Origin of the sequence: Clostridium sp. OM05-9 (assembly GCF_003481465.1) — a bacterium.
GTDB lineage: Bacteria > Bacillota > Clostridia > Lachnospirales > Lachnospiraceae > Coprococcus > Coprococcus ammoniilyticus.
Window position 1 is genome coordinate 115,343 of sequence record NZ_QULF01000001.1, and the last position, 57,671, is coordinate 173,013.

The 57,671-nt window shown below is 41.1% G+C and carries 54 protein-coding genes (2 of these 54 running past the window's edge); 49 read left to right on the forward strand and 5 right to left on the reverse strand.

Going from position 1 to position 57,671, the window contains the following annotated elements; translation table 11 throughout:
- The 9 genes from DXB77_RS00530 to DXB77_RS00570 form a co-directional block, all read left to right on the forward strand.
- Positions 1-42: the final stretch of a GNAT family N-acetyltransferase gene (locus DXB77_RS00530; protein WP_008402123.1), read on the forward strand. It extends 438 nt beyond the left edge of the window; the window shows 42 of its 480 coding nt (coding positions 439-480); the start codon falls outside the window, past its left edge; the stop codon is at positions 40-42.
- A 201-nt stretch (positions 43-243) separates the two neighbouring features.
- Positions 244-2,136: a hypothetical protein gene (locus DXB77_RS00535; RefSeq protein WP_147353794.1), complete on the forward strand. Its 1,893-nt coding sequence runs from the start codon at positions 244-246 to the stop codon at positions 2,134-2,136.
- Between the two features lie 148 nt (positions 2,137-2,284).
- Positions 2,285-2,890 carry a TetR/AcrR family transcriptional regulator gene (locus DXB77_RS00540; RefSeq protein WP_118662437.1) on the forward strand — a complete coding sequence of 202 codons (606 nt, stop codon included), beginning with the start codon at positions 2,285-2,287 and terminating at the stop codon, positions 2,888-2,890.
- 94 nt (positions 2,891-2,984) lie between these two features.
- Positions 2,985-4,775, forward strand: coding sequence for an ABC transporter ATP-binding protein (locus DXB77_RS00545; protein ID WP_118662438.1), 1,791 nt, complete (start codon positions 2,985-2,987; stop codon positions 4,773-4,775).
- Entirely contained in the window at positions 4,772-6,505 is a 1,734-nt protein-coding gene (locus DXB77_RS00550; protein WP_118662439.1) for an ABC transporter ATP-binding protein, read from the forward strand. Before DXB77_RS00545 ends, DXB77_RS00550 begins: the two co-directional genes overlap by 4 nt.
- A gap of 378 nt (positions 6,506-6,883) precedes the next feature.
- Complete coding sequence (locus DXB77_RS00555; protein WP_182439412.1) at positions 6,884-7,951, forward strand: iron-containing alcohol dehydrogenase family protein; 1,068 nt, start codon at positions 6,884-6,886, stop codon at positions 7,949-7,951.
- A 37-nt stretch (positions 7,952-7,988) separates the two neighbouring features.
- On the forward strand, positions 7,989-9,332 hold the full coding sequence (locus DXB77_RS00560; protein WP_021943417.1) for an acetyl-CoA hydrolase/transferase C-terminal domain-containing protein: 1,344 nt from the start codon (positions 7,989-7,991) through the stop codon (positions 9,330-9,332).
- A 149-nt stretch (positions 9,333-9,481) separates the two neighbouring features.
- Entirely contained in the window at positions 9,482-11,596 is a 2,115-nt protein-coding gene (locus tag DXB77_RS00565; protein ID WP_118662440.1) for a SulP family inorganic anion transporter, read from the forward strand.
- A gap of 72 nt (positions 11,597-11,668) precedes the next feature.
- The gene (locus DXB77_RS00570) at positions 11,669-12,520 is read left to right on the forward strand and encodes a hypothetical protein (RefSeq protein WP_008402132.1); all 852 of its coding nucleotides are present in this window, start codon (positions 11,669-11,671) and stop codon (positions 12,518-12,520) included.
- 223 nt (positions 12,521-12,743) lie between these two features.
- On the opposite strand, the gene DXB77_RS00575 is transcribed toward DXB77_RS00570, so the two are convergent.
- Positions 12,744-14,219 carry a hypothetical protein gene (locus DXB77_RS00575; RefSeq protein ID WP_118662441.1) on the reverse strand — a complete coding sequence of 492 codons (1,476 nt, stop codon included), beginning with the start codon at positions 14,217-14,219 and terminating at the stop codon, positions 12,744-12,746.
- A 667-nt stretch (positions 14,220-14,886) separates the two neighbouring features.
- Between DXB77_RS00575 and DXB77_RS00580 the strand changes: the two genes are divergently transcribed.
- The 12 genes from DXB77_RS00580 to DXB77_RS00635 all read left to right on the forward strand — a co-directional run bounded on the left by DXB77_RS00580 (position 14,887) and on the right by DXB77_RS00635 (position 26,672).
- Positions 14,887-15,951, forward strand: a complete 1,065-nt coding sequence (locus DXB77_RS00580) for an ATP-binding cassette domain-containing protein (protein ID WP_117808251.1) — start codon at positions 14,887-14,889, stop codon at positions 15,949-15,951.
- Positions 15,932-16,594 (forward strand): methionine ABC transporter permease, encoded by a 663-nt coding sequence (locus tag DXB77_RS00585; protein ID WP_008402135.1) that lies wholly within the window; start codon positions 15,932-15,934, stop codon positions 16,592-16,594. Before DXB77_RS00580 ends, DXB77_RS00585 begins: the two co-directional genes overlap by 20 nt.
- A 146-nt stretch (positions 16,595-16,740) precedes the next feature.
- The gene (locus DXB77_RS00590; RefSeq protein WP_117822244.1) at positions 16,741-17,583 is read left to right on the forward strand and encodes a MetQ/NlpA family ABC transporter substrate-binding protein; all 843 of its coding nucleotides are present in this window, start codon (positions 16,741-16,743) and stop codon (positions 17,581-17,583) included.
- A gap of 893 nt (positions 17,584-18,476) precedes the next feature.
- Complete coding sequence (locus DXB77_RS00595; protein WP_117808253.1) at positions 18,477-19,139, forward strand: response regulator transcription factor; 663 nt, start codon at positions 18,477-18,479, stop codon at positions 19,137-19,139.
- Positions 19,136-20,155 carry a sensor histidine kinase gene (locus DXB77_RS00600; RefSeq protein ID WP_118483265.1) on the forward strand — a complete coding sequence of 340 codons (1,020 nt, stop codon included), beginning with the start codon at positions 19,136-19,138 and terminating at the stop codon, positions 20,153-20,155. The genes DXB77_RS00595 and DXB77_RS00600 overlap by 4 nt, the downstream gene beginning before the upstream one ends.
- A 398-nt stretch (positions 20,156-20,553) precedes the next feature.
- Positions 20,554-21,321, forward strand: a complete 768-nt coding sequence (locus DXB77_RS00605; RefSeq protein WP_117822243.1) for an ABC transporter ATP-binding protein — start codon at positions 20,554-20,556, stop codon at positions 21,319-21,321.
- Entirely contained in the window at positions 21,308-23,374 is a 2,067-nt protein-coding gene (locus DXB77_RS00610) for an ABC transporter permease (RefSeq protein ID WP_117808256.1), read from the forward strand. Before DXB77_RS00605 ends, DXB77_RS00610 begins: the two co-directional genes overlap by 14 nt.
- A gap of 81 nt (positions 23,375-23,455) precedes the next feature.
- On the forward strand, positions 23,456-24,526 hold the full coding sequence (gene trpS / locus DXB77_RS00615) for a tryptophan--tRNA ligase (protein ID WP_021943426.1): 1,071 nt from the start codon (positions 23,456-23,458) through the stop codon (positions 24,524-24,526).
- A gap of 131 nt (positions 24,527-24,657) precedes the next feature.
- Entirely contained in the window at positions 24,658-25,398 is a 741-nt protein-coding gene (locus DXB77_RS00620) for a hypothetical protein (RefSeq protein WP_117808257.1), read from the forward strand.
- A gap of 147 nt (positions 25,399-25,545) precedes the next feature.
- Entirely contained in the window at positions 25,546-25,869 is a 324-nt protein-coding gene (locus DXB77_RS00625) for a cupin domain-containing protein (protein ID WP_117808258.1), read from the forward strand.
- Between the two features lie 29 nt (positions 25,870-25,898).
- Positions 25,899-26,048, forward strand: coding sequence for a hypothetical protein (locus DXB77_RS00630; RefSeq protein WP_330584394.1), 150 nt, complete (start codon positions 25,899-25,901; stop codon positions 26,046-26,048).
- Positions 26,049-26,087: 39 nt separating this feature from the next.
- A complete protein-coding gene (locus tag DXB77_RS00635) occupies positions 26,088-26,672 on the forward strand; it encodes a restriction endonuclease subunit S (RefSeq protein ID WP_118615276.1) in 585 nt (194 codons plus the stop codon).
- Between the two features lie 91 nt (positions 26,673-26,763).
- Here DXB77_RS00635 and DXB77_RS13105 read toward each other — a convergent pair whose 3' ends face one another.
- On the reverse strand, positions 26,764-26,994 hold the full coding sequence (locus DXB77_RS13105; RefSeq protein WP_279220233.1) for a cupin domain-containing protein: 231 nt from the start codon (positions 26,992-26,994) through the stop codon (positions 26,764-26,766).
- Positions 26,995-27,474: 480 nt separating this feature from the next.
- Between DXB77_RS13105 and DXB77_RS00645 the strand changes: the two genes are divergently transcribed.
- A complete protein-coding gene (locus DXB77_RS00645; protein WP_117808262.1) occupies positions 27,475-28,065 on the forward strand; it encodes a zinc dependent phospholipase C family protein in 591 nt (196 codons plus the stop codon).
- Between the two features lie 91 nt (positions 28,066-28,156).
- Here DXB77_RS00645 and DXB77_RS00650 read toward each other — a convergent pair whose 3' ends face one another.
- Positions 28,157-28,738, reverse strand: a complete 582-nt coding sequence (locus tag DXB77_RS00650) for a chromate transporter (RefSeq protein WP_008402149.1) — start codon at positions 28,736-28,738, stop codon at positions 28,157-28,159.
- Entirely contained in the window at positions 28,735-29,301 is a 567-nt protein-coding gene (locus DXB77_RS00655) for a chromate transporter (RefSeq protein ID WP_118662442.1), read from the reverse strand. Before DXB77_RS00655 ends, DXB77_RS00650 begins: the two co-directional genes overlap by 4 nt.
- A 179-nt stretch (positions 29,302-29,480) precedes the next feature.
- Between DXB77_RS00655 and trkA the strand changes: the two genes are divergently transcribed.
- Together trkA and DXB77_RS00665 are read left to right on the forward strand one after the other, a co-directional pair.
- On the forward strand, positions 29,481-30,890 hold the full coding sequence (gene trkA / locus DXB77_RS00660; RefSeq protein WP_021943181.1) for a Trk system potassium transporter TrkA: 1,410 nt from the start codon (positions 29,481-29,483) through the stop codon (positions 30,888-30,890).
- A 37-nt stretch (positions 30,891-30,927) separates the two neighbouring features.
- Entirely contained in the window at positions 30,928-32,388 is a 1,461-nt protein-coding gene (locus DXB77_RS00665) for a TrkH family potassium uptake protein (RefSeq protein WP_117822240.1), read from the forward strand.
- 59 nt (positions 32,389-32,447) lie between these two features.
- Here the strand turns inward: DXB77_RS00665 and DXB77_RS00670 are convergent, their stop codons facing one another.
- Positions 32,448-33,704, reverse strand: coding sequence for a PucR family transcriptional regulator (locus DXB77_RS00670; RefSeq protein WP_118662443.1), 1,257 nt, complete (start codon positions 33,702-33,704; stop codon positions 32,448-32,450).
- Positions 33,705-34,122: 418 nt separating this feature from the next.
- Between DXB77_RS00670 and DXB77_RS00675 the strand changes: the two genes are divergently transcribed.
- From DXB77_RS00675 to DXB77_RS00795, 25 genes are all read left to right on the forward strand, one after another.
- Positions 34,123-35,481 (forward strand): aspartate aminotransferase family protein, encoded by a 1,359-nt coding sequence (locus tag DXB77_RS00675; protein WP_118662444.1) that lies wholly within the window; start codon positions 34,123-34,125, stop codon positions 35,479-35,481.
- A 311-nt stretch (positions 35,482-35,792) separates the two neighbouring features.
- A complete protein-coding gene (locus DXB77_RS00680) occupies positions 35,793-36,560 on the forward strand; it encodes a YdcF family protein (protein WP_118662445.1) in 768 nt (255 codons plus the stop codon).
- 192 nt (positions 36,561-36,752) lie between these two features.
- Complete coding sequence (locus DXB77_RS00685; RefSeq protein ID WP_242996095.1) at positions 36,753-37,508, forward strand: response regulator transcription factor; 756 nt, start codon at positions 36,753-36,755, stop codon at positions 37,506-37,508.
- Between the two features lie 21 nt (positions 37,509-37,529).
- Positions 37,530-39,104, forward strand: a complete 1,575-nt coding sequence (locus DXB77_RS00690) for a HAMP domain-containing sensor histidine kinase (protein ID WP_118662446.1) — start codon at positions 37,530-37,532, stop codon at positions 39,102-39,104.
- Positions 39,105-39,137: 33 nt separating this feature from the next.
- The gene (locus DXB77_RS00695) at positions 39,138-40,697 is read left to right on the forward strand and encodes an AMP-binding protein (RefSeq protein WP_118662447.1); all 1,560 of its coding nucleotides are present in this window, start codon (positions 39,138-39,140) and stop codon (positions 40,695-40,697) included.
- Positions 40,698-40,714: 17 nt separating this feature from the next.
- Positions 40,715-40,942, forward strand: a complete 228-nt coding sequence (locus tag DXB77_RS00700; RefSeq protein ID WP_021943190.1) for an acyl carrier protein — start codon at positions 40,715-40,717, stop codon at positions 40,940-40,942.
- 116 nt (positions 40,943-41,058) lie between these two features.
- A complete protein-coding gene (locus tag DXB77_RS00705; protein WP_118662448.1) occupies positions 41,059-42,648 on the forward strand; it encodes an MBOAT family O-acyltransferase in 1,590 nt (529 codons plus the stop codon).
- A gap of 17 nt (positions 42,649-42,665) precedes the next feature.
- Positions 42,666-43,802, forward strand: a complete 1,137-nt coding sequence (locus tag DXB77_RS00710) for an SGNH/GDSL hydrolase family protein (RefSeq protein WP_243100117.1) — start codon at positions 42,666-42,668, stop codon at positions 43,800-43,802.
- Positions 43,803-44,126: 324 nt separating this feature from the next.
- The gene (locus DXB77_RS00715; protein ID WP_118662449.1) at positions 44,127-45,113 is read left to right on the forward strand and encodes a 2-hydroxyacid dehydrogenase; all 987 of its coding nucleotides are present in this window, start codon (positions 44,127-44,129) and stop codon (positions 45,111-45,113) included.
- A gap of 14 nt (positions 45,114-45,127) precedes the next feature.
- Positions 45,128-45,877 carry a tRNA pseudouridine(38-40) synthase TruA gene (gene truA / locus DXB77_RS00720; RefSeq protein WP_021943194.1) on the forward strand — a complete coding sequence of 250 codons (750 nt, stop codon included), beginning with the start codon at positions 45,128-45,130 and terminating at the stop codon, positions 45,875-45,877.
- Between the two features lie 19 nt (positions 45,878-45,896).
- On the forward strand, positions 45,897-46,598 hold the full coding sequence (locus tag DXB77_RS00725; RefSeq protein ID WP_117808271.1) for an AzlC family ABC transporter permease: 702 nt from the start codon (positions 45,897-45,899) through the stop codon (positions 46,596-46,598).
- 2 nt (positions 46,599-46,600) lie between these two features.
- Positions 46,601-46,909, forward strand: a complete 309-nt coding sequence (locus DXB77_RS00730) for an AzlD domain-containing protein (protein WP_118662450.1) — start codon at positions 46,601-46,603, stop codon at positions 46,907-46,909.
- Between the two features lie 155 nt (positions 46,910-47,064).
- Positions 47,065-47,424: a helix-turn-helix transcriptional regulator gene (locus DXB77_RS00735; protein WP_182439413.1), complete on the forward strand. Its 360-nt coding sequence runs from the start codon at positions 47,065-47,067 to the stop codon at positions 47,422-47,424.
- 110 nt (positions 47,425-47,534) lie between these two features.
- A complete protein-coding gene (locus DXB77_RS00740) occupies positions 47,535-48,224 on the forward strand; it encodes a response regulator transcription factor (RefSeq protein ID WP_118662452.1) in 690 nt (229 codons plus the stop codon).
- Entirely contained in the window at positions 48,200-49,465 is a 1,266-nt protein-coding gene (locus DXB77_RS00745) for a HAMP domain-containing sensor histidine kinase (protein WP_118662453.1), read from the forward strand. Before DXB77_RS00740 ends, DXB77_RS00745 begins: the two co-directional genes overlap by 25 nt.
- Before the next feature lie 177 nt (positions 49,466-49,642).
- Positions 49,643-50,317, forward strand: coding sequence for an ABC transporter ATP-binding protein (locus DXB77_RS00750; RefSeq protein WP_118662454.1), 675 nt, complete (start codon positions 49,643-49,645; stop codon positions 50,315-50,317).
- Positions 50,314-52,758: an ABC transporter permease gene (locus DXB77_RS00755; RefSeq protein WP_118662455.1), complete on the forward strand. Its 2,445-nt coding sequence runs from the start codon at positions 50,314-50,316 to the stop codon at positions 52,756-52,758. The genes DXB77_RS00750 and DXB77_RS00755 overlap by 4 nt, the downstream gene beginning before the upstream one ends.
- Before the next feature lie 43 nt (positions 52,759-52,801).
- Positions 52,802-52,957 carry a DUF296 domain-containing protein gene (locus DXB77_RS13410; RefSeq protein WP_347475302.1) on the forward strand — a complete coding sequence of 52 codons (156 nt, stop codon included), beginning with the start codon at positions 52,802-52,804 and terminating at the stop codon, positions 52,955-52,957.
- A 229-nt stretch (positions 52,958-53,186) separates the two neighbouring features.
- Entirely contained in the window at positions 53,187-54,515 is a 1,329-nt protein-coding gene (locus DXB77_RS00760) for an AAA family ATPase (protein WP_118662456.1), read from the forward strand.
- 99 nt (positions 54,516-54,614) lie between these two features.
- Positions 54,615-55,088 carry a GNAT family N-acetyltransferase gene (locus DXB77_RS00765; RefSeq protein WP_117785783.1) on the forward strand — a complete coding sequence of 158 codons (474 nt, stop codon included), beginning with the start codon at positions 54,615-54,617 and terminating at the stop codon, positions 55,086-55,088.
- A gap of 144 nt (positions 55,089-55,232) precedes the next feature.
- Positions 55,233-55,826: a DUF3267 domain-containing protein gene (locus tag DXB77_RS00775; RefSeq protein ID WP_118662457.1), complete on the forward strand. Its 594-nt coding sequence runs from the start codon at positions 55,233-55,235 to the stop codon at positions 55,824-55,826.
- Positions 55,827-55,966: 140 nt separating this feature from the next.
- Positions 55,967-56,392, forward strand: a complete 426-nt coding sequence (locus DXB77_RS00780; protein WP_118662458.1) for an N-acetyltransferase — start codon at positions 55,967-55,969, stop codon at positions 56,390-56,392.
- Between the two features lie 37 nt (positions 56,393-56,429).
- On the forward strand, positions 56,430-56,708 hold the full coding sequence (locus DXB77_RS00785) for a PPC domain-containing DNA-binding protein (protein WP_330584435.1): 279 nt from the start codon (positions 56,430-56,432) through the stop codon (positions 56,706-56,708).
- Positions 56,709-56,770: 62 nt separating this feature from the next.
- Positions 56,771-57,151: a VOC family protein gene (locus DXB77_RS00790; RefSeq protein WP_118483291.1), complete on the forward strand. Its 381-nt coding sequence runs from the start codon at positions 56,771-56,773 to the stop codon at positions 57,149-57,151.
- A 166-nt stretch (positions 57,152-57,317) separates the two neighbouring features.
- Positions 57,318-57,671 carry the 5' portion of a Type 1 glutamine amidotransferase-like domain-containing protein gene (locus tag DXB77_RS00795; protein WP_015534087.1) on the forward strand. Its footprint extends 249 nt past the window's final position, so only the first 354 of its 603 coding nucleotides appear in the window; its start codon is at positions 57,318-57,320; the stop codon falls past the right edge of the window.

Consider the following 57,671-nt stretch of genomic DNA (forward strand, 5'->3'; position numbering starts at 1 on the left):
CTGTTTGACAAACATTTTATCTGTATGGAGAAGAAATTCTAAGGAAAATTATAGACATAAAAATTATATCAGTCAGGAAATATAGCACTGCGTTCCGGTGTTTGCCGCAACGCCTCAAACACGCTATTTTCCTGACTTTTTTCATGATTTTTCTTGTCTGAAACGCTTGTGGAATCAGGTGCTTTTTGATAGAATGACTGCAAATAACTTCCCTAGGGAGGGAAGCAGATGGAGGACAAAATTATGAGGAAAAAATTAGGGATTTTTCTAAGTTTATGGCTGTGTATCAGTATGATATGGTTGCCATTTGCCAGCACACAGGTAAGGGCTGCAGAAACCAACATGGCAACATTGAATTTTATCGGGGCATCTATTGAAAATGGAAAAGCGACCTTTGCTGTTGATGATGCCTATAAAGTAAGGCTGACATTATGTACGAGAGATATTGTTATGGACAGTTACACAAATTGTCCGATCAATGGAAATAACATGCAGATCGATCTGTCAGATAAAGAATATTATCTGAAAGCAACTACCGTTTTGGATGTTTCCTCACCAGATGACCTGCTTGGAATCTCAAGTGTGAAACTTCAGTTATATATCAATGATGAATCGTATGATATCAGCTCGAATCCTTATGTAAAATTGGATACAAACCGTTTTAGCGGTAATCTGAATTTCAGAATAGAAAAAGTATCAACGCCTCCGAACCCCGGTTACCCGGATGATATTCAGATCATGGGAACCTATGATGGATTTGGAATGGAAATTTATCTGAATTCAGAGAAGATCGGAGCTGAGAGCAGTCATATACAGGGAACTGGAAAGGGATATGCGTCCGGCGAAATCTATAATCTGCTCAGGATTCAGTTGGCATTTGGAGATGGAGATATCGGAACGGTCACAGTAAATGGAAAGACGATCACATTGCCGGAAGGAACGAAGGATACAGTGGAATTCACGATTGCGCCTGCCAGTGAATATGTGATCGAAGTTACAAAGAAGCCGACGATCATACCAAGAACTATTATATGGGCCAAAGATAAAACAGGTAATAATGGATTGAAAGATTATGAGCTGTTAAAGAATGGAACGCTTGAGATCCTTGAGATCAAAAACCCGGATGGAACATCGATCGGTTTAGATGGTGTTAAGCAGGACACCAATTATGGATGGGCAAGTGTTATACCGGGTTCAGAAATTATTCTCCGGGCAGTACCGGAATATGGATATCAGCTTGAATCGATAACGATAAATGGTCAGTCTTTAACGCCTTTGTCAGATGCATCTACATTTTCATATACAATGCCGGATGAAAATGTACATATCAGCAGCATATTTACAAAGGCAGAAGATCAGGTAGAGCTTAAAACAGATAAAGTGAAAAGAGCATTGATCCAGCTTGCGGAAAATGAGATCACATCAGGAAACAGCAGACTGACGATAAAGGATGCAGTCCTCACACAGCAACAGCTTGAGGCTTTTAAAAAGGCAGCAGGTGATTATCAGATCACCGGGTATTTTGATATCAAGCTGGCACAGATCCTGTATAAGAATACAGCAGCAAATCTGTGGGTAAATAATATAGAGACTTTGAAGAAAACGGCAAAGGTATCCCTTCAGATAGAAGCCGACTGGGAATCTGAAAACAGTGAGCTGGCAGTTATTCATGAGAAAAAGGATGGAACCTATGAGATTATTCCTGCTTCTTTTGATGTGGCAACTAAAATGGTGATGTTCCAGACGGATGGATTTTCTAATTATGCGATCGCATATAAGAAGGTTGAGACGACAACAGAGGATCAGACAGGAGCAACGACTGAGGATCCATCGGAGGATACGACCGGGGATGTAACAGAAGCTTCAACAGAAGAAACAACAGAACCGGAAACAGAGACCACAACCGGAGAGACAACAGAAGTTACGACGGAAGATTCTTCAGAGGCCACAACAACAGACCGTACAGAAGATGGAACAGGCAGCACGACACAGAGTGGTGATGGTGATACAACAGAAGTGAAAAAAGATGATAAGACAGCATCACCCAAGACAGGAGATGATATGAATCTGGCTGTGCTTTATATTTTGTTGGCGGTGTCTGGAATGGGATGTCTGTATACGATTCGAAAACGGTAATCTGGTATTGGTAACAGATATAGGAGTAGTTCTCTTATTTGAAAAATAATGTAGAACAAATTGTGTAAATAATCTTGACTTTTATAAAATAACAGTGTTATAATAACACTGTTATTTTATATTGGATATAAATGATTAAGGTGTGTTTATGAGAAAAGAATCAGAAGGTGTAACTGAAAATTTACTGGCCAGTGCCAGAAAGGAATTCTTAGAATACGGATTCCATGATGCAAGTCTGCGGAGAATATCGGCAGACAGTGGTGTCAGCACGAATTCAATCTATACAAGATTTGGCGACAAGAGTGGATTATTTACAGCGATTGTAAAGGAAGCCGCAGATGAGTTGATGGCGATTTATTCTGACAGCATAAAGAAAGCAGGAGAAGCGGCAGATATCAGCCGGGCAGAGGATGCCGGGGATGAGGGAACGGATCTTGTACTGGAATATATTTATGGACATCTGGAAGAATTCAAACTGATCTTCTGCTGTTCGGCGAGGACAGAATATGAGACATATTTTGACAGGCTTGCGGCAAAGGAAGAATACTATTATAAACAGTTTGCGAAGCAGTTTTCGGATGGAGGACATCCGATAGATGATTTTTTTATCCATGTATATTGCAGGAACGGATGGCAGTATGTGTATGAACTCATCACACATGATAAGAGCTATGAAGAGGCAAAAGAATTTATGGCAAATGTCAGAGCATTTACCTATGCGGGCTGGCAGGCGGTGATCGGAATGAAGTTCTGATAATAGGGACTGCTGCATGAAATACAACATGCATCAGTCCTATAAAAATAAATATAGGTTAGCAAATACTAACTTTAGTAACAGGAGGTTAACTATGAAAGAAAAGAAACAAAGTGCATTGTCCAGACTCATGGGCATAGCAGGAGGGCATAAGTATTTTACCTATGCGTCCTGTGTTTTTGCGATCCTTTCTGCTTGGATCGCATTGATACCATTTTATGATATCTGGCGTATTATGAAAGAGATCCTTGAGGTTCGGCCGGATTTCGCAGATGCGACACATATCAAAACCTATGGCTGGCAGGCGGTTGGATTTGCTCTGCTTGCAATGGTTATCTATATTGTCGCGCTGATGTGCTCCCATATTGCGGCCTTTCGTGTACAGGCAAATATGAGAACCACTATGATGGAGCATATCATGAAGCTGCCGCTTGGCTACGTTGAGAAAGAAGGAACCGGAAAGCTCCGTAAGGTTGTAAATGATTCAAGTGCAGCAACAGAGACTTTCCTCGCACATAACCTTCCGGATAAAGTAGTTTCCGTTGCAACGCCGGTTGGACTGTTAGTGGTGATGTTCGTATTTGACTGGAGACTGGGAATTGCCAGTCTGATTCCTGCGGTTCTGGCATTTATCACGATGGGAACATTGATGATGGGACCAAAGATGGCAGAGGATATGAAGCAGTATCAGAATGCACTTGAGACCATGTCTTCCGAGGCAGTTGAGTATGTAAGAGGTATTCCGGTTGTTAAGACCTTTGGACAGACGGTGTACTCATTCAAGAAGTTCAAAGCGGCAATCGATGATTATGAGAAATGGACGCTTGATTACACCAAGGGGATGATGAAGCCGATGGTGCTGTTTACAATGTCAGCAAATGGAATCTTTGCAGCACTAATCATTGTTGCTTACATTCTGGGTGGTAATCATGTAAGTAATACATTTGTATTAAACCTGATCTTCTATATCCTGATCACTTCGGTTCTTACAACTACACTGATGAAGATTGCCTATGCAGGCGAATCCCAGATGCTGGTGGAGGATGCATTACAGAGAATGGATGATATTCTAAATGCAAAGCCTCTGGTAAATACAGAAAAGCAGGAGATACCAAAGGATGCATCGATCACGATGGAGCATGTTACATTTGCCTATGACGAAGCAAAGAAAAATGCAATTGACGATATATCCATGAAGATTCCGACCGGTGCACATATCGCTTTCGTTGGACCATCCGGTGGTGGTAAGACGACATTGGCATCTCTGGTTGCAAGATTTTGGGATGTAAAGGATGGCAGCATAAAGATCGGTGGTGTGGATGTTAAGAATATCGACACTAAGAAACTGATGGAAGAAGTATCGTATGTATTTCAGGACAGCAGGCTGTTAAAGATCAGCATATTGGAAAATGTAAGAATGGGCAGACCAGATGCGACTGACGAGGAAGTTATGCAGGCACTTTCCGCAGCGCAGTGTATGGATATCATAGAGAAGTTCCCGGAGGGGGTACATACGATGATTGGCTCCAGGGGAATCTATGTATCCGGTGGTGAAGCACAGCGGTTATCGATCGCAAGAGCATTTCTTAAGAATGCACCGATTCTGATCTTAGATGAAGCAACAGCATTTGCCGATCCGGATAATGAGCGTCTGGTTCAGAAAGCGTTTGAGAATCTGGCAAAGGACAAGACGGTTATCATGATCGCACATCGCCTGTCAACCATAACGGATGCGGACTGCATCTATGTGCTGAAGGATGGTAAGATCGCAGAGAACGGAACACATGAGGAACTGTCGGAAAAGAACGGAATCTATACTCATATGTGGAAGGAATATAACAAATCTGTCAACTGGCAGGTAGGAAGGAAAGGTGAAACAGCATGATAGAAAAATTAAAGCACAAATATGCCTTGTCCGAAAAGGGTGCAAATGCTATGGTTCGCGCCTTTGTGGCAGTTACGATCTCCAATCTGGTGCTGATGCTCCCGGTAGGACTGCTGTATCAATTAGCTTCCTACCTGTTGGAGAACTGTGTTCCAAAGGATAAACTGATATTCTTTATTATTGGAATCAGTGTAACTTTATTGTTAATTGTAATGTCAACAAGTTTTCAATATAATTCGACTTTCTATTCGACCTACGTAGAGAGTGGAGTCCGTCGCAGAACGCTTGCAGAAAAGCTGAGAAAGCTTCCGCTTTCTTTCTTTGGCAAGAAGGATCTTGCAGATTTGACAAATACAATCATGTCCGACTGTGCATTGATCGAGACAGCAAGCTCACACTGGATTCCTGAGCTTGTAGGTGCATTTATATCTACAACACTGATCGTGATCGGGCTGTTTTTCTTCGACTGTAGAATGGCACTGGCGGCTGTATGGGTTATGCCGGTAGCATTTGCCATCGTTGGTTATTCAAAGACAGTTATGGGTAAGGTTCATGAGAAGACGATAACCTATAAGCTTGCATGTCTGGACGGGATACAGGAAGGTCTGGAAACGATCCGTGATCTTCGTTCCAATAATATGGCTGATTCTTATATGGAGGGTCTGAATAAAAAAATCAAGGATGTCGAGCATCATGCGATAGTATCCGAATTTGCAAATGCAGCATTTGTCTGCTCCGCACAGATGATCTTAAAGCTTGGTATCGGGACAGTGGCACTTGTTGGAAGTATTCTTCTGGTTGATGGCAAGATCAGTGTACTGACGTTCTTTGCATTTCTGTTGGTTGTAACCAGAATGTATGAGCCGCTTCAGATCTCGCTTCAGAATCTGGCTGCCGTTATCAGTATCAATAAGAACTGTGAGCGTATGGATGAGATCCTGTCTCATGATGAACAGACAGGAAGAGAGAATCCGGATAATAAGGGATATGACATCGTATTTGATCATGTGGCATTCTCCTATAAGGCTGGAGAACAGGTGCTTTCCGATGTCAGCTTTACGGCAAAGCAGGGTGAGGTCACAGCCCTGATCGGACCATCCGGCGGTGGTAAGACAACGGTTTCCAGACTGGCAGCAAGATTCTGGGATAACAATGCCGGTACGATCACAGTCGGCGGCATGAATGTTCTGGAAATTGATCCGGAGCAGTTATTGTCCTTGTATTCGATCGTGTTCCAGGATGTTACATTGTTCAATAATACAATTATGGAGAACATCCGGATCGGTAAAAAGGATGCGACCGATGAAGAAGTTATGGCAGCAGCAAAGCTTGCAAACTGTACAGATTTCATCGAGAAGCTTCCGGATAAATGGGATACCATGATCGGTGAAAACGGTTCCGAGTTGTCCGGTGGCGAACGTCAGAGAATCTCGATCGCAAGAGCGTTCTTAAAGGATGCGCCGATTATTCTGATGGATGAAGCAACCGCATCTCTGGATGTAGATAACGAGTCTGTTATTCAGGAATCTATCTCCAAGCTGATCCGGAATAAGACGGTACTTATCATTGCACATAGAATGCGTACGGTAGATGGTGTTGATAAGATCGTTGTGTTGAAGGATGGCGTAGTTGCGGAGCAGGGGACACCTGCGGATCTGAAAGCCGGGAACGGCATCTACAAGCATATGGTTGACCTCCAGCTGCAGTCTGAGCAGTGGAAATACAATTAAGGCTGTGAAAAATTTGGAGCTGGTGGGATATATATTTATTACGCAGAGCACTTTCGTTCGATTATTACGTAGCGGTACTAAACTCATCACCAGATGGTGATTCGTTAAGGACCGACGTAATAATAGGTCTGCTTCATAAAATATATATCCCTCCGGCTTCAAATTTTTTAGGCGTTAGTTCATCATACCAATCGTTTGTATTTCCACTGCTCTATGTTAGTGTTGGTCTGAATGGAATAAGTTGCAGTTTAGGTTAAAATAGGGTATGTTGAGTATATAATTATGTAGAATATAGAATAGTGCAAAATATAGAGTAATGCAGAAATTTTGAATAAGAGAATGTATAATAAATTACAGGGCTACAGGAGGTTGGCGATTATGGCGAAGATTGATACCAGGGAGATACAGATACCATCGATATTAAAGGTGGAGAAAGATCTGCTCAGACGGATCGGGGGTTATCTTGCAGATGAGGGAATCTACAAGGTTGTGATCCTGTTTGGCAATGGGTTGATCGATATGTTTGGACATACGGTGATGGAGGGTATGTCAGACAGCGGTGTTGAGGTGCTCCAATATATGGAGATGGATACCGTTCGGATCGACGATCTGGTGCAGCTTGCATTTTCATTCCCGAATACAGCACAGGCAGTGCTTGGTATCGGAGGCGGTAAGGTGGTTGATGCGGCCAAATATTGTGGCTTCTTAAGAAAACTGCCATTTATCAGTGTGCCGACATCGGCATCCAGTGATGGATTTTCCAGTGCCAGCGCATCTCTGATCGTGGAGGGACGACGCAAATCTGTACCGGCAGGGATCGCATATGGAATCTTTGCAGATATCGATGCGATAAAGGGGGCACCGGAGGCATTTCTGTTTTCCGGTATCGGTGATATGGTATCGAAGATCACGGCACTTTATGACTGGAATTTTGAAGAAGCACATGGACATGGTTCGGTAAATGACTTTGCGATGATGATATCGAAGAAGGCGGTCAACAGCTTTGTTCGGACACCGTTTAAAGACATTCACGATGAACGGTTTATCAAAGAACTATTAGATTCTCTTGCCATGAGCGGTGTGGCAAATGAGATTGCAGGAGACAGTGCGCCGACTAGTGGAAGTGAGCATCTGATATCACATGCATTGGATCAGATGTTGGAACGCCCGCAGCTTCATGGTATTCAGGTCGGAGTTGCAACATACCTGATGAGTGTTGTTCAGGATCACAGATATGAGCGGATCAATACGGTATTTACAGATACCGGATTCTGGGATTATGTGAAGACAGTCGGCATGAAGCGGGAAGATTTCATCCGTGCGATCGAAAAAGCACCGGCTATAAAACCATTCCGGTATACTTATCTTCACGAAGAACAGTACCGAAAGAAAGCGATAGAAGTATTGCAGTCAGACACGAAGCTGTCAGAGGTTTTACAGGCGTAATTTGTGTCAGGGACGGATAAGCGAAGGAGGGAACAGTATGACATACGAACATTTTTTAGAGGAATACAGACGAAAACTCCGCACCCCGGAGGAAGCGGTTTCCGTTGTAAAAGATGGTGACTGGGTGGATTATACCTGTTCACTTGGAAAGCCGGAGATCCTGGATCGTGCATTGGCGAAACGTAGAGACGAGCTGTTTGATGTTAAGATCCGTGGTAATCTGATCTCAGGGCCGATCGCAGTTGCAGAATGTGATGAGAGTCAGGAGCATTTTACTTATCACAGCTGGCATTGTTCAGCATATGAGCGGTCGTTATGTGATCGTGGACTCTGCTATTATATTCCGATGGTATTTCATAATAATGCAGCATATTATGAGTATTTTCTTAAGGTAAATGTAGTTATGCTCAGTGTGTCACCGATGGATCGGCATGGATATTTTAATTATTCGGTCAATACCGGAGTGGCAGCACCGATCGTGCGTGCGGCAGATATCGTGATCGTAGAGATCAATGAGAATCTTCCGAAGGTTCGCGGCGGTTATGATGAGTGTATCCATATTTCGGATATTGATTATATCGTGGAAGGAGAGCATGAACCGTATCCGGATATGCTGATGCCGGAGCCGACTGCAGTTGATCGTAAGATTGCGGAACTGATCATTCCTTATATCGTGGATGGAGCAACCCTGCAGATCGGTATTGGAAGTATGCCGAATGCACTGGGTGATATCATTGCGGAGTCTGATCTGAAGGATCTTGGTATGCATACGGAGCTTTGCAGTGATGCATATCTGAAAATGTATCTGGCGGGAAAGCTCACGAACAAATACAAGCAGATTGATCGCGGAAAAGGAGTATTTGGTTGTGCGGTCGGAAGCAAGAACCTATATGATTGGATTGACGATAATCCGGGAGTTGCGGCATATCCGTTAGAGTACGTGAATCGTCCCGGAGTGATCGGTGAGATTGATAACATGGTTTCCATCAATAGCTGTGTTGCTGTTGATCTGTATGGTCAGGTGGCAGCGGAGAGTGCAGGTGTCAGACAGATATCCGGAACCGGTGGACAGCTGGATTTCCTCGTTGGTGCATCTGCATCTAAGGGAGGTAAAGCATTTATCTGCATGAGTTCTGTGTACAAGGACAGTAAAGGGGTGGTTCATTCAAGAATTCATCCACAGTTTAATGGAGATATCGTTACTTCTCCAAGAAGTCAGGTTTATTTTCTGGCAACAGAATATGGGGTTGTGAATCTGGAAGGTCGATCAACATGGGAGCGGGCGGAGGCTCTGGTATCGATCGCACACCCTGATTTCAGAGATGAATTGATCAGGGAAGCAGAAGCGAGAAAGATTTGGCGGAGATCCAATCGGAGATAGACAATGGATGGTGCAATTGATATATGTCATGTATCAGATGGTTGATAACAGGGGGCTAACTTAGAAGAAAGGCGAAGATAATGGTTGTGCATAGCTCCACTTTTCTTTTATAATTGCAGTATAAGAATATACAGATATAAGAGGCAGAGATGAAGATAACATTAGCGGCTACATTACGTCATTATGATAAGAAAAATTTCATAAAGGATCTTCTTGCAGGTATTATTATCATGGCAGTATCCATTCCGATCTCCATGGGATATGCGCAGATTGCCGGACTTCCTGCGGTCTATGGACTGTATGGTTCGGTATTTCCGATCTTGATATTTGCTCTGTTCTCGACATCGCCTCAGTTTATTTTTGGAGTGGATGCAGCTCCGGCAGCCCTTATTGGTTCGGCATTGTTAAGCCTTCATATAGAGAGTGGATCAGAGGAGGCAATGGCGGTTGTTCCGGTACTGACCTTCTTTGTGGCATTGTGGCTTCTGGCGTTTTATATTATGAAAGCAGGAAAACTGGTCAACTATATATCGGCACCGGTTATGGGCGGATTCATTACCGGAATCTGTACGACTATTATACTAATGCAGGTACCGAAGCTGATGGGAGGATCGGCAGGAACCGGAGAGTTTTTTGAGCTGACAGAACATATTATAAAGACAGCCAAAGATATCAATTGGCAGTCGGTGGTACTGGGACTTGCGGCTCTTGTGCTATTGCTGGTATGTAAGAAGCTGATCCCAAAATTCCCGATGGCGGTTCTTTTGATGATAGCCGGGGCAGGCATGACATATCTGCTTCCTATAGAGGACTGGGGTGTGCAGACACTTGCATCTGTTGATACCGGACTCCCACACTGGGCGGTTCCGGATTTTAGTGTGATATCGATCCGCGAGGCTGTAACGATCAGCCTGTCGGTAGCAGTCGTTATAATGGCAGAGACACTTCTGGCGGAGAATAATTTTGCGCAGAAGAATGGTTACCGGATCAATGATAACCAGGAGATTCTGGCATTTTCAATGGGGAATTTCCTTGCGGCATTTACCGGCTGTTGTCCGATCAATGGCTCGGTATCAAGAACGGCAATGGGAGAACAGTATCAGGCAAAGACACAGCTTACCGGTATCATAGCAGGTCTTTCCATGATCGTTGTTCTGGTCTGTGCGACCGGATTTATCGGTTATCTTCCGGTCCCTGTGCTTACAGCCATTGTGATATCAGCGTTGCTTGGAGCAACGGAATTTGATCTTGCGGCAAGACTCTTTAAAGTCAGCCGTACAGAATGCCTGATCTTTTTCGGGGCATTCTTTGGTGTGCTGTTACTTGGCACGATCAACGGTGTATTGATCGGTATTCTTCTTTCCTTTACAGAGATGATCATACGGACAGCCAAGCCTGCAAGATGTTTCCTTGGAATTCAGCCGGGGCATAAGCATTTCCGGGATCTGAAGGAGAGCAGTCAGATCCATGCAATTTCCGGTGTACTGATCTATCGGTTCAGCAGCAATCTGTTCTTTGCGAATATACAGATCCTCCAGAGAGATATTGAAGATCATATCACGCCTGAGACAAAGGCGGTTATCATAGATGCCAGTGGAATCGGCAGTATCGATATAACAGCGGCTGACAGGATCGCCATGTTATATCAGTCGTTAAAGGATAAGGGAATCCGTTTCTACATGACAGAGCATATCGCAGATGTGAATGAACAGCTGCGTAAGTTGGGACTTGGTTATCTGATTGAGGAAGGCTGTGTCAGACGAACAGTACATATTGCCTTAAAGGATATGGGAATTAAGCGACCATATCCATTAGAGGGTGATGTAGACAATCAGCCGAGAAGTGCGTCCAGAAAGCGTGCAGATAACAGGGTTCAGGAATTTGTCTGGGCGTTTGGAGCGGAGAGTGAAGATGAGATAGAGAAGCAGATCAGACTTCAGATCGAGCATTTGAAACAGACCGGAGATGTTGATGAGCTTTTGCATGGAAGCTGGTCACATATGGAAGCTATGGATGAGGATGAGTGGTTAGAGCATCTGGAAGAGCATCTGAAGGAGATCGTTCATATATCAGGTAAGGATGAGAAAACGATTGCCAGACGCTTCGAGGAGCATCGTAGAGAGATCCATGACCGTATTGCAAAGGAACATCCGGAGCTTGCGGAGAAGTTTAAAGAACGAAGACATTTGCTGGATGAGCATTTGAAAGAAAAACATCCTGAGGTTTATGAGTTGGTCGTAAAACTCCGGGAGAAAGATAATTAATAAAAATAACAAAATAATAATTCTGTCATATATTGTACTATACCTGAATATAAGAAAGGAAGAGAGCAATTTATGGCACAGTTTACCAATCAGGCACAGCTTCGCTATGGTAATTCCATAGCAAATTCCAATATAGCAGTCGGAGAACTGCTGGAGGTATTGTCAGCAAGCAAGACCGCAGTCAGAAAGACATATGGTCAGAATGATACCGTAACGTATATTATAACGATTGTAAATTCCGGTACGACTGCATTTAATGGTCTGACAGTTACAGATAATCTGGGCGCATACACATTTGGAACAGAAACACTGACTCCGCTCACTTATATGGCTGATAGTGTGAAATATTATGTAAATGGAGTGCTTCAGTCAACACCAGTTGTTGTTGCAGAACCATCACTTGCAATTTCAGGGCTGACAGTTCCTGCAGGGGGCAATATCACAGTTGCTTATGAGACAGAGGTGAATGCATTTGCACCGATGGATGCAGCAGGAACGATCACGAATACAGCAGTTGTATCCGGTGGTGGCATTACTCCGATCACGGTAACAGAGACGATCGGTACAGAGAGTACGCCGATCCTTACAATCACGAAGTCTGTAAGTCCGGTTCCTGTAACAGAAAACGGAACATTGACCTATACTTTCCTGATCCAGAATGCAGGAAGTGCACCGGCAGATATCGGAACCGATGCGGTGATAGTGGATACCTTTAATCCGCTTTTGTCAAACCTTGCAGTATCCTTTAATGGAACGGCATGGGCAGAGACAACAAACTATACCTATGATGAGACAACAGGAGTGTTTACAACGATTGCGGGTCAGATCACAGTTCCGGCTGCAACCTATACACAGAATCCGGCTACCGGTGTATGGACGGCGGATCCGGGTGTCAGTACTCTGGTTGTAAAAGGCACGATCTAGGGATTTTGAACATGACAGAATAGCGCAAAACAGAGAAATAAAATCCTGTAATGCTACTATGATAATATAGTAAGATCACAAAGACGGCGGCTTCTTTGACCTGTAAGAAGCCGCCGCCTGTCTATAAATTACCCCTCATATGAATAAAGTGAACATCAAATGATGTAACAATAAAAACAATTAAATATTACCATGCTGATGTACAAAAAACCAGAAGTGGCATTTATAAAGTTGAATCTGCCACTCGATTTTCATTTTCAGAAATCAGCTTTTGTATCTCATTTCTGACAAGGGTATTATCTAAAATATAATCTTCAAAATCTACCGAGTGAAAGGTATAGGTTAAAGCATGAATAATTTCCGGATCAGACACACAGATGATAAAATCTAGTTCTTTATTTGGAACAAGCAGGGCATATTGATCTGGATATAAAAGGAAAGCCCAGTTATCGGATACCGGAATTTTTTCGGTATCAAGGACAAAGAGGTTCCGGTCAAGCCGTGATTTTAACTGTTCCAGAGCATTGATAATATCTGCCGTGTTTGCTTCTACATAGAACCCGGATTCGGAAATCACATGATTTCTTGCAAATTCCCGGATGCCATCCAGTGTGATGCCCTCACTGGCATTCATTTGCTGCATGAAATGAAAATGCTGTTTTAGGGTTTCCTTGAATTCATTAGGAACATATTTATCAACCAGATCATCCGTTACCATCAGGCAGGCACCGGGATGCTTCTGGATAAAGATCACTTCTTCTGCAGGAATGGATCTTGCCTGAAACTGTGGAAGCTCCCTCTGGCTGAAGCTGGACAGAAATGGTTTCGCATGGTCAAATACGGAAGCGAATTCTTCCCGCATTAATCCGATAAGGCTCGGATCGGTCAACAGACAACCTTTGTTGGCATCGGCATTTAGCAGGAGACTGGCATCATCCGTTATGATATAGAACGGGAAAAGTACACCGGAGTTCTTGCTGACTTTTTGTTCATTGGAATAATAGTAAATGTTATAGGTGATGTTGGGTTCTTTTGTAAGAATCGATTCTAACAGCGTGGCAAATCCGTCCAGTTTTTCAGTGATGTCATCCGAATTTTTTGTTTGGAAATGCAGTATCTGGGAAATTGTTGCATTTTGAAATTTCCCAGAAGTGATAAGTGAGTGAATGTTGGAAAACAGTTTGATCCGTGATGACAGATCGAACGGAAGTGATACCTGTAAATGATTGTTTTCTTTTTTGCTGGCGTGTATTAAGAATTTAGTCAGACCACAGATGATCTCATCCGTGGAGTGATAAAGTATAGTTCCTGTGGCAGCCTTTGACTGATCTGTATCAATCGGATTGTCAGGTAGTTTATTTTGTAATTCCTGTGAGCGGGAAGGTGTCTGGTTGTTAGATGCATTGGTATCTATATATGGAGAACCGATCACCCTCAGACATTTCTCTGTGAATTTCAGGTAATGATAATTGGTCTCACCAAGCCGTTCCAGATAAAAGGCATCATATAAAGCCATCTCATCGGCAGCAGATATATCAAGCTGGCGGATAATACTTGTAATCTGATCTTTTGTGGGAATACGTTTGCCGCTCAAGATCTGATAGAAGCTTGAACGGTCGATCCCGGTTTCATTGATCAGAGAATTTTTCGTTACGGATTGTGAATCGATGATTGAATTTAATAATGAATGAAATGACATGCAGTTATACCGGCAATAACTTTAGATTAGTAAAACATGGAAGTAAATATGTAATGTTAAGCCGATCTTCCTCCTAACAATAGTATTTACATCTGTATAGTTTAACTGAAAACGTAATATGTGTCAACATCATTGCGTGTAACAAGAGAAGACAAGTGTAGTTTTCTACTGATTCAACAAGATCTGGGAGTATAAATCATACTGCATATTTGTTGGCTATAAGAAAAACTTATAGCCAGTCAAATATATATCCTATAACTTAAATAGGATATAATGGTTGACAACCGGAAAAACGGACGCTATAATCATGAAACATGAAAGGAACAAAACAAATAAAACATATCAACATAGTATGAAAAGTTCCTGAGAATAAATCACAGAGAATTTACAAGGAGGATAAGCATATGGGCTCAGAAAGAATCATGACAACTGCAAAGAACAATATGTGTTGCTGCCGGATGATGTGTGATTGTATGGCGTTTATTTCATATGCTTTGAACACCTGATTTGTTAGATATATAGTATTGTTTATCATATAACAAAGGGCAGTTGTCATAAGCATATGATGACTGCCTTTTGTTATGCGGCAGGATGGTATCTATTACATGGATAAAGTAGAAGACTGTCTGATTTATAATAGGAAAAGAACTTGAAAGGGGAGAACAATATGGCAATTATTCAGATCGAGCATGTGTCGAAGACGTTTCAGACCAAAGACGGAACGATCGATGCTTTAAAGGATGTATCACTGAATATTGAAGCTGGCGACATTTATGGAATCATCGGAATGTCCGGTGCAGGAAAAAGTACCCTGGTACGATGTATCAATCATATAGAAGTACCGACATTGGGAACGGTCGTGGTACAGGATAAGGAGCTTGGTGGTCTGTCAGATAAAGAGCTTCGTAAACAGAGAGAACATATCGGTATGATCTTCCAGCATTTTAATCTGCTGATGCAGAAATCGGTTCTTGATAATGTATGTTTTCCACTGTTCATTCAGGGAAAATCAAAGGCAGAGGCGAGAAAAAAGGCATATGAGCTGTTAGAGATCGTTGGTTTGCGGGATCGTGCAAAAGCATATCCTTCACAGTTGTCCGGTGGACAGAAGCAGAGAGTTGCGATCGCAAGAGCACTTGCATCCGATCCACAGATCCTGCTTTGTGATGAGGCAACCAGTGCACTTGATCCACAGACAACATCGTCGATTCTGGAACTGTTAAAGGATATCAACCAGAGATTTGGAATTACGATCGTTGTGATCACTCACCAGATGGCAGTTGTCCGTGAGATCTGTAATCAGGTAGCGATCATGAAGGATGGTCAGGTCGTTGAGTATGGCAGAACGATTGATATCTTTAATCATCCAAAGTCCGAAGTAGCCAGAGAGCTGTTACAGAAGGACGAAGGAAATGCTACAGAGCCGAAGTCATTAAAGACGACTGACCGCATAAAGAATGGAACCAGAATTCGAATCGTATACACGGAGAATTCAGCATTTGAACCGGTAATTGCAAATATGATCCTGACATTTAAGGAGCCGGTCAATATCTTAAAAGCAGCGACAAAGAATGTCGGAGGAGTGGCAAAGGGTGAAATGATACTTGAGCTTCCGAAGGGTTCGACAAATGTTGCAGCGATGGAACAGTACCTGAAAGAACGGGGACTGGAGCTTGAAGAATTAAGTAACAATGTGGATGGAGGTGAGGAACATGTGGACAGAGCAAATTAGAGAAATGATCTTAAATGGTATCTTAGAGACACTTTATATGACAGTTGTTTCTACATTGTTTGGATATGTATTCGGACTTCCGATGGGCGTGCTCCTCTGTATCAGCGATAAAGACGGACTGAAACCGCATCCGGTTTTGTATAAGATTCTTGATTTTATCGCAAATATCGTTCGAAGCGTACCATTCCTGATCCTGTTGATCTTATTGATCCCATTTACCAGATTTCTTCTTGGTAAGAGTTACGGATCGACAGCAACGATCGTACCGCTTACGGTAGCAGCTATTCCGTTTATCGCAAGAATGGTAGAGTCATCCTTGAAGGAAGTTGACAACGGAGTTGTTGAGGCTGCCCGCGCGATGGGTGCTGGAACGATGCGGATCATCCTTCGTGTGCTCCTTGTAGAAGCAAGAACATCGCTGATCACCGGAGCAACGATCGCGATCGGAACCATCCTTGGTTATTCTGCGATGGCAGGTGCAGTCGGAGGTGGTGGACTTGGTGATATCGCAGTCCGCTATGGATATTACAGATACCAGACAGATATCATGATCGTGACAGTTATCTTACTGATCGTGATCGTTCAGATCTTCCAGTCAGTCGGAATGCTGATCGCAAACCGATTAGACCGGAGAAAATCATAATCAGATAAACCCTGACCATGACAGCCGGATCAGTACCGGAACGTTATTGGCGGTTTACAAACAGATGTCAGGAAAGTGCACACCGGGCATCCGATATATAAAAATGAAAATAAAAAAGGAAAAATAAAGAAAGAGAGGAATCTTCCATGAAAAAGACATTTAAGAAATTATTAGCACTTACATTAACAGGCGTATTAGTAGCAGGAGCCCTTTCAGGCTGCGGCAAGAAAGAAGATAAAGACAGCAAAACAAATTCAAAGACAATTACGATTGCAGCATCTGCAACACCACATGCTGAGATTCTTGAATATGCAAAGACAGCATTAAAGGAAAAAGGATATGATCTTCAGGTTACAGTATTTGATGATTATGTAAAGCCAAATGAAGTTGTAGAAAGCGGCGAGTTCGATGCAAACTACTTCCAGCATGTTCCATATCTTGAGAGCTTCAATGAAGAAAAAGGTACACACCTTGTAGTTGCAGGCAAGATCCACTATGAGCCATTCGGTATCTATCCGGGTACAAAGAAAAGCTTAGACGAGATCGCTGACGGTGATTCTATCGCAGTTCCGAATGATACAACAAATGAAGCAAGAGCCCTTCTGTTATTACAGGACAACGGAATCATCAAGTTAAGGGATGGCGCAGGTATCAATGCAACTGTTAATGATATCGAAGAAAACCCACACAATGTAGAAATCGTTGAACTTGAGGCAGCACAGGTTGCCAGAGTTGTAAACGAGACAGCGTATGTCGTTTTAAATGGTAACTATGCACTTGCAGCAGGCTTCTCAGTAGGAAAAGATGCTCTTGCATATGAGCAGAATGATTCAGAAGCAGCTAAGACCTATGTAAACGTTATTGCTGTTAAGGAAGGCAACGAAAACAACGAAGCAATCAAGGCACTCGTAGACGTATTAAAGTCTGACGATGTAAAGAACTACATCAAAGAAACTTACGATGGAGCAGTTCTTCCTTACGAAGAGTAAGCCGCTCGCATCCCGTAATAAAATACCCTGAGATAGATATGGTGAAAAACTCATTTCGTATTCTATAAAGTTCGTGCACTGATTTGTCAGCAGTCGCCCTAACTCACCCTGACGGGTTCAGACAAGGGCTTGGTGCTGACAGTTAGCACAAACTTTATCACGAATACTACATGAATGTTTTTCACCATATCTGTTTCAGGGCTTTTTTATTACGGGCCGCTAGTTGCATTTCAGCCATGTGAGCTGAATAGAATATGTGATGTTTCCTTCTTAGCTGCCTAATGGCTTTTTTGTATCATAAATTGTTGTGCTACATTTCTACTTCCTGTAAGGAAGAGCTGCAGTTAGTAATAATAGACATAGGCAAAGCTTTACGGTGTTAGTTGGTATATACTTTAGAGCACAGACTTTAAGGAATGTATTTGCGATATTCACTTCAATTTCGTGGTTGTGAGATGCTGGTCCGTTGGTCTTTCTTGCGAGAAACAGAAAACTATAATAACAATACAAACAAGAAAAAGGAATTAGGCAAATAAGAAGAAAAATGTTCATAGTATTTTTGTAATGAAGCTTGCGCTAACTGTCAGCACCAAGCCCTTGTCTGAACCCTTTAGGGTGAGTTAGGGCGACTGCTGACAAATCAGTGCGCAAGCTGAATAAAAAATACATGAATTTTTCTCTTATTGCTCTAATGGCTTTTTATAGTTTGGATTGTTAATAGTAATTATTCCTTGCAAAAAAGACCAACGGGCTAGCATCTTGTAATAAAATACCCTGAAACAAATATGGTGAAAAATTTTGGGGGTATGCTATAATGATGCCGACAGGCAGCTGGGTAGTGTGGCTGCCTGTTGGGTAAATATAGGCGATAAAAGGAGCCGGTAGAGAGCGTTATGAAAAAGATTTTTATTGTGGAAGATGATAAGAGCATATGCATGGAGCTTGTTGAGATTTTGGAGAACGAAGGCTATGCAGCATCCTATCTGACTGATTTTGAACATTCAAAAGAGAAGATTCTGGCAGCGAGGGCAGATCTGATTTTGATGGATATTAATATTCCGGGCATAAATGGCAGAAATCTGTTAAAGGAGATTCGGAAGGAATCGGATATCCCGGTTATCATGGTGACTAGTCGTACATCAGAGATGGACGAGGTTCTGTCGATGAGCTATGGGGCAGATGATTTTATCACGAAGCCGTATAATCCGACGATCCTGTTGCTGCGGATCGCAGCAGTGCTGAAACGGATGGAGGGAAGCCAGAATGCAGCATCCTATCGTGGAGCAGAGGTGAATTTCAGCAAAGGGACAATCCGGCTTGGTGAGAAAGAACAGGTTCTGACGAAGAATGAGATGATCATTTTCCAACGGCTGTTAAGCAGTAAGGACAAGATCGTATCCAGAGATGAGATCATGACAGATCTCTGGGATAATGAAGAATATGTAAATGATAATGCACTTACGGTTAATATCAGCAGGCTTCGGACAAAGCTTGCGGAGCTTGGACTGCCGGATGCGATCGAGACAAGAAAGAAACAGGGGTATCGTCTGATATGAGAATTTGGGAATATATAAAAGATAAAGCGGGTATTCTGATCGGATATCTGTTATTTATAGCGATCATGTTAATTGCTTTTCGTGCGATGCGGACACCAGGGGAGCTGACGGTGATCTTTCTTGTGCTGACAGTTTTGCTTCTGGTAACTGTCATATTAACAGACTATATAAAACGCAGACATTTCTATAATTCCCTTTATGCACATATGGAGCAGTTGGATCAGAAATATCTGGTCATGGATACGTTAGAGGAGCCGGGTTTCTATGAGGGAAAGCTGGTCTATGAAGCGTTATATGAGATCAATAAATCCATGACAGAGCATGTGAGGGAGTACCGGCAGAGTGTGGATGATTTCAAGGATTTTATCGAGATATGGGTGCATGAGATCAAACTACCGATCGCAAGTCTGGTACTGATGTGCCACAATAATCAGGATAGGATACCGAAGAAATACGAAGATCAGGTGAACCGTCTGGATGCATATGCCGATCAGGTGCTGTATTATGTCCGGGCAGAGCATGCGAGCAAAGATTATCGGTTTGATTCAGTACGAATCAAGTCGGTTGTGAATAAAGTGGCGTTGAAGAATAAAGATATGTTGCTGGAGAGTGACATTTGCCTGGATGTGCATGACGTTGATGTCAGCGTTACGACAGATGCCAAATGGCTGGAATTCATGATAAACCAGATCATGAGCAACAGCATCAAATATATGAAGCCGGATGAGGATCGGCAGATCCAGATCTGGACGACAAAAGCAGGTGACGATATCACACTCCATATCAGAGATAATGGAATCGGAATTTCCGAAGCAGACCTTCCTCGCATTTGCGAAAAATCGTTCACCGGTGAGAACGGACGTCGTTTTGCCAAGTCAACAGGTATGGGCTTATATATCGTAAAAGGTCTGTGCGACCAGCTAGGACATCATCTTACGATCACTTCCAAAGAAAATATCGGAACAGACGTCGCTGTAACCTTTGGCGGAAACGACTATTATCTGGTGGATGAATAAAACTATACTTTACCATGTGCCCCTTATCTGACAGACAGATAAAGAATGCCCAATGTCTTAACCTTACAAAACTGTAACCTTCTGTAACATAAGAAAAACGACACTCTCCCTTGAAAACGATATACTCACACTTGTAAACAGGAGATGAGGTGTTGACAGGATCAACAGCTCTTAACTCAGTTATTAATAGAAAATGGTGTGTGGGTAAATCGTTTTAGTATTTCGTGGATGTTTTTATGGGGCTGTTGTTCTGACAGTGAGCAATACCTAAAATCCATAGAGCAGCCGACTGAGTGTTCTGCTATCCTGTGCCATGTCGTCGGAGCAATGGTCACAAAAAACATGTAAGTGTTACCTGAACGATTTAGTCACACACCGAATAGCAAGGAGAGATAAAAGTGGAAACAATTTTAAAGATTGAGAATATCGAAAAGTATTACGGCAACAAATCCAACATTACAAAAGCCATTGATAACATTTCATTTAGTGTAGAAAAAGGTGAGTACGTTGCGATCATGGGAGCATCCGGAAGTGGAAAGACGACACTGCTTAACTGCATTTCCACCATAGACCGTGTCAGCAGCGGTCATATCTATGTAGGAAGAGATGATATCACAAAGCTTCGCGGCAACCAGTTGAACCGCTTCCGCCGGGAAGAACTGGGATTTATCTTTCAGGATTTCAACCTGTTAGATACACTGACAGCATATGAGAACATTGCACTGGCGTTATCGATACAGAACACGCCTGCGAAGAAGATTGACGAAAAGATAAAGAAGATCGCAAAGGACCTTGCAATCGAAGAAGTTCTGAATAAATATCCATATCAGATGTCCGGGGGACAGAAACAGAGAGTGGCATCTGCGAGAGCGATCATTACGAACCCGAAGCTGATCCTTGCCGATGAACCGACCGGAGCACTGGATTCCAAATCCGCAAAGCTGTTGCTTGAAAGTCTGAAACATCTGAATGAAGAACTGTCAGCTACGATCCTGATGGTAACACATGATTCCTTTACCGCAAGTTATGCCGGTCGCATCCTGTTCATCAAGGACGGTAAAATATTCCATGAGCTTCGCCGTGGAGCAGACAGCCGAAAAGAATTCTTCAACAAGATCATAGATGTCGTAACTTTGCTTGGAGGTGACTTAAATGACGCTCTTTAAGTTATCCCTTAGTAATATGAAGAAAAGCCTGAAGGACTATGCAATCTATTTCTTTACATTGGTTCTTGGCGTAGCAATCTTCTATATTTTTAATGCGATCGAGACACAGACGGCGATGATGAGGATCTCCAAAGATACCAGAGAAATTGTAGAGCTGATGGCAAATATCATTTCCGGTGTCAGCGTATTCATTGCATTTGTGCTTGGTTTCCTGATCATATATGCCAGCCGATTCCTGATGAAACGGCGTAACAAAGAATTTGGATTGTATCTGCTGCTTGGAATGGGCAAATGGAAGGTGTCAAAGATGCTGTTTATCGAGACACTGATCATCGGTCTGGTTTCACTTGGCGTTGGGCTTCTTTCCGGTATCGGGATTTCCCAGCTTACCAGTCTGTTAGTTGCAAATATGTTTGAAGCGGATATGTCTTCTTATAATTTTGTATTTTCAAGTTCTGCATTTGTAAAGACCTGTTTCTATTTTGCTATCATCTATGTGGTTGTGATCCTGTTTAATACGATCGCGATCGGACGCTGCAAATTGATCGACCTGTTCCAGAGGGGAAGAAAATCAGAGACTGTTAAGATGAAAAATCCGTGGATATCGGTATTTGTATTTCTTCTTTCCGTAGCAGGACTTGGATATGCATATTACTATATTAATTCAAATACAACAGATCTCTATATGAAAGATATCTATTTCTGTATCGGACTTGGATGTGTCTGCACATTTTTGTTTTTCTGGTCGATTTCCGGTATGTTGTTCCGGTTAGTTTCTTCCGTGAAGCGTGTTTATTATAAAGGACTGAATTCATTTGTCATCCGTCAGATGAGCAGTCGTGTAAATACAAATGTACTGTCAATCTCGATCATTTGTATTATGTTATTTGTTACGATCTGCGTGCTGACTTCGGCGCTTACGATCCGAAATGGTTTGAATGAGGGGTTAAGAAGGTATGCTACCGTTGATGTAAATATTACCAGACAGGTAAGAAGTTCTGATTATGATGTTGCAGCCGGTAAGGGTGCGGATGAGGATGCTTACTATGATCCGACGTGGGATAAACGCGATATTTGCGATATATATAAGGAACATGGAATTGATTTGCCGTCTATGTTTTCAGCCTATGAAGATGTGTATATATATTCACTGCCGGATTGCACATACGGGGATACATTCAGTGAACAGGCAAAGGATGCGTTCCTTGGTGACCAGCCGATGTATGGCATGATGGATATCATGGAAAATGTCATGACAGTGTCCGATTATAATCGTGTGGCAAAGCTGTGTGGTTTTGAAACTGTGTCGATCAAAGATGATGAATATGGAATCGTGGCGAATTATAAGCAGATGGTGACATACAGAGATATGTCATTGCAGGCCGGTATGCTGATTCAGGTAAATGGTTATGAACTGAAGCCGGGAATGAGCAAATGTCAAGCCGGTGATATTCAGATTTCTACACAGGCCATTAATATCGGTATCATTATTGTGCCGGATGGGGTGCTTGCCGGAGTAACTCCGATCTCTGAAAGCTTGCTTGCAATCTATAATACGACCGATACGGATAAGATCATGGCGAGAAATGAACATATCAATCTGGATGATGACCCGGATGTCAGGCTGAGTCTGAATACAAAAGAAAAGGTAAAAGCTGCCAGTATTGGACTGGGTGCGATCGCATCCTTTATCGGCTTATATATTGGAATGATCTTCCTGATCTCCGGCGCAGCTATCCTCGCATTAAAGGAATTGTCAGAAAGCACCGATAATGTGGAACGATATAAGATGCTTCGAAAACTAGGGGTGGATCAGAAGATGATCAATCATGCGTTATTTGCACAGATGGGTCTGTTCTTCCTGTTCCCGCTTGCACTTGCAGTCATTCATTCGATATTTGGATTGAAATTCAGCAGACAGATTCTTTCACTGATGGGAACCGATGACATGGGAGCAGCCATGCTTATGACCGTTGTTGTTCTGGTTGTGATCTATGGCGGATATTTCCTGATCACCTATTTCAGTGGCAGAAAGATCATCAGTGAGCAGTAGGGTTTCCTTGACGGTAACAGTATCTCGCGGTATAATTGGGGGCAGGATTATCGAACGAAGAAATGAAGGAGACTTTTTAAGATGAGTAGAATTATTTTAACCGGTGACCGCCCTACAGGACGACTTCACGTTGGACATTATGTTGGTTCCCTTTCTGAGCGTGTAAAGCTTCAGAATTCAGGAAACTATGACGAGATATATATAATGATCGCAGATGCACAGGCACTTACAGATAATGCCGAGCATCCGGAGAAGGTGAGACAGAACATTATCCAGGTTGCACTTGATTATCTGGCATGTGGGATCGATCCTGAGAAATCAACGATCTTCATTCAGTCCATGGTTCCGGAACTGACAGAATTATCTTTCTATTATATGAATCTCGTTACAGTATCTCGTGTACAGAGAAATCCTACTGTAAAATCCGAGATCAAGATGCGTAATTTTGAAGCAAGTATTCCGGTTGGATTCTTCTGCTATCCGATCAGTCAGGCAGCAGATATCACGGCTTTCCGTGCAACAGAAGTGCCGGTTGGTGAAGATCAGCTTCCTATGCTGGAACAGTGCAAGGAGATCGTTCACAAATTCAATTCCGTATATGGCGAAACCCTGACAGATCCTGAGATTGTATTACCGTCTAACAAAGCATGTCTCAGACTTCCGGGTATCGATGGAAAAGCAAAGATGAGCAAATCTCTTGGCAACTGCATCTATCTTTCCGATGAAGCAGATGAAGTAAAGAAGAAGGTTATGTCCATGTATACAGATCCAAATCATATCCGTGTGGAGGATCCGGGACAGATCGAGGGAAATTCCGTATTTACATATCTGGATGCGTTCTGTCGTCCGGAGCATTTTGAACAGTTCCTGCCGGATTATAAGAATCTGGATGAACTGAAGGAGCATTATAGCCGTGGTGGTCTTGGTGATGTTAAGGTGAAAAAGTTCCTGAACAATGTATTACAGTCAGAGCTTACACCGATCCGTGAACGTCGTAAGATGTGGGAGAGCCGTATTCCGGATGTCCTTGACATCTTAAAGGCAGGAAGCGAGGCTGCACAGAAGAAAGCAGCAGCAACTCTTCATGATGTACGTTCTGCTATGAAGATCAATTACTTTGATGCAGACGGGCTGGAGAATGATTATAAATAAAATTGACAGACATAAGAGGACGGTCGTGAAAACGGCCGTCCTTTTGTTGTACAGCAAAAAGTTGGAAAAGTTGCAAAAAACATGTACAATAAGGATGGAAAAGTTACAGAATATATGGGGAGACACCGGATATGAAAAAGACGATTTTATTATTAGGGGCAGTTGGAGTGCTTATGATGACAGGGTGTGCCGATGAAGGTATCACGACAGATTATGGAGAATGGGTAGCTACATCCGAATACAGTATGGATGGAACAACTGAGAATTACCGGACAATAGAAGTAGATGCGACAGCGGAGAAGACAGAAGCGGCATCAGAAAAAGAAATGGAGGGAAGTTCAGATCATATGAATACACAGAAAAAAGACAGCACAACAGAAAAGACAGATGGGACAGAGGAAGCGAGATATTCGTGCGAGAATTATACATTTTATAGAGTAAATGATGATGTGGACCTGGCAGGCAGTTATTTGTTGTTAAATGTATATGAGGACGAAGCACTTGCAGAATATCATGGTCTGTTTATTGGTCAGATCGTTACATTATTTGGCGATAAGGAGACAACCGAGAATAATGAGGAGTTACTGGACTATACGATCGCGGCAGAAGATAAGGATGGTAAGGTGATCTATCTGACTTTATATTATGGGGCGTCAGGACCGGCAATCGGTGGCTTTGATGGTGACGAATATATGGCGGCTGCAGAAGAGCTGGAGAAGCTTGTCAGAACGACAGAACCGATTGACTATGAGTGCACCAGTGTCTATGAGGATCTCGGCATGACAATTCGAATGGGCACCAGAAATGGACGGGGCTTTTATGAAACCGAGATGCCGGAAGGTATGGAAGACTTTTATAATGATATGTATTAATGAAAGACAATCGGATAAAAAGAAAACTGTATGAAACACATACAATAAGGTATAATGAATACAGACAGATTAATGCATATATAAGACAGTGGATTGATAATGGAAAAGAAATAAAAAATAATTTTGAAAGCGAAAGGACAAAGAAATATGTACAAGAATATTGAAAAAAAGACAAAATTATTATTAAAGGATCAGGTAGAATATCAGGAGGGACAGGTAGTTAGCAAGACACTCGTTCAGAATGACTATGTAAGCGTGACTGTTTTCTCATTTGACAAAGGCGAGGAAATCTCTACACATGCATCCGGCGGAGATGCAATGGTAACTGTCCTTGATGGTACAGGACGTTTTACCGTAGGCGGTGAGATATTCATCTTAACAGAGGGTGAGACACTCATTATGCCAAAGGATGTTCCACATGCTGTATATGGCGAAGAACAGTTCAAGATGTTATTGACTGTATCTTTCTAAGCCTGAATTATTTGGGAGATTTTGTTGTTATGGATATTGAAATCTACAATCGTTGGGAAAAGATGTTGAAATTAAGAGAGGAACTGCTTGCTGTTGATGAAGACAGAATGGCTGGAAGAAAAGGCTATATGCTTGATGAACTGGATGTATACCTTGATAATGTGATTGGAGAAGTATAGTATATGTGGACTATATGACTAAACTATAAATTTGTCGAAATGTTCGGGGATGAGAAAAGATATCCTTCAAAATCTATAGCTGAGGTAGCTAATATTTGTAGAGGGGCTTCTCCAAGACCAATATCAGATTATTTGACTGAAGATGTAAATGGAGTAAATTGGATAAAAATTGGTGATATATCAATTGATGATATATATGTCACACATACGGCTGAAAAAATCACTAAGGAAGGAGCCAAAAAATCAAGGTATGTTACACCAGGGGATTTTATTCTTTCAAATTCCATGTCATTTGGTAGACCATATATTCTAGGTATTGAAGGATGCGTTCATGATGGTTGGTTGATAATATCTGATTATCAAGAATCATTAAACACATTATTCTTTTATTATGAGTTGAGAGCAAATCAAGTGCAGTCTCAGTTTAATGCTTTAGCAAATGGTACAACTGTGGAAAATCTTAATACAGATCTTGTTAAGGGTGTTAATATAATTGTTCCATCTATTGAATTACAAAATGAGTTTGCTGATTATGCTCAGTTTTGCGACAAATTGAAATTTGAAGTACAAAAATTAGTAAAAAATCACTTGAAATATATATATATAAAATTTCCACTAGAGTAAATCGATACTCTAGTGGAACCATTATACTTTTGAGTTTTGCTTGAAGACATTCAAAAGCGGGTTTTCTTATAATCTCTAAGTGAAGGCTTCCTTAAGCATCCTCTTTTGTGTATTCCACAGTTCCGAACGGATGATGTGGTGGGGCGTAAATGGTAGACAGCCTGAGCGGACATTTGCCTGTGTTCTTGATGTTGTGCCATGTTCTGGCAGGAACGAATACGGCATCACCTTTACACATACGCTGCTCACAGTTCAGATTGTGTGGGCAGTTTCCTGTCATGACCATAGCATTTCCTTTTTCAACACGGATGAAGTTTTGCACCGATATCGCGGCAAGGCGGAATGCTCATTAAGGTCATTTGCAAATGACAGCCGGTCCAGAGTGCCGTACGATAGCACTTATTCTGCTCTGCCATTTCCTGAATATTTGTTACCTGTCTCCCCTGCTGCCTCCCACGCCCCCCCTGCTGTAAGTACATTGCGAGTATTTCGTCGTGAGCTGCACATTGCCAGTAAATACGGGTGCGTGTCTGAGCCGAAGGCGAGTTCGCACAGGAGTATTTACGAATAAGGCATGTGAAGCGAACAGAAAACGCAGCAAGTACTTACAGCAGGGGGGCGTGGGAGGCGGCAGGAGAAACAGGCAGGAGGGCAGAATTGCCCCGTGTAAAAATTGTTAGAAAATTTTTCTAATTTCAAGAAAATTCTGTGAAATGGCTTGTATTTCATACTTCCTGCGGTAAAATATAGATAGGAACAACGGAAAAAGTTGTGCCGAATTAAAAGCGGGAAGGAGACTGATATGAAAAAAAGAAGTCATTTATTTGTAACCAGAGAAATCATAGAACAGGTTCCACAGAACAAAAGGAAGTGGTTATTGTTAGGCAGTATTCTGCCGGATATATTGGTTCATACCTATATTAAGAAGCATACCTGGAAAAGTTCATTTGATAATACAGTCAACCGGATACAGAAGCTGGAAGAAAAGGGGAAGAACAGCAGATATTCTTTCCTGAAACTCGGATATGTACTTCATTATGTGGAGGATTTCTTCACATATGCGCACAACTCCATTTTTGAAGGCGGTTTTTCTGAACATGTTGCATATGAAAGTGGATTTCAGAAGTTTTTATTTGGACATGGACATGTAGAACAGGAAGAAACGAGTCGGATCGGTGAAATGGTTCATTCTGTGGAGGAAGCGGTCGAGTATCTGAAGAAAAACCATGCACTGTATATGACGGAGGCCGGAGATAATGAAACGGATGCACGCTATATTCGGAATGCATCAAAAACCATCGGTACGTTTCTGGTACGGGCATTTGCCATGAACAGTGTGGCAGCAGAGGAGTATGTTCCGGCATACGCACTTGCTCCATCCTATCGAAAATAAAAGGCAGAGCAATCTGATATAAAAGGATAATTATGACTGCCAATGAAAAATATGAAGTCACCTGATACTTTGCATTGTATCAGGTGACTTTTTATCTGATGTGTTCGGCAATCACGGATACCACGATCCCCAGAACCGCGGAAAGCAGGATCAGGGAGATCGCTGACAGCTTTTGCTTCCATTTGCGCCGGATGAAGAAATAGATTCCTGCAAGCAGGCACAGAATGATGATAGCAGGGATATTCACATCATATTCGGATAAGCTGACATACCCAGTAGACTTTAACAGCATGTTGATTCCGGTTGCAAGGATCAGGGCCAGGATAACCGGTTTGATGCCATACAGAAAGCCCTGCACGTAGGTATTTTTCGTCAGATTTTTTATAACTGCGGCAATTAATAATATAATGAAAAAGGACGGCGTGATGACACCGAGAGTAGCGACAATACCGCCCGGAAGTCCTGCCTGCGTCGATCCGACATAGGTTGCCATGTTGACTGCGATCGGACCCGGTGTAGATTCGCAGACACCGATGAAATTGTAAAAGGCATCTTCACTCATCCAGTTATGGCGGATGACAGCATCCTGGATCAGCGGTATCATGCCGAAGCCGCCTCCGAAGCTGAACAGTCCTACTTTAAAGAATTCAATAAACAATGTCAGATATATCATTTGTCTGCATCCTCCTTTCGGATTCTTTTAAAAGAGGTACAGAAAATTCCGATGATGCCGCCTGCGAGGATCAGAAGAATTGCATTAACGGATTTGGAAAGCAGTTCTCCGATCACCATGATTATAAAAGTAACTACAAATACAAGAACCGGTATTTTTTTTCGGTCGAGTGTTTTCATCATGCTGATTCCGGTTGTAAGGATCAGAAAAGCAACAGCACATTTAATGCCAACGAAGGCATACGCTACATATTTATTTGCAATGAAAGCATCAAAAAACAGAGAAATGACAAATATAATAATAACGGATGGGATACAGACACCGAGGGTGGCTGCCAGACTTCCGCGGAAGCCTCTTTGTTTATAACCGACAAAAGTAGCGAGGTTGATCGCCAGTGGCCCGGGCGTTGATTCAGCGATCGCAATCACTTCGATCAGTTCGTCTTCCGTGAGCCAGTTCCGTTTTGCAACCACTTCTTCCCGGATCTGTGCGATCATCGCATAACCGCCGCCAAATGTAAATAATCCGATTTTGAAAAAATTAATAAATAAAGACAATAACATATCAAATCCTCCAGACAGGAGTATAACACAGAATCAAACTAAACTTTAAATAAAATTTTCCAATATCACTGTACATATAGAAAAAAGATGTTACAATCAAGATTGACGCTATAATAAAGTGAGCGTTTTATGCACAAAAGGTATGTATAATATATAGCCGAAGTCGGTGGAGGTAAGTGATGTTTAAGCAACGAGGCGCGAAGAAAACGGGTCTTAATATATTGATCATAGGATGCGGTAAGGTCGGAACGGCACTGACCAGACAGTTATGCAAGGAAGGGCATGATATAACAGTCATTGATAAAAATGCGGATAAGGTTGAGATGAACGTCAATCAGTATGACGTTATGGGAATCTGCGGAAATGGTGCAAGCTACAGTGTGCTGATGGAAGCCGGTGTGGAGAATGCCGATCTTGTGATCGCAGTAACAAATTCTGACGAGCTGAATCTGCTTTGTTGTACGATCGCAAAACAGGGACGTGACTGCGCAACGGTAGCGCGTGTCAGAAATCCGGACTACAGCAAGGAGATAAAATATCTGAAAAAGAGTCTGGGACTTACCATGGTCATCAATCCGGAGCTTGAAACAGCAACGGAGGTTGCGCGTGTACTTTATATGCCGACGGCTTTGGAGATCAATTCCTTTGCACATGGTCAGGCAGAGATGACGAAGATCAAGATTCCGGAGCATAATATGTTAGACGGACTGTCTGTGGCACATCTTGGTCAGCAGCTTATGGATCGAGCGAAGAATATCAATATTCTGATTTGTGCGGTTGAAAGAGATGGAGAAGTCTATATTCCATCCGGTCATTTTAAACTGCATGCAGGAGATGTTCTTTCGTTTGTAGGATCCCGTCCGATGAGCCGTGCATTTCTTGATTTTATCGGATTCAAGACAAATCGTGTCAGTGATGCGATGATCGTCGGCGGTGGTGACGTTGCATATTATCTTGCAAGTCAGTTGATCAATATGGGAATCAATGTAAAGATCATTGAGAAAGAGAAGGATCGTTGTGAGCGACTCAGTATTCTGCTTCCGAAAGCAGTTATTATCAATGCAGACGGAACCGATCAGGATGTATTAAAGGAAGAAGGCTTAAGCAATGCAGAATCCTTTGTTGCTTTAACCGGGATTGACGAGGAAAATATCCTCCTGACACTGCATGCCAGACATGTTTCGGATGCAAAGACCATCACGAAGATCAACCGTAGTAATTTCAAGGAAATAATTAATAATCTGAACCTTGGAAGTGTATTTTATCCGAGTTTTATTACAGCGGAGACTATTACTGCTTATGTTCGTGCGAAATCAAATACACGTTCCATGAACAGCTGTGTGCAGACGTTATATCATATGTTTGATTTCCGGGTAGAGGCGATCGAGTTCCGTGTGGATGAAGCATCCGAGGTAACGGGAAAGCCACTGATGGATCTGAAGTTAAAGAAGGATGTGCTGATCGCGTTTATCAATCGAAACGGTACGATCATTACACCATCCGGTCATGATACGATCGAAGTCGGGGATACCGCTATGGTAGTAACGACCCATACAGGATTTAATGATATCAGGGATATTCTGGTATAAGTAATGAGTATTTTTGTAAAAGGGAAAATAGGAAGCTATGAATCGGTCAATGATTTTATACGTAGTCGGACATGTGGTCATGCTGGAGGGGGTTATGCTTCTTCTGCCATGTCTGGTTTCGTTGATTTATCAGGAAAGTGAAGGAATTGATTATCTGGTGATGGCAGTTATCTGTATGCTGCTTGGAGCCATCATTGTAAAACATAAACCTAAAGTAAATGTATTCTATCTGAAAGAGGGCTGTATCGCTACAGCATTGAGTTGGATAGCACTGAGTATATTTGGTGCACTTCCAATGTGCATATCAGGAGATATCCCATCTTTCACAGATGCGTTATTTGAGACGATCTCCGGTTTTACAACCACAGGAGCCAGTATCTTAAACGATGTGGAAGCATTATCCCGGACGACGTTGTTCTGGCGAAGCTTTACACACTGGATCGGTGGCATGGGTGTGCTGGTGTTTCTGCTTGCGGTATTGCCGCTTAGTGGCGGATCAAATATCAATCTGATGAAAGCAGAGAGCCCAGGACCTTCTGTTGGTAAGCTTGTACCGAAGATCAAGTATACGGCGCGAATATTATATGTTATTTACATTGTATTAACGGCTATAGAGATCATCTTGTTAATAGCCGGGAAAATGCCGGTGTTCCATGCATTTTGTACCGGATTCGGAACAGCGGGTACAGGTGGATTCGGAACAAAGAATGATAGCTTTGCCAGCTTTTCGCCATATCTGCAGTGGGTGGTAACGATCTTTATGATCTTATTCGGTGTGAATTTTAATGCATACTATCTGATTTTATTTGGCAATATCAAAAAGGCATTGAAGATGGATGAGGTGCGAACCTATTTCCTCATTATTGTGGCGGCGATCGCAGTTCTTGTATTGAATCTGATTCATACAATGGATGGATTCTGGACAGTACTCCGTCATGCATCGTTCCAGGTCGCTTCGATCATAACAACAACCGGATTCTCCAGTGTGGATTTTGACCTGTGGAACCAGACATGTAGGACGATACTGGTTATTCTGATGTTCATTGGTGCATGTGCAGGCAGTACCGGTGGTGGTATCAAGGTATCCCGATTTATCATCGTGGTAAAAAGTGTGATAAAAGAGTTGAATTCCTATCTGCATCCAAAAAGTATCAAGAAGATCAAAATGGACGGCAAGCCGGTAGAGCATGAAGTGGTACGTGCGGTAAATGTATATTTTATAACATTTATCATCCTGTTTACAACATCCGTACTGCTGATCTCCTTTGAGGGAAAAGATATGACATCAAACTTTACTGCGGTTGCGGCAACGATCAATAACATCGGACCGGGACTGGAGCTGGTAGGACCAACGAAGAATTTTAATGTATATGGTACATTTTCCAAATATGTGTTGATGTTTGATATGCTTGCCGGAAGACTGGAGCTGTTCCCATTGCTCTTGTTGTTCTATCCGCCGGCATGGAAAGAATTACTGGCGGTCAGACGCAGAAAATAACAGGCCAATTAATGACCGGATATATGATGTACATGATATTAAAATGTGTTGCAGCAGATTCAGGAAAACAAATCCAGATAACTATGAACTTGAAATGCGGTCATCAGTTCAAAACGAGTGGACGGATCATCTAAAGCAAGATGTAAGTCCTCCCTTAATATACGGACACGATAATTGACGGTGTTCCTGTGACAGAACAGGGCACCGGCAATTTTTTGTATACTGCCATCACAGAGCAGATACTGATAGAGTGTTTCCAGATAATTCGTATGGTGCTGCTCATCGTATGTAATGATGGATCCCAGGGTATCGTTTACATATTCTCTAAGAACATCCATATCACTTACAGATAAAAGAAGCTTATAGAATCCCATATCATCGAAGAAGAACAGGCTACTGTTCTTTTTTTGTGCCATCAGGGCGGCGCACCGTCCCTGTAAAAATGCCTGACTTAATCCAATCAGATCTTTGGTTGGCGCACTGATTCCGATATACATGGAAGTTGTTCCGGCAGATTCTCCCATATAATACAGAAGCCGTGTAAGCTCCTGTTCAAGCCGTTCATTTGACCGTGCGGGGCTGATCAGCAGAGTATAGTCGGTGCCGTTGACAAATGTATATGGCAGATTATAGATTCTGACCAGACGTGTCAACAGATTCTGAAGAAAACTTCCGGCGGTATTTGCATAACCGGATGAGATGGTGGAATGCTCAGACTGCTGGATAGAGGTATTTGTCTGTGCAGCGGTTGGTTTCATGGATGCTGTATCACGCAGATCTGATATATATACGAGATGGTATTGTGCATCCGCCTGAAAACCATGTTCATATAAGACAGGCAGGCTGATTTCCATCAGAGCTTTGTCATTTGGGTGAAGGATCACGCGCGAAAGGGCTGTTGAGATTGCCTGACTGGTCTGGGTATCATCAAATATCCGATTGTAATAATCGTGTGTGATATCGAAGATCCGCGTTTCCCATGGCATAAGAAAGAGCGGGTAATGCTTCCGATCGCACAGCATACGGATACGGTCGGAGATATCGGAACGGTTCAGATGTCCGCCGATATTGATAATAAGGCCGCAGGTTTTATGCTCAATCAGCCCTTTGATGAAGTTATATAACCAGTATTCATTTCCGCATAGAACGCCGGTCGTAATGATTAGTTCACCGCCATGCAGGAATTCTAATGTATCGGGATCTTCTGATATATAGACCCAGTTCATCAGATGATCCAGTCCTTCTTCCCCTGCGATCAGATCCAGACCATAGGTGCTTTTTGTTTCTTTATATAAATCTCTTAATAATATTGCCATATATAAGATCCTTTCTTAGCAGAATTTGATAATTGTTACTTGTCTATGTATAAGAAGTCCGTTCAATCAAAATATGATCTGCGCGTATCGGCTTGGCGGTGGCTTATTGATTTGAAGCAGTTTGAACATGATTGCCTAATATTTGCTTAATTATATAAGGTTTATATTAGCTGCTGCTTAATATAATAAACCACTGATTTGTGCTATGGATTACAATAACCCAACAATACCATAGAAAATATGTGCCTGTCAAACATATGATTGTGCTATCAGCACAAATTAGGGCGGGAGTTTTGTGCTGGCGGGATATGGTGATCGGTTTTTATGAATGGCATACTGTAGAAAATTCAAAAGAGCAAATAAATGAACGGCACAGATACAAAAGCCGTTCGTATTAAGAAGATGGAGGATGATACATATGTTAAGAACAGATTTACCGGAAATAATAACAGAGACTTTACCCGGCCCTAAGGCACAGGCAATCATAGACAGGAGAGCGCAGGCCGTTCCAAATGCGATTCGTTGCGGATATCCGGTTGTTATCGAACGTGGTGAAGGCGCCATGATCGAGGATGTCGATGGCAACAAGTTCTTGGACTGGATCGGTGGTGTCGGGGTATTGAATATCGGATTTTCCCAGCCGGAAGTCGTTGAAGCAGTAAAAGCACAGGCAGATAAATATTTCCACGGCATGTTCAATGTCGTAACACATGAAGGCTATGTAGCGCTCGCAGAGAAGTTATCCGGCATTGCACCTGTAAAGGGCGATAGCAAGAAAGCCTTCTTTGCAAACAGTGGTGCCGAAGCAGACGAGAATGCCGTTAAGGTAGCAAAGGCATATACAAAGCGTCCGAATATCATCGTATTCTCCGGTGCATTCCATGGAAGAACACATTTTACAATGGCAATGACATCCAAGAAAGCATATGCAAAGGATATGGGACCGTTAGCAGCCGGCGTGTTCCGTGCACAGTTCCCATATTATTATAGAAATCCGGAAGGAATGCCTGAGGATAAGGCAGTTGATTACTATATCAGATCTATCTATGATGTATTTGAACAGTGTGCAGCAGCGGACACGATTGCAGCAATCGTTGTTGAGCCTCTTCAAGGTGAGGGTGGTTTCATTCCTGCTCCGATCGAATGGGTAAAAGCAGTTCGCAAGATCTGTGATGAAAATGGTATCCTGTTGATCGCAGATGAGGTACAGAGCGGTTTCTGCAGAACCGGTCGTATGTTTGCTTCTGTTTACTGGCAGGAGGCCGGTGTAGAGTCGGATATCATCGCAACAGCAAAATCCATCGCAGCCGGCGTGCCATTATCAGCCATTATTGCAAGAACTGAGGTTATGGATGCAGTTCCGGCAGGAACGATCGGTGGAACCTATTGTGGAAATCCACTGGCATGTGCCGCATCCCTAAAGACGATCGAGATTATGGAGAGAGATCATCTGGCAGAGCGTTCCTGTGAGATCGGTAAGAAAGTAACAGAGCGTTATCTGGAAATGCAGAAGAAATATCCGGTTATCGGTGATGTCAGAGGACTTGGCGGTATGATCGGTATCGAATTCGTAAAAGATCAGGAAACAAAAGAACCGGATGCAGCATTTACATCTGACCTGATCCAGACCTGTGCGAAGAAAGGTCTGTTAGTAGAAGGCGCAGGAACTTACAACAATGTAATCCGTTTCCTTGCACCGCTTGTAATGACAGATGAGCAGCTTGCAGCCGGTCTTGATATTTTTGAAGCATCTATTAAGGAATGCCTGAAACATTAATAATCATTAGAAATTATAAGAAATAATTTAAAATGATTTAAAATCATTAGAAATCATTTTAAATTAGTGTAAATACAGTCATTTTGGATAATGAATTGTTCCAAATGGAGCAATCCGTTGCCTGAAATGGCTGTTTTTTGTTAAAAACAGTATATAATAGTGTTTAAATATAATGTAACCGGATCATTTATAAATCTTAATCGCTCCGCAATAGAGATGATGGCATTTTGATGCATTTGGATGCTATAAACATGGAGTAAACTCCGGAAAAAGGAGAATTATGTAAAAAGACGGGAGGTATGTAGGGAAAATTGAAGAAATTGTGGCTTAGAATAGTATTATTCATAGCAGGATTTGCAGGAGTATTCATATTTCTGTATCCATTTGTTACGAAGGGGATTAAAAACATAGGAAATCTTACGGGAGTTGTCCTTGGTATCTGCCTGATCTTATATGCGGCATGGTTCCACAGGGTGAATCGCCGGGTGAAAAAATGGATGACCCGGACTGCCGGAAAAGTAATATGCGGGATCGTTTTGCTGATTGTATTAGTTGCAGTTGGATTTGCGGCAGCAGGTACGATATGCATGATACGGGCATCGAAGAGCGCTCCGAAGGATGAAACGGTTATGATCGTGCTTGGCTGTGGTGTAAATGGCGATCGCCCAAGCCTGATGCTGACGGAACGCTTAGATGCGGCATATGATTATCTGAACACACATGAAGAGGTTGTGTGTATTCTGTCCGGTGGACAGGGAAAAGGTGAGAATATCAGCGAAGCGGAGTGCATGTACCGGTATCTAACAGAAAAAGGAATTGCACGGGACCGTTTATATAAGGAAGACCGGTCAACCTCGACCCGAGAGAATCTTCTATATTCAAAGAAGATCATAGAGGAGAAGAATCTGGATCCGCAGGTTATTATCGTAACAAATGAATTTCATGAATACCGTGCATCTGTTATTGCAGAACATACAGGTATAAAACCATCGGCGGTGTGCGGGAAAACAGCGTGGTGGTTATTGCCAACTTATTATCTGAGGGAACTTTACGGAATCGTCTTTGAATGGATTTTTTAGATAGCTTAAACAAAAAACTTAAGAATCTTAAAAATTTAGATACAAAAAGGATGTAATTTTCTGGTATAACCTGACTTAACAAATCTTAACAACACCTGACGCATACTTGAATTATAGATGCAAATGCTATAATGTTGGGGTGGTTATTGAAAGTTAAAATCAGGTCGTATTAGAAAAAGAGAGGATATGGTTATGATTTTAGAAAATAACAAAACAATAGATGGAGAGAAGCAAAAGGGATTGCTGTCCGAACAGGAAGCGAAAATTCTGATCGTAGATGATGAAAAGGATATTCGGAAGCTTGTAGGTATTTACCTGAAAAAGCAGGGATATAAAACACTGGAAGCAGAGAATGGACAGATGGCGATCAATGTTATGAAAGAACATTCGGATATTGATCTGGTTATTATGGATATTATGATGCCTGGAATGTCGGGAACCGAAAGCTGTGCGGCTATCCGGGAATTCTCATCGGTTCCGGTGCTGTTCTTAACAGCCAAGACACAGGAGCCGGACAAAAATGAGGCATATGATATTGGTGGAGATGATTTCTTAAGCAAGCCTTTTGAACAGGGTGAGCTGATCCGGAAGGTGAAAGCACTGATCCGACGTTATAATGTTTATAAAGGAAGAGAAGATAATGCGGATGGAATACTTCGTGTCGGAACAATATCAATCGATCCGTATAAGCGTGTGGTAACGAAAGAAGATGAAGTCATCCATCTGACGGATAAAGAATTTGCACTGCTGTTTTTCCTTGTGAAGAATCGTGGTAGATCCTGGAATCTGGATGAACTATATGAGAATATCTGGCAGGAAAAATATCTTCCTTCATCGTCCAATACGGTCATGGTGCATGTGCTCAGGCTTCGACAGAAGATCGAGGAGAATCCGGCACAGCCTGAGATTATAAGAACGATTTATGGAAAAGGATATCAGGTGGATTAAAGCCTGAAAAGGTCAGACGGAATGAAAGACAGAGAAACGAGACAAAAGAATAGACGGGAAAAAAGAACAGACGAGAAGCTTACCTTAAATACGAAGCTGATTCTGGTTATTGCAGGAAGTCTGTTACTCGCAGTTGGTTTGTTCTTCGTCTGGCTGAAAACTACAGTATATATAATTGACAAAAACTATCTGAATGAGACAGCCACAGCCCGGCGGACAGAAGAGAAGATCGACCGCTTTTCCGATTATGTCAGGGATAATAAGGTAAAATCAACAGATATGAATGCTATTCTCAGATGGCAGCAGGAAGAGGGAAGTGTATATCTTCTTGTATATCAGAATGAGAATGTAATATATGATTCAACAAAACAGAAAAGACGTACCGCGATGGAGCGTTTTTTTAATAAGATAACAAATGGAAACCAGAAGGGCAGAAAGCTTGCAGAGTCTGAAGAAGACAAGAAGCAGATGCTGAATAACATTAAGAATAAGCATCTGATGGAGATCTACAAGAAAAAGGCAGAGGATCAGAAACAGAAAACAAAGGACATGGAGCAGAAACAGCCGCTGCAGGATGTTGAATATTCAGAAACCATTCCAATCGATGAACTGGAAAGGACTGATGTGACGGGACAGACCGGAAGCTATGTATTTTATTCTGTACGGTTCGAGGATGGACTGTATGATGTCTGTATCGTGGATTACTCAGAGAAAAGAGTTTACTATTTCTGGATGACAATTGGTTTTCTGGTGTGCTCGTTTATCTTTATGATGTTTGTTATGATCTATAACGGCCGTGTGGTAAAGCGTGTAAGACGTCTGACACGGGAGGTATCCAGAATCAAAAAGAACGATATCAATGCTGCTATCACGAAGTCCGGGCATGATGAGATCTATGTACTGGCGGATAATATTGACAGTATGAGAAACTCGATCATCCAGCAGATGAGCAAAGAAAAAGAAGCCTGGCAGGCGAACCGGGATCTGGTCACAGCAATGGCACATGATATTCGGACACCGCTTACGGTATTGAAGGGTTATCTGGATCTTCTGGAAACAAGTGAATTTGATTCGGAAGAAGAGTATAAGCAGTACGTTGATATCTGCGTGGATAAGGCAGGGCAGTTAAAAGACCTGTCAGATAAACTGTTCCGTTACTTCTTCGTATATTCCGGACATACGGATGAACTGAAGATGGAAAAGTTTCCCGCAAAAGAATTTTTCCAGCAGATGATCGGTGAATATATGTGTCTGTTAGAAGAAAAAGGAATCACATTCCAGGTCAAGACGGAGAATAATTCACCGAAGATACAGATTGATGCACCGCATCTGAAACGGTTGTTTGATAATATATTTACGAATATAAGAAAATATTCGGATTACAGCAAACCAGTAGAGATTCAGTATAGTACCTCTGATACGAAGGTAACATTGGTGATCAGTAATCATATAAGCAAAAACAGAAATGAAGCAGAGAGCACAAGGATAGGAATTAAGACCTGTGAGAAAATTGCACAGGAAATGAACATAGACTTTTCAGTAAAAGAGAAGAAAGGGCAATATACAGTAACACTTGTATTTGCAATTGTGGAATAAAGGAGGTCCGGACAGGTTCCGGTAAAGAAAGATATGAAGAATGTACTTGAATTTATTGAAGGCTCAGCAGCTAAATATCCAGACAAATTAGCAGTTGCCGATGTTAACGGAGGACTCACTTATAAAGAACTGGAGAAAACGGCAAAACAGGTTGGAGCATGGTTATATCAGGGACTTGGCGGATGCAAGAATCGTCCGGTTGTTGTACTTCTTGATAAGGAGCCGAAGAGTGTGGCAGCATTCATGGGTGCTGTATACAGCGGAAACTTTTATGTGGTCATAGATGCGGAGATGCCGGTTGACAGAGTGAATAAGATCTTAAAGGCATTGAAACCGGAGGCTGCCGTAACCGATAATAAGCATCTCGATAAAGCAAAAGAGCTGCATGTTGAAACAGAGGACGGTAAGGGCTATGCACCAAAGATTTTCAATCTGGATGAGATGGATCAGGAAGCAGACCAGAGTTGTCTGGCAAATGTAAGAGCACATATGATCGATACGGATCCGGTGTATGCATTATTTACTTCCGGTTCGACAGGTGTTCCAAAGGGTGCAGTTATATCACATGCAAATATTCTTTCTTATATTACATGGTATACAGAAGCCTTTGATATCAACGAGACAACAATATTTGGAAATCAGACGCCATTTTATTTTAGTATGTCTGTTTCAGATTTATATAGCACATTGAAAAATGGCGCAACATTGTATATAATACCAAAAGCATATTTTTCATTCCCAATTAAGCTCATGGAATTCCTGAATGAGAAAAAGGTTAATACGATCTACTGGGTTCCATCGGCGCTTTCAATCATTGCAAATTATAAGATGTTCCAGTATGCCGAGCTTCCGGACCTGAAAAAAGTGTTATTTGCAGGCGAGGTTATGCCGACAAGACCATTGAATTACTGGATCGAGAATCTGCCGGATGCCATGTATGCAAACCTGTTTGGCCCGACAGAGACAACCGATATTTGTACCTACTATGTGGTAAACAGAAAGTTTCGTGACGATGAGCCACTTCCAATGGGAAATGCATGTAACAACTGTGATGTATTTGTACTTGGAGAAGATGGCAAGGTGGTTTCGCCGGAGATCAATCCGGAGACAGGCTTCAGTGCAGAAGGTGAATTATATGCCAGAGGTTCCTTTGTCGCTCTTGGATATTATGGAAATGAAGAAAAGACAAAAGAAGCCTTTGTCCAGAATCCGTTAAACCCGAATTATCCGGAACTGATCTACAAGACAGGTGATCTTGTAAAATATAATAAATATGGCGAACTGGTCTATATATCAAGAAAAGATTATCAGATCAAACATATGGGTTACCGTATCGAGCTCGGCGAGATCGAAGCGGCTGCCGGTGCAATCGAAGGTATCCGAAGCTATGCATGTATCTACGATGATGCAGAGGATAAGATCGTATTTATATATGAAGGTAAGAAACTGGATGATGCATTCCTGCTTGGGGAATTCAAGAAAAAAGTTCCACATTATATGGAACCGAACCAGTTTGTAAGAGTGAAGAGTATGCCACACAATCAAAATGGAAAAATTGATCGTAAGTGGTTGAAAAATAACTATAAATTATAAGAAATGAGGAAAAAGAAATGGATGAATTATTAGAAATTTTAAACGAAGTAAAACCAGGTGTTGATTTTGAAAATGATACAGACCTGATCGGCCATGGCGTCTTAGATTCCATCACAATGGTAACACTTGTTATGGAATTAAATGATGCATTTGATATCGAGATCACACCTGTAGATATCGTTCCAGAGAACTTCAAAACAGTTCAGACGATCTATGATATGATCCAGAGACTCAGTGATGATTAATTAGTTTACAGACTGAGGAAAAAAGGAATACTGGGAATAAACCGGACGGCCTTTTGTAATACGTACAGAAAATGACTGCCCGGTAGATTTTCGGTATCAGTGATAGGGAGAAAAAAATGTCTTATACATCTATAGCTTATTTGGGATTTATATTGATGGGATCCTTCTTTTTCTACTCGATCGTGCCATTAAAGCACAAATGGAAGGTTCTGCTGATATTCAGTTATCTGTTCTATTTTATTAATTCCGGAAAATATATTGTATTTATATTGTTTAGTACCTTGTCGATCTATTTTGGCGGTCTGCTGCTGAATAAGATTGATGATGGCTTCAGTATGGCAAAGAAAGCCTTGCCAAAGGAAAATAAAAAGGAATTCAAGTCGATCATCGGATGGCAGAAAAAATGTGTCTGTGTATCTATTGTATTATTAAATCTTGGTATTCTTGTATATCTGAAATATTCCGTATTCTTCGGACAGGTGTTCTGTGATATATTAAGTATTTTCCATATTAAGATATCCAATCCAATGCAGAATATGATGCTGCCGCTTGGTATCTCGTTCTACACCTTATCGGCGATCAGCTACATTGTAGATGTATACCGTGGTAAATACAAAGCCTCCGATAATCTTGGAAAGGTTGCTTTGTTCCTGGTATTCTTCCCACATATCGTGGAAGGCCCGATCGGACGTTTTGATCTGCTGGGAGATCAGGTATATGAAGGACATCCGTTTGATTATAAAAATGCAACAATGGGACTTCAGCTTGTGTTCTGGGGTCTGTTTAAGAAAATCGTAATTGCTGACCGTGCAAATATGTATGTAAATCAGATTTTTAATTTCCACGATCAGTATGATGGACTGTATGTCATCATAGGAATGCTGTTGTACACCTTACAGTTGTATGCAGAGTTCTCCGGTTGTATGGATATCGTCCGCGGTAGTGCGCAGATGTTTGGCATCGAGATGTCAGAAAACTTTGCAAGACCGTTTATATCAAAGACAGTCAGCGAGTTCTGGAGAAGATGGCACATGACACTTGGTGCATGGTTTAAGGATTATGTATTCTATACCATCTCTCTATCCAAGGCATTTATGAAGCTGAGCAAGAAGACAAGAGAGAAGTTCAATGCGTTCTTTGCAACGCTGATCCCGACCTCTATTGCCATGCTTGCAGTATGGTTTGGAACCGGTATCTGGCATGGAGCAAGCTGGAAGTATGTTATGTACGGTATTTATTACTGTCTGATCATGATCCTCGGACTTCTGACAGAACCATTATTCAGAAAATTATTTGAAAAAATGCATGTGAACCGTGAAGGTAAGATCTATAAGGCTCTTCAGGTTGTGAGAACCTTTATCTTTGTTAATATCGGTATGCTGATGTTCCGTGCAGATGATCTGAAGATCTTCGGACAGATGTTTATATCGATGTTCCGGAATCTGTCATGGGATCCGATCCGCTATGGTGAATTGTTTGATGTCCGGATTGGTATGAGTGATTTCTTGTTACTGCTTTTTGGAGCAATTGTGTTGCTGTTGGTTGGCTTGTATCAGGAACAGGGACGTCATATCAGAGAAGATATTGCAGCAAAGAATATTGTATTCCGTTGGGTATTATATTATGGACTGATCTTTTCCGTGATCATCCTTGGAGCATATGGAAGCGGATATGAAGTCGCAGGCTTTATATACGCACAATTTTAGGATAGATGGTGAACGATATGAAAAAAGACAAAACAAAAAATATAATAAAATGTATCCTGTTTTTCATCATTTTCTGTGTACTGATGGGAGTTCTGTCGGTTGTGTTCTATCCGAAGACCAGTGACCCGGAAGGTGGTTTGTCAAATCCGAATGCCAGAGGCTTCTATGGAGAACCGAGAAATTCGCTGGATGTTGTTGTCATGGGAAACAGTAACGCATACAGTGCCTACTCTCCAATGATGATGTGGAAGAACTATGGAATTCCAACCTATGTTGCGGCGGAGGGAGCGCAGAATATTGCAGAGACAGTCAATGTCCTTCAGGAAGTACTGACCTGCCAGAAACCGAAGCTGGTCGTTTTGGATGTGGATCTGTTGTGGCAAGGTAAGACACAGGTATCCAGAGTAGAGGGAAATGTCAAATCCCTAATCTATAAATATATTCCGATCATGAAGTATCATGACAGGTGGAAAACACTGGCACTTAAGGACAGCTTTAAGAAAAAATCATATACTTATCGTTCCAGTACAAGAGGTCAGTATCTGAGCAGAACGGTTATGGCTTATACAGGTGAAGATAAGATGGTAGAGACAAAGGATATTGAACCGGTACCGAAGTCTTCCAGAATTTTTCTTAAGATGTTCCTGGATATCTGCAAAGAAAACAATGTTGAAGTTATGTTTGTTGAGATGCCGACAGCAAGCTCATGGAATTATAAAAAACATAATGGTATGACACAGTATGCGAAGAAATTAGGAATCCCATTCCTTGATCTGAATACGGTAAAGGGCAAAAATAAGATCAACTGGGGAACAGATACCAGAGATGGCGGAAAACATCTGAACTGTTACGGTGCAAGAAAAGTAACAAGAGAGATAGGAAAATATATTTCAAAACATTATTCATTTGAAAATAAGAAAAAAGATTCCCGGTATACTGACTGGAATAAACAGTATAAGGTATACAAAAAGTATATGAAGAATCCTGCAACTGTTATTACGGTAAATGAGAATGGCGAACAGATTCAGACAACCGTTGAGGCCGAAAAAATAAATAAACAATCGGCCGGGAAAAAGGATAAAAAGAAGGACAAAAAGAAAACGAAAAAAAGCAGTGACAAGAAAATTACGACAACTACAAAAAACAATAAGTAATAAATAATATGAACAGGAATGATCAGAAGGATTGAAAGAATCAGAAGACAATTCCTGTGAGAAAAGAGATTGTTTTGTATCGGTAAAAGATACAGGATGATCTCTTTTTATCTGTAAAGAGTGTTGGGTGATGAGAAACGATTTGTAATAGATAATTTTATTTGTGTAAATGCATGGATGTTGTGATAAAATAGCAATGAAATGTAAATAATAGTTGCAGAAATATAGAATTATACAGGCATACCGGAAAATAAGCGAAAATATGGCAGTATACGATGCTTTTACAGATGTCTGGCAGCAGGATATGATAGGAGGATATGGAATATGAAGATTTTATTTTATGATACGAAGAAATATGACAGAGATTCATTTGAAAAGATATTACCGGAATATTCAGATCTGGAGGTAGAGTTTTTAGAAGCAGACCTTTCGCCGAGAACAGCAGCTCTTGCAAAAGGATATGATGCGATCTGTGCATTTGTAAGTTCCGATGTCAGTGAAAAAGTAGTTGAGTGTCTGGCTGAAAATGGTGTAAAATTAGTGTTAATGCGCTGTGCCGGATTCAATAATGTAGATCTGGATGCAGCAAACCGTTGTGGTATCACGGTGCTCCGTGTTCCGGGTTATTCACCGGAGGCGGTTGCAGAGCATGCGATGGCACTGGCACTTGCGGTTACCAGAAGAATCCATAAGAGCTATATCAAGGTTCGTGAGAATAATTTCAGTCTGGTAGGTCTTACAGGTATGAACTTCTATGGCAAGACCGCGGGTATCATCGGAACCGGTAAGATCGGAGCGGCTATGTGCCGGATCTGTCATGGATTTGGCATGAAGGTTCTGGCATATGATATGTATCGGAATCCATCCCTGGATTTTGTAGAGTATGTGGATCTGGATACGCTGTTATCGACCAGTGATCTGATCTCCCTTCACTGTCCGCTGACAGATGATTCGTACCATATGATCTGCACAGAGACGATCAATAAGATGAAGGATAATGTGATCCTTGTAAATACATCGAGAGGCGCCCTGATCAAGACGGAGGATCTGATCACGGGAAATCGAAATAAGAAATTCTTCGGTATCGGTCTGGATGTGTATGAGGAAGAAACAAATAATGTATTTGAGAATCGTGAGGATGATATTCTGGAATCCTCGATCACGGCAAGACTGCTGTCATTCCCGAATGTCATCGTAACCTCCCATCAGGGCTTCCTGACGGAAGAAGCACTGGAAGCAATCAGCCGTACCACACTGGACAATGCGAGAGATTATGAGAATGGCACGATCAAGGATATAAACGCCGTGTAGAAAAGGAAACGATTATGCAGAATTACAGATTTCTGATCGCCTATGATGGAACGAGATATCATGGGTGGGAACATAAAAAAGACGTTGTGACCATACAGGGAAAGATCGAATCAGTGCTTTCCCTGATGGCAGGCGAAGAAGTACGGATCAACGGAGCGGGAAGAACCGATGCAGGTGTGCATGCAAGGGCAATGGTTGCAAGCGGTCCGGTTCCGACAGATAAGACACCGGAGGAGATCCGGGATTATATGAATCATTATCTGCCGGATGATATCTGCATTTTGGAGGTTACTCCGGCAGCAGAACGCTTTCATGCAAGATTTAATGCAAAGGGCAAGCATTACCGTTACACGATCTATCGTGGCAGGCTGAAGCCGGTATTTGACCGGAAATACGTCTGGACTCTGGATGAGGGTGAGACGATCGACTGTGAACGGATGCGAAAGGCAGCAGCTTATCTGGTCGGTGAACATGATTTCAAGAGCTTCTGTGGCAATAAGCAGATGAAGAAATCGACGGTTCGGAAGTTATTTGCGATCGATATTAAGGAAGATGGCGATTATGTGATTCTTGATTTCCACGGAGCCGGATTCTTACAGAATATGGTTCGTATCCTGACCGGTACTCTGGTAGAGGTCGGGGCAGGCAGAATGGAACCGGCATACATGGAAGAGGTGCTTACAGGCCGGTGCAGACAGCTCGCAGGGCCGACCGCACCACCACAGGGCTTGTGCCTGATGCAGGTTGATTATGAAAAAAAGTAATATGGAGTAAGTAGTACAAATGAATGAATTTAGAAACGGGCTGAAGGATGGAATTCCGATCGCCCTGGGGTATTTTGCAGTTAGTTTTAGTTTTGGTATTCTTGCGATCAAAGGCGGACTCAGTGTCTTTCAGGCAGTTCTTACCAGCGTTACAAATGTTACAAGTGCCGGTCAGTTTGCCGGACTTCAGATCATCATTGCCGGGGGAACGATCCTTGAGGTGATCCTCACTCAGCTTATCATCAATCTGAGATATGGTCTGATGAGTCTTTCACTTACGCAGAAGTTAGCTGACGATGTAGGCATCTGGAAGCGTCTGATCATCGCATTTGCAAATACAGATGAGATCTTTGCAGTTGCAATGGGATATTTCAAAGAAGTGACCTTTCCGTATATGTTAGGACTTCAGATCCTTCCGATCCTTGGCTGGGGCGGTGGTACATTTGCCGGAGCAGTAGCCAGCGGGCTGCTTCCAAAGTCTGTGTGCAGCGCACTCAGTCTTGCACTTTATGGCATGTTCGTGGCGATCGTTGTTCCGGTTGCCAAAAAGTCAAAATCTGTGTTATTTGTGGTATGCGTGGCAGCTTTGTTCAGTATCCTTTTATATTATGTTCCGATATTCCACTTTATCTCGACCGGAATATCGATCGTTATATGTACAGTAGCGGCAGCAGCAATCGGTGCGATCGTTGCGCCGGTTAAGAAAAAAGGAGAAGAATAGAGATGAGTGTATATACATATATTATCGCAATGGCGGTTGTCACATATCTGATCCGTGCAGTGCCATTGGTGTTATTCAGAAAAAAGATAGAGAATCGGTTTTTAAGTTCGTTTTTATACTATGTGCCATATGCCTGCCTAACGGCACTTACCCTTCCGGCGATTTTCTACAGTACGGAAAGTGTTATCAGTGCGATCACAGGATTTGTCGTAGCGGTTATCCTTGGTATTCGTGAAAAAGGGCTGGTAGTCGTAGCTGCCGCCGCCTGTGTGACGGTGTTTGTAGTGGAGAGAATATTGGCGTTTTTATAGGGGTTGTGAATCCGAAAAGTAAGGACAAAGAACTTGCTATATCGCCGACCTGGAATGTAAAAGACTTTTGACACGCTAAAAACTTTGATGTCAATGTCCTTTGATAGCGAAAATATGACTTTTTGATTAGTATGAGTATACTAGGAGGTGAAGAGATGGAACTCGGAAAACAAATAAAAAAACATCGTCAGGAAGTACAATTATCCCAAGAGGAGTTAGCCGATCGAGTTTATGTTTCAAGACAAACAATCTCAAATTGGGAAAATGATAAAAGCTATCCAGATGTGAATAGTTTGGTATTACTGAGTGAAATCTTTCAAATTTCTCTTGATAATCTAATCAAAGGAGATATTGAAGTTATGAAAGATGTAATTCAAAAAGAAGAAATTGTTGCATTTTCTGAGGGGAAACTATTGGATGATATACAAAAGCAGAGAGGAACAGGTAAACGCCCATATCAGAAGATTTTTTTAAGAAGATTATTATATCAAAGTCGAATGCAAAACCATGGATAGATGAAGATGGTATTGTGCATATTGGCTTGTATGATTTTTTGTTAAATCAGAATTCCTTGGAGACATAACAAAATAATACTTGATAGTTAATAAAGAGAGGTGCATATGCTATGCCAGGTATACTCGTAGTTGAAGATGATGAAAATTTAAATCGTGGAATTACATTCTCACTGAAAAAATCCGGATATGAGGTTTTTTCAGCAGAATCAGTGAAAAAAGCGAAAAGAATTGCAAGTGATAATAATGTGGATGTTACCATTTGTGATGTGAATCTTCCGGATGGGAATGGACTGGAATTTGTAAGGTGGATGAGGTGCAATTATAATACATACATTATTTGCCTTACAGCACTAGATCAGGAGATGGATCAGGTTATGGGATATGAAGCAGGGGCAGATGATTATATTACAAAGCCGTTTAGTCTTTCGGTACTTCTTTTGAAAATAGAAGCACATTTCCGCCGCAGACAGGAGAAAACGGAAGCCGGAAAGATGATTTCGGGAGATATCGTATTTATCGCAGGAGAAATGAAAGTCCTGATAAAGAGTCGTGAAATCAGTCTGACAAAAACGGAGTTGAAAATGCTGACTTTTTTTCTTCAGAATCCGAAACAGATTCTTTCAAAAACACAAATATTGGAAAATGTGTTTGATCTGGAAGGGGATTTTGTGGATGAAAATACAATCGCTGTCAATATCAGAAGACTCCGTGAGAAAATCGAAGACAATCCGGCTGCACCGGTCTATATAAAGAATATCAGAGGTCTTGGGTATATATGGAATCAGGGGGTAAGGCAGTGACAAAGAGATATCGCAAGAAGATTACAGTAGTGCTCTCCTTGGTATTACCTGTCATATTATTGTTTGCAATATTAAATTGCTTTACCACGTATGTGTTTTATGAAGATTATAAATATAAAATGAATCTTATGACAGAGATTGCTGCAAAGGAAGAATTTTCCGGGCTGGATGCTGTTTCGGAATTGCTTAAAGATAAGGATATTGAAACTAACGAACAGGGAAGGCGATTATTGGAGCAATATGGATACTGGGGGAATAAAGGGAATGCATTTTATTCGCAATTCCGGCATCAGGTTATGGTGACCGGTGCTGTAAGCACTGTGATATGCGTGCTTCTTTTGACTTTTTTACTTTATTGGAAGAAAAAAGAAGATGCGTGTCATCAGAAAATTTTAGACCAGTTGGAAGAAATTCTGATCAGATTTCGTGAAAATAAATTTGATGATTTACTGAAAACGGAAAATCATGCAGAACTGGAAAAATTGAATGACCAGCTTGAAGCAATCGGACATCATATTCAGTTGATAAAGGAAGAAGCAAGGGCAGAAAAGGAGAACACGAAAGAAATGGTTTCTGATATTTCTCACCAGTTAAAGACACCGGTTGCAGCGTTGGATACATGTTTTAGTGTGCTGATGCAGAATGACTTAAGTGCCACAGAACAGGAGGAGTTTCGTATCCGTTGTCGGAGTGCTCTGGATGGACTGGAGACATTATTGCAGTCGCTTCTTGAAATATCCAAGATGGAAACTGGACTGATTCAGATTAATAAGAAAAAACTTCCGCTTATGGATACTGTCATATCTGCTGTGAACCGCACTTATCCTAAAGCGGATGAGAAAGAAATTGAATTCGTTTTTGACTATGAAAAAGAGCTGGAAACATGCACGATTATGCAGGATAAAAGGTGGCTTGGTGAAGCTGTGATCAACGTTCTGGATAATGCGGTCAAGTACAGTCCGTGTGGTTCAAAAATATTTATCCGGTTACAAAAAAGAAACTATCTTGTAAGAATGGAAATTGAGGATCAGGGAATTGGTATTCCGCAGAATGAGTATCACAAAATTTTTCAACGATTTTACAGAGGAAGTTCCAAGGAGGTCATGGAAAAGAGTGGTACAGGAATCGGACTTTTTCTATCGAGAGAAATTATCGAAAAACACGCAGGTACGATTACGGTAACCTCCAGCAAAAAGAAAAAAGGAAGCACGTTTGTGATTCAATTACCATATATTGGTTAAATTTTAAGTGAGCAGAACCCTTACAATTCTGTAAGAGTTCTGCTCGTTTTTTGAAAGTGAAATGAAAGATTGTCCTGATACAATTTGGATGTAGGTTGAAAAATGACCAAATATATAAACAGGCAAAGAAAGCGTGCTGAAAAGGTACGATTTACAGAATTGAAAAGGAGGCAACACATGAGTGTGATATTAGAAACCAAGCAGCTTTGTAAATTTTATGGCGCGGGTGAGAATCAGGTCAAAGCGGTCAATCAGGTGGACATTCAGATTGAGCAGGGAGAATTTGTCGCAATTGTCGGAAAGTCAGGTTCCGGTAAAAGTACATTACTTCATATGCTTGGAGGGCTTGATACCCCGACAAAAGGCAGTGTTACTTTAGCAGGGAAAGATTTATACAGGATGAAGGAAGATGCCCTTGCTGTTTTCCGCAGAAGAAAAATCGGATTTGTTTTTCAGGCATTTAATCTGGTTTCATCTATTAATGTCTGGGAAAATATTGTACTGCCACTGGGGCTGGATGGAAGAAAAGTGGATGAAACGTATGTAAATGATATTATTGCAACTCTGGGAATTGAAAAGAGGATTTACAATCTGCCAAATCAGTTATCCGGAGGACAGCAGCAGAGAGTAGCGATTGCAAGAGCACTGGTGAATCGTCCGGAAATTATATTTGCGGATGAGCCGACAGGCAATCTTGATTCTAAGACCAGTGATGAGGTGATTGCCCTGCTTAAGATGACAGCAAAAAAATATGGACAGACAATTGTAATGATTACCCATGATGACGAAATTGCACAGGTCGCTGACCGTATTCTGGTGATTGAGGACGGACAGGTGGTGGATTTCAGATGAAGACAATAAGCAGGATTGCATATAGCAATGACAAAAAGAACAAGACAAGAAGTATACTGATTATGATGTCCATATGTCTGACTACGATGCTGCTTGTGATTATCAGTACTGTGGGAAATGGAATGATCCGTTTACAGAAAAGTCAGGCGGCAGGCTCATATGGAAGCAATTATGGTTTGTTTGTCGCAGCAGATGCCTCGCAGTTAAAGGACGTACGCCGCCGTGCAGAAATAGATGCAATAGGAATTATGTGTACAGAAGGCATAATTAAAGGCAACGAAAACGGTGGTTTTGTCTGCATGGATGAGACTGCAAGAAAAATGCTTCCCTATAATAAGGAATATGAGTTAAAGGAAGGAAAGTATCCGGGGGGAACGCAGGAAATTGCCGCAGGAAGAGCATTTTTTAGTGAAATGGGATATGATGATGTAAAGGTCGGAGATACGGTTACACTGGATTACCGTGCAGGGATGCGGTCAGAATATAAGCCGGAAGAATTTGTTGTCAGCGGAATCCTATATGACCGGGATGAGTATACCATCGAGGCATCTTATGTTGCTTTCGGGTCACAGGAGTTTTACGATGAGCATGTCGCAGAGACTGACAGACAGTATAATATTTATTTTTCTTTAAATGATTCTGCAAATGTATCTATGAATAATATTGAACCGGTTATAAAACAGATTGCAGCATCTTGTGGGATCGAAGAAAAAAACGTTATAATCAATGATCTCTATTTGCAATGGGTCTTGCAGCCGAGTTATGAAACGATTGCGGTATGTGGAATGCTGATTCTTGCAATTGTACTTTTCTCTGTTGTGGTCATTTATAATATTTTTCAGGTCGGTATTGCCAACAAGATACAGGAGTATGGAAAAATCAAGGCTCTGGGAGCGACAAAAAAGCAGATGAAACAACTGATCTTCAGAGAGGGGATTTTTTTGACAATTTTTTCAATACCGGTTGGATTTCTTTTTGGATTTCTGATTGCAAAATACGGTTTTAACTGGCTGGTAGAACAGGGAAACCTTGTATCAACCGGAACTGGTTCTATGGGTGTTCAAAACCAGCAGGTGCCACTGTTTTCCCTGCCTGTTATGCTTCTATGTATTTTCGTATCATTTCTTACCGTTGCTTTGGCACTGCGTAAACCAATGAAAATTGTTTCACGGATTTCACCTATCGAAGCAACACGGTATTTAGAAAATGCAGAAACACACAAAAAAGGAAAACGAAATGGCAGAAAAAATGTTACCGTGTTTTCTATGGCAATGGCAAATGTAACGGGTAATCCCAAAAGAACTATTGGTACTATCCTCACAATGGGTTTTTCTTGCGTATTGTTTGTGATTATCTCTAATTATGTGGGAAATATTGACACGGAGCATGAAGCACGTCTTTCCGTTAATCATGGACAATTTGAACTGCAGCTTGACTATTCTGCTGAGTATGATGAAAGATATCCGGAGAATAATCTGGATACGATTCTGACGGATGATCCATTGAATGATTCGCTGATTGAAGAAATCAAAAGCATTCCGGGAGTAACAGATGTCATGACGAGAGAGATTGTCTCTGTAAATCTGAACGGAACAAGATTTCCGGCTACTATTGTGAGTAAAAAGGATTTTGATTTTATGCGCCAAGAAGGGGATATTGGCTCTATGGACTATGATCAGGCGGTAAAGAATGGTGATATTTTCTTTGGTTGGTTGGCGTGGATGGAACAAGATGGATATGCTCCGGGTGAATCCATTGCATTTGACTTTGAGAATGGAAGTGGAACCTATACCTATCAGGGAAAGATTGCAGGATCTTTTGTAAGTGCGGACACTTATCTTGTCATTCCGGAAGGTGTATATCGTTCCATGAATCCGAGAGGAACAGCCTATGGCTATCTGTGGGTGGACTGTGATAAAAAAGATGTGGCATCTGTAGAACAAAGTCTGAATACTTTGATTTCTAATACTTCGCATATAAAAATGGATACTTATCATGCGCAGTTACAATCTGCCGAATTTGCAAGCAGCATGATGAAGCTTGGCTGTTATCTGTTTATGGCTATTGTAGGACTCATCGGGTTTATGAATATGGCGAATACCATGATCATGAATATTACGACAAAAAAGCAGGAATATGGTATATTACAGGCTGTGGGCATGACAAATAAACAATTAAATTTATGCCTGCAGTTACAGGGACTGATTTTTACAGTTGGCACTATATGCGTAGCTTTGATCATTGGCCTGCCGCTCGGCTATGCACTTTTTTCCTATGCAAAACATATGGGAATATTTGGAATAAATATCTATCATGTTCCAATCGTACCAATTTTTATTATGATTTTTTTGGTCGGTCTGTTGCAGCTTGTACTTTCCTGCGTTTTAAGCAGTAATCTGAAAAAGGAAACGCTGGTAGAAAGAATAAGGTATCAGGGATAGCAAGTAACTAAGCTGTCACTCGGGCAATGAGTGACAGCTTGGCTTGCGAGTATACGTCAAAAGATTCTATGGAGAATATTCTGCACATTTTCATATGAGTGTCGGAAATGAGAAAGGTGAAGTGTTTGGAGAGCATCTGAACAGAGCTGTCGTGAGCGCAACCTGTGGGATGGTAGTTCTGAAAAAAGCGATTCAATAATGTTCTACAAGAACGATATGTATAAGATTTCTTAAATTTTTGGTTGATTGTGCAGTTGATCAGATAGGAAAATATAAATCTGCAACTCAAAATGTTTTGAAGAAAAGCACATGGTTTTGAGTATAAATTTTGAAGGAAAACACATAATACTGGATGCAAATATTGAAGAAAAGTACATTTGTGATATAATGGGTGGAAGAGATTCAGTGGAGCATATTTGGAGGTAGATATGTATTTTAAAAGAAAAGCATATGACAAACTATTAGAATGGAAAAATTTATATTCAGATAAATACGCTGTGCTGTTAGAGGGGGCTAGACGAGTTGGAAAATCAACGATAGCGGAGAATTTTGCAAAGAATGAGTATAAATCTTATATATTGATTGATTTTTCAAAAACAACAGGTAATATATTGGAATGTTTTGATGATATAGGAAATTTAAATATCTTTTTTCTTAGGTTACAGGCAGAAACAGGAATAACATTATATGAGCATGAGTCTCTTATTATTTTTGATGAAGTTCAACTATTTCCTAAAGCAAGACAGGCAATCAAGCATCTTGTGTTTGATGGCAGATACAGTTATTTGGAAACAGGATCTTTGATCTCGATAAAGAAAAATGTAAAGGACATCCTGATTCCTTCCGAGGAAATGAAGCTGGAAGTATATCCCATGGATTACGAAGAATTCTGTGATGCCACGGGCAATAATTATGGGTTATTGCAGCAGATTTATGATAGCGGAACAGCTATCGGACAGGCAACCAATCGTAAATTAATGCGGGATCTGAGAATATATATGGCAGTGGGAGGAATGCCACAGGCAGTAGAAGCCTATGTTAATGGAAAAAACTTTTCAGAAATAGATATGGTAAAAAGGCAGATCATATCTTTGTATGAGGAAGATTTTAAGAAAATCGATGCCTCCGGCAGAATATCGGCATTATATCATGCGATTCCGGCACAGTTGTCAAAGGATGTAAGAAAATATCGTATTACTACAGCAATCGGAAAAAGAAATAATACCAAGGCGGAAGAATTATTATATGATTTGATAGATTCGAAAACGGTTCTGCCATGCTATAATTCTACCAATCCAAGGGTCAGCCTGACGGACACGAAAGATTTTGACAGTTACAAGTTATATCTTTCAGATACGGGGTTATTTGTTACGTTGTTGTTTATTGACCGTCCGGTAACGGAAAATGATGTATACGCCAAGCTGCTTTCTGATAAATTACCTGCCAATCTGTGTTATTTATATGAGAATCTTGTAGCACAGATGATTGCTGCATCTGGAAGAGAATTGTTTTATCATACATGGGAAAAGAATGGAAGTACGCATTATTATGAAGTGGATTTTTTAATTTCAGAAGGAAGCAAGGTAAATGCATTTGAGATTAAGTCTTCCGGAACAGGAAAACACGAATCAATAAAGGAATTTTCTAAAAAATATTCCCCAAATGTGAATAAGATATATTTAATATCACAAAAAGATGTAGGAAGAGAAGAAAATTTATTGTTGAAGCCATTTTATTTTATCCCGTTTCTAATATGATTTAATCATGTTAAACGTTGATAAATCAGGATTTGACGGAGGTATCATTATGTGTGGAATGACAACTGATTTATAAGGAAAAATAAATCGGAGGTTTATATGAATTATTTGATAAGAGAATTAAAACAAGATGAAAATAAGGTATTAGATACTTTTTTGTATGAGGCGATTTTTATTCCCGAAGGAGTTTCTGCACCGCTCCAAGATATTATTAACCAACCAGATTTGCAGGTATATGTAAAAGACTTTGGTAAGAATAAGGGAGACTTATGTTTGGTTGCTCAAGTTAGGGATAAAATTGTTGGCGCCGTGTGGGTTCGGATTATGAATGATTATGGTCATATAGATAATGAAACACCGTCTTTTGCAATTTCACTTCTTAAAGAGTATAGAAACTATGGTATCGGAACAGAATTAATGAAACAGATGCTAACAAAACTAAAACTAGAAGGATATAAACAAGCATCATTATCAGTTCAAAAGATGAATTATGCTGTCCGTATGTATAGGAAGATAGGATTTGAAATTGTTGATGAAAATGATGAAGAATATATTATGATTTGTAAATTATAGACACTTGCTAGTTCAAGTTTATGAGGATAAAACATGAAACTTATAGAATACAAAACGACTGACTGTGAGTAGTTGGCGCAATTGTTTTATAATACGGCACATAGTGTAAATGCAAAGGATTATACAGAAGAATAGGAAGTTGATATGATAAAAATTGTGTGGTCAATAAATGATATAAATAAATATCAAACAGGAAGCTTGCCGGAAGGCGCAGTAAAGATAGAAACACCGCAGAGTGTTGGTGAACTGATGAAAAAAGCGGTGCCGATTTCTGCAATTCTATGTGTTTTCCTTTTTATTGCTATGCTTGGTAAAACGATAATATGTAAGACCGTTGTAATCTCACCAATATTTATTCCGGTTGGATTTGCTTTCGGTTTTTTATTGTTAATAATGCATGAGTGGTTACATGGAATTGTTTATCCTAAGGAAGCAGATGTAACAATAGGAAGAATAAAGGGGAAGACAACATTTGTCGCATTAGCATCGTATCCATTGAAGCGAAATCGGTTTATATTGATGTGCCTGTTGCCATTTGTTCTTGGATTAGTTCCATTTATATTATTTGTAATTAGTCCTGCTGAATTTAGAGTATTTAATGGATTGAATTTTGGCATGGCGTGTATGGGTATGGTTTCGCCATTTCCGGATGTGTTTAATGTTCTTACCGTTCTAAGAAATTCTGAAAAAAACGATTCAATAATGTTCTACAAGAACGATATGTATAAGATTTTTTAAATTTCTGGTTGATTGTACAGTTGATCAGATAGGAAAATATAAATCTGCAACTCAAAATATTTTGGGGAAATAGTATGGAAAAAATTTATTAGGATGATGAAGATTAATTAGCAATTTCAAGTTTATGGAGAGTCACTGTTATGATTAGAGAATTTCAAAGGGATGATATAAATAAAGTTGCAGATATATGGTTGGATACAAATATAAAGGCACATAATTTTATCCCCACCGAATACTGGAAAGGCAATTTCAAATCAGTAAAAGAAGCACTGTCACAAGCAGAGATTTATGTGTATGAGTATGATACAGAAATACAGGGCTTTATAGGGTTAAATGATGAATATGTTGAGGGCATTTTTGTTTCTGGTGAAATGCAATCGCAGGGTATAGGTAAAATTCTGCTGAATTATGCAAAGGATAAAAGAAATAAGTTGTTCTTGAACGTATACCAAAAGAACGCACGGGCAATATCCTTTTATAAGAGAGAAGGATTTGAGATTCAGCATAGTGGCTTAGATGAGGCTACCGGAGAAAAAGATTATGTAATGACATGGCAACACAAATAGAAATTCCAGAAGGGAGAAACAAAACAATGATTTTACAATCGGAGTATATAAGACAGATGAGAAGAAATATTACTCAAACAGTTTTAAAGGGTATTATGAAATTACATCACTGACAGGTACGATCAATACAATGGATGGAGAATATTATGCGCATCTTCATATGAGTGTCGGAAATGAGAAAGGTGAAGTGTTTGGAGGGCATCTGAACAGAGCTGTCGTGAGTGCAACCTGTGAGATGGTAATTACGGTCATTGATGGAAAAGTTGACAGAGTTTATGATGAAGAAACAGGGCTTAATGTATTTAAGTTTGATTAGATGCGTTCTTATGATATTATATTTCATGTATTCAAACAAAGTAGGAAAGAGGTAAATACACCATGAATTTGAAAAAAGTTCATCATATTGCCATTATTGGGAGCAACTATGAGCAATCAAAGCACTTTTATGTGGATCTATTAGGTTTTTCTATTGTTCGAGAAAATTACAGACCAGAACGTGATGATTACAAAATTGATCTTCAACTCGATGAGATGGAATTAGAACTTTTTATCATTAAAAATTGTCCGAAGCGCCCCAGTTATCCAGAGGCTTACGGTCTCCGGCATCTTGCCTTTGCTGTAGACTCGGTCGATAATACCGTAAGAGAATTGAATAAAAGGGGCATCATAACTGAGCCGATTAGACTTGATATTTACACAGGTAAAAGAATGACATTCTTTTATGACCCTGACAATCTACCATTGGAAATTCACGAATAAAGTATTGCAGTTAAAAGATGTGCCCTGTTTTGGACTGTGATTTTATAACTTCAAGTTTGCAGAACTGACCCAAAAGAGCTCGAAGGAGCTCTTTTTGCTTTTTTATAATAGTATCATTATGGTATAATAGAGACATTAAAATCGGGATTTATAAAGGAGAATATTGATGAAACTATTTTTATGTTCGCACTTTTCAAGTGTAGGAAGTCTGATAAAGGAAGAAATTGAAAATAAGAAAGTCGCATTTATTCCAACAGCTTCGTTGCGTGAAGGCTACACCGGTTATGTCGGCTCGGCTCGAAAATTATTCAAAAAGTTGGGAGCAATCGTAACTGAAATTGATATTTCAACGGAGGCTTATTCAACGATACAGTCTGTTTTTGAAGATGCAGATGTGATATATTTTACCGGCGGAAATTCTTTCTTTCTTATGGACCAACTCCGTAAAACAAGAACTGATGGGTTGCTAAAAAAGGAATTGGCAAATGGAAAATTGATGATCGGCGAGTCGGCAGGCGCA

Bases quoted from the DNA above. Each gene is read 5' to 3' on its own strand.
- DXB77_RS00625 (WP_117808258.1), top strand. From the start codon at position 25,546: ATGTACAAGAATATTGAAAAAAAGACAAAATTATTATTAAAGGATCAG.
- DXB77_RS00675 (WP_118662444.1), top strand. From the start codon at position 34,123: ATGTTAAGAACAGATTTACCGGAAATAATAACAGAGACTTTACCCGGC.
- DXB77_RS00565 (WP_118662440.1), top strand. From the start codon at position 9,482: ATGAAGATAACATTAGCGGCTACATTACGTCATTATGATAAGAAAAAT.
- DXB77_RS00710 (WP_243100117.1), top strand. From the start codon at position 42,666: ATGAAAAAAGACAAAACAAAAAATATAATAAAATGTATCCTGTTTTTC.
- DXB77_RS00670 (WP_118662443.1), bottom strand. From the start codon at position 33,704: ATGGCAATATTATTAAGAGATTTATATAAAGAAACAAAAAGCACCTAT.
- DXB77_RS00620 (WP_117808257.1), top strand. From the start codon at position 24,658: ATGAAAAAGACGATTTTATTATTAGGGGCAGTTGGAGTGCTTATGATG.
- DXB77_RS00535 (WP_147353794.1), top strand. From the start codon at position 244: ATGAGGAAAAAATTAGGGATTTTTCTAAGTTTATGGCTGTGTATCAGT.
- DXB77_RS00780 (WP_118662458.1), top strand. From the start codon at position 55,967: ATGATTAGAGAATTTCAAAGGGATGATATAAATAAAGTTGCAGATATA.
- DXB77_RS00590 (WP_117822244.1), top strand. From the start codon at position 16,741: ATGAAAAAGACATTTAAGAAATTATTAGCACTTACATTAACAGGCGTA.
- DXB77_RS00540 (WP_118662437.1), top strand. From the start codon at position 2,285: ATGAGAAAAGAATCAGAAGGTGTAACTGAAAATTTACTGGCCAGTGCC.
- trpS (WP_021943426.1), top strand. From the start codon at position 23,456: ATGAGTAGAATTATTTTAACCGGTGACCGCCCTACAGGACGACTTCAC.
- DXB77_RS00570 (WP_008402132.1), top strand. From the start codon at position 11,669: ATGGCACAGTTTACCAATCAGGCACAGCTTCGCTATGGTAATTCCATA.
- DXB77_RS00575 (WP_118662441.1), bottom strand. From the start codon at position 14,219: ATGTCATTTCATTCATTATTAAATTCAATCATCGATTCACAATCCGTA.
- DXB77_RS00740 (WP_118662452.1), top strand. From the start codon at position 47,535: ATGCCAGGTATACTCGTAGTTGAAGATGATGAAAATTTAAATCGTGGA.
- DXB77_RS00630 (WP_330584394.1), top strand. From the start codon at position 25,899: ATGGATATTGAAATCTACAATCGTTGGGAAAAGATGTTGAAATTAAGA.
- DXB77_RS00585 (WP_008402135.1), top strand. From the start codon at position 15,932: ATGTGGACAGAGCAAATTAGAGAAATGATCTTAAATGGTATCTTAGAG.
- DXB77_RS00705 (WP_118662448.1), top strand. From the start codon at position 41,059: ATGTCTTATACATCTATAGCTTATTTGGGATTTATATTGATGGGATCC.
- DXB77_RS00610 (WP_117808256.1), top strand. From the start codon at position 21,308: ATGACGCTCTTTAAGTTATCCCTTAGTAATATGAAGAAAAGCCTGAAG.
- DXB77_RS00545 (WP_118662438.1), top strand. From the start codon at position 2,985: ATGAAAGAAAAGAAACAAAGTGCATTGTCCAGACTCATGGGCATAGCA.
- DXB77_RS00690 (WP_118662446.1), top strand. From the start codon at position 37,530: ATGAAAGACAGAGAAACGAGACAAAAGAATAGACGGGAAAAAAGAACA.
- DXB77_RS00655 (WP_118662442.1), bottom strand. From the start codon at position 29,301: ATGTTATTGTCTTTATTTATTAATTTTTTCAAAATCGGATTATTTACA.
- DXB77_RS00685 (WP_242996095.1), top strand. From the start codon at position 36,753: ATGATTTTAGAAAATAACAAAACAATAGATGGAGAGAAGCAAAAGGGA.
- DXB77_RS00560 (WP_021943417.1), top strand. From the start codon at position 7,989: ATGACATACGAACATTTTTTAGAGGAATACAGACGAAAACTCCGCACC.
- DXB77_RS00760 (WP_118662456.1), top strand. From the start codon at position 53,187: ATGTATTTTAAAAGAAAAGCATATGACAAACTATTAGAATGGAAAAAT.
- truA (WP_021943194.1), top strand. From the start codon at position 45,128: ATGCAGAATTACAGATTTCTGATCGCCTATGATGGAACGAGATATCAT.
- DXB77_RS00755 (WP_118662455.1), top strand. From the start codon at position 50,314: ATGAAGACAATAAGCAGGATTGCATATAGCAATGACAAAAAGAACAAG.
- DXB77_RS00700 (WP_021943190.1), top strand. From the start codon at position 40,715: ATGGATGAATTATTAGAAATTTTAAACGAAGTAAAACCAGGTGTTGAT.
- DXB77_RS00750 (WP_118662454.1), top strand. From the start codon at position 49,643: ATGAGTGTGATATTAGAAACCAAGCAGCTTTGTAAATTTTATGGCGCG.
- DXB77_RS00725 (WP_117808271.1), top strand. From the start codon at position 45,897: ATGAATGAATTTAGAAACGGGCTGAAGGATGGAATTCCGATCGCCCTG.
- DXB77_RS00595 (WP_117808253.1), top strand. From the start codon at position 18,477: ATGAAAAAGATTTTTATTGTGGAAGATGATAAGAGCATATGCATGGAG.
- DXB77_RS00765 (WP_117785783.1), top strand. From the start codon at position 54,615: ATGAATTATTTGATAAGAGAATTAAAACAAGATGAAAATAAGGTATTA.
- DXB77_RS00635 (WP_118615276.1), top strand. From the start codon at position 26,088: ATGTTCGGGGATGAGAAAAGATATCCTTCAAAATCTATAGCTGAGGTA.
- DXB77_RS00790 (WP_118483291.1), top strand. From the start codon at position 56,771: ATGAATTTGAAAAAAGTTCATCATATTGCCATTATTGGGAGCAACTAT.
- DXB77_RS00775 (WP_118662457.1), top strand. From the start codon at position 55,233: ATGATAAAAATTGTGTGGTCAATAAATGATATAAATAAATATCAAACA.
- DXB77_RS00730 (WP_118662450.1), top strand. From the start codon at position 46,601: ATGAGTGTATATACATATATTATCGCAATGGCGGTTGTCACATATCTG.
- DXB77_RS00555 (WP_182439412.1), top strand. From the start codon at position 6,884: ATGGCGAAGATTGATACCAGGGAGATACAGATACCATCGATATTAAAG.
- DXB77_RS00715 (WP_118662449.1), top strand. From the start codon at position 44,127: ATGAAGATTTTATTTTATGATACGAAGAAATATGACAGAGATTCATTT.
- DXB77_RS00580 (WP_117808251.1), top strand. From the start codon at position 14,887: ATGGCAATTATTCAGATCGAGCATGTGTCGAAGACGTTTCAGACCAAA.
- DXB77_RS00745 (WP_118662453.1), top strand. From the start codon at position 48,200: ATGGAATCAGGGGGTAAGGCAGTGACAAAGAGATATCGCAAGAAGATT.
- trkA (WP_021943181.1), top strand. From the start codon at position 29,481: ATGTTTAAGCAACGAGGCGCGAAGAAAACGGGTCTTAATATATTGATC.
- DXB77_RS00665 (WP_117822240.1), top strand. From the start codon at position 30,928: ATGAATCGGTCAATGATTTTATACGTAGTCGGACATGTGGTCATGCTG.
- DXB77_RS00550 (WP_118662439.1), top strand. From the start codon at position 4,772: ATGATAGAAAAATTAAAGCACAAATATGCCTTGTCCGAAAAGGGTGCA.
- DXB77_RS00695 (WP_118662447.1), top strand. From the start codon at position 39,138: ATGAAGAATGTACTTGAATTTATTGAAGGCTCAGCAGCTAAATATCCA.
- DXB77_RS00650 (WP_008402149.1), bottom strand. From the start codon at position 28,738: ATGATATATCTGACATTGTTTATTGAATTCTTTAAAGTAGGACTGTTC.
- DXB77_RS00735 (WP_182439413.1), top strand. From the start codon at position 47,065: ATGGAACTCGGAAAACAAATAAAAAAACATCGTCAGGAAGTACAATTA.
- DXB77_RS00645 (WP_117808262.1), top strand. From the start codon at position 27,475: ATGAAAAAAAGAAGTCATTTATTTGTAACCAGAGAAATCATAGAACAG.
- DXB77_RS00600 (WP_118483265.1), top strand. From the start codon at position 19,136: ATGAGAATTTGGGAATATATAAAAGATAAAGCGGGTATTCTGATCGGA.